The following is a 57,671-nucleotide window of genomic DNA, read 5'->3' on the forward strand; positions in this document are numbered from 1 at the left end:
ACCTGTTGTTACAACAGCGCCAGAGCCGCTGACCCAGAATCAGCACCAAACAGTGTGGGAGGGGGCTTGCCCCGATGCAGTGTGTCAGCCAGTACATCTGTTACTGATGCACCGTCATCGGGGGCAAGCCCCCTCCCACACTTGGTATTGCCGGCTCTGGAATGTGTGTCAGACCCTTGAGCACCACTCGTCCGCCATCACCCCCTATGGTTGAAATCCCCCCCGCCACCCCCATATGAGTTTCCATCAGGGCATTTTCGCCCCGCTGCGTGGAGACTCTCCCCTTGACCACCATCGTTTCAGTACGTCGCCACGGCAAAGTCGTCATGGGCGGCGACGGCCAGGTTTCCCTGGGTAATACCGTGATGAAAGGCAACGCGAAAAAAGTGCGTCGCCTGTACCACGGCCAGGTACTCGCCGGTTTCGCCGGTGCCACTGCCGATGCATTCACCCTCTTTGAGCGTTTCGAAGGCCAACTGGAAAAACACCAGGGCCACCTCGTGCGTGCCGCCGTCGAGCTGGCCAAAGAATGGCGCACCGACCGCTCCCTCAGCCGCCTGGAAGCCATGCTGGCCGTCGCCAACAAAGACGCCTCCTTGATCATCACCGGTAATGGCGATGTGGTTGAGCCCGAACATGGCCTGATTGCCATGGGCTCCGGCGGCGGCTACGCCCAGGCCGCAGCCAGTGCGCTGCTGAAGAAAACCGACCTGTCGGCGCGGGAAATCGTCGAGACCGCCCTGGGTATCGCCGGCGACATCTGCGTGTTCACCAACCACAACCAGACCATTGAGGAGCAGGACCTCGCCGAGTAAGCCGCAGGCTTATTCGCGCTTGAGGGCCGCCACACATTATGTCCATGACTCCCCGTGAAATCGTCCATGAACTCAACCGCCATATCATCGGCCAGGACGATGCCAAACGCGCCGTTGCCATCGCGCTGCGTAACCGCTGGCGCCGCATGCAACTGCCAGAAGAACTGCGCGTTGAAGTAACGCCCAAGAACATCCTGATGATCGGTCCGACCGGCGTGGGTAAAACCGAAATCGCCCGGCGCCTGGCCAAACTGGCCAATGCCCCGTTCATCAAGGTCGAAGCCACCAAGTTCACCGAAGTGGGTTATGTAGGCCGTGACGTCGAGTCGATCATTCGCGATCTGGCCGACGCTGCGCTGAAGATGCTGCGCGAACAGGAAATGACCAAGGTCAGCCACCGCGCCGAAGACGCCGCCGAGGAACGTATCCTCGACGCCCTGCTGCCACCGGCGCGCATGGGCTTCAACGAAGACGCCGCACAGGCTTCGGATTCCAACACGCGCCAACTGTTCCGCAAGCGCCTGCGCGAAGGCCAGTTGGACGACAAGGAAATCGAAATCGAAGTGGCCGAAGTGTCCGGCGTCGACATCTCCGCGCCGCCTGGCATGGAAGAAATGACCAGCCAGTTGCAGAACCTGTTCGCCAACATGGGCAAGGGCAAGAAGAAAAGCCGCAAGCTCAAGGTCAAGGAAGCGCTCAAGCTGGTGCGCGACGAAGAAGCCGGGCGCCTGGTGAATGAGGAAGAACTCAAGGCCAAGGCCCTCGAAGCGGTCGAGCAGCACGGCATTGTGTTTATCGACGAGATCGACAAGGTGGCCAAGCGCGGTAACTCCGGCGGCGTCGATGTCTCCCGTGAAGGCGTGCAGCGCGACCTGCTGCCACTGATCGAAGGCTGCACCGTCAACACCAAGCTGGGCATGGTCAAGACCGACCATATCCTGTTCATCGCTTCCGGAGCATTCCACCTGAGCAAGCCAAGCGATCTGGTGCCGGAGCTGCAGGGCCGTTTGCCGATTCGCGTGGAACTCAAGGCGCTGACACCGGGCGACTTCGAACGCATCCTCAGCGAGCCGCATGCCTCGCTCACCGAGCAATACCGTGAGCTGCTGAAAACCGAAGGGCTGGGTATCGAGTTCCAGGCGGACGGCATCAAGCGCCTGGCGGAAATCGCCTGGCAGGTCAACGAGAAGACCGAGAACATCGGTGCTCGTCGCCTGCACACACTGCTTGAACGCCTGCTTGAGGAAGTGTCCTTCAGCGCCGGCGACATGGCCGGTGCGCAGAATGGCGAAGCAATCAAGATCGATGCCGACTACGTCAACAGCCACTTGGGCGAATTGGCGCAGAACGAAGACTTGTCGCGGTACATTCTGTAAGCCGCAAGCTGTAAGCTACAAGCCGCACGTTGAGTACATTCAACTCGCGGCTTGTAGCTCGCAGCCCAAGGGGTCCCCAATGCCGAAATTCCCTACCGCTGTTAATTTGCACAAAACCTCCAACACCCTCGGCCTCACTTACGGGCCCGATGAGGTCTACCAGCTGCCCGCCGAGTTCCTGCGGGTGCACTCGCCTTCCGCCGAGGTCCAGGGCCACGGCAAACCCATCCTGCAATTCGGCAAGCTGAACGTTCGGCTGACCAAGATCGAGCCGGCCGGCCAATACGCACTGAAATTGACCTTCGACGACGGTCATGACAGCGGGCTGTTCACCTGGGACTACCTCTACCAACTGGCAGTGCGTCAGGAAACCTTGTGGGCCGACTACCTCGCCGAACTCAAGGCCGCCGGTAAAACCCGCGACCCGAGTGAGTCGGTCGTACGCCTGATGCTCTAAGTCAGGCGTCTTGCTCTTTAGAGAGCATTTTCTAATTTCATCTGCTTGAATGCCCTGTCGCGTGGCCAATGATTGGCCTGCTTGCGAAAAAAATTAAACTCGGGTAACCAATGGAACTGGCAAGTTCCCTGCATTTGACGATGCGGTATCAACGGTCACCCGAGTCGCAGTACCTGGCTTGTGTTGTGTATCGAAACTTGGTGCGCAGCGGTAGCCGGTACTCGTCTTTCGGACAATGGAGCGTCGTAGATGAGTAACAAGAACAACGATGACTTGAAACGCCAGGCCTCGGAGAACACCCTGGGGTTGAACCCGATCATCGCGTTACGCAAAAAGGATTTATTGGCCTCGGCGAAGATGGTGCTGACCCAAGCCATCAAGCAACCGTTGCACAGCGTCAAGCACGTCGCCCATTTCGGGGTGGAACTGAAAAACGTCATGTTCGGCAAATCGGCGCTGGCGCCGGAAAGCGATGACCGTCGCTTTCACGACCCGGCCTGGAGCCAGAACCCGCTCTACAAACGTTACCTGCAAACCTACCTGGCGTGGCGCAAGGAACTGCACGACTGGATCGGCGACAGCAACCTGTCGGAACAGGACATCAGCCGCGGCCACTTCGTGATCAATCTGATGACCGAAGCCATGGCCCCCACCAACAGCGCGGCCAACCCGGCGGCGGTCAAACGCTTCTTCGAAACCGGCGGCAAAAGCCTGCTCGATGGCCTGTCCCACCTGGCCAAGGACATGGTGCACAACGGCGGCATGCCGAGCCAGGTCAACATGGGCGCCTTTGAAGTGGGCAAGAGCCTGGGCACCTCCGAAGGCGCGGTGGTGTTTCGCAACGATGTGCTGGAGTTGATCCAGTACAAACCGATCACCGAACAAGTGCATGAACGCCCTCTGCTGGTGGTGCCGCCGCAGATCAACAAATTCTATGTATTCGACTTGAGCCCGGATAAAAGCCTGGCGCGTTTCTGCCTGCGCAACGGCCAGCAAACGTTCATCATCAGTTGGCGCAACCCGACCAAGGCCCAGCGCGAGTGGGGCCTGTCGACCTATATCGAGGCGCTCAAGGAAGCGGTCGATGTGGTCACCGCGATCACCGGCAGCAAAGACATCAATATGCTCGGCGCCTGCTCCGGTGGTATCACCTGCACGGCGCTGCTGGGCCATTACGCGGCGCTGGGCGAGAAAAAGGTCAACGCCCTGACCCTGATGGTGAGCGTGCTCGACACCACCCTCGACACCCAGGTGGCGCTGTTCGTCGACGAGCAGACGCTGGAAGCGGCCAAGCGCCACTCCTACCAGGCCGGGGTATTGGAAGGTCGCGACATGGCCAAGGTGTTCGCCTGGATGCGTCCCAATGACCTGATCTGGAACTACTGGGTCAACAACTACCTGCTGGGCAACGAACCGCCGGTTTTCGACATCCTGTTCTGGAACAACGACACCACGCGTTTACCCGCGGCATTCCATGGCGACCTGATCGAACTGTTCAAGAACAACCCGCTGGTTCGCCCCAACGCTCTGGAAGTGTGCGGCACGCCGATCGACCTCAAGCAAGTGACCGCCGATATCTACGCCCTGGCCGGCACCAACGACCACATCACCCCCTGGCAGTCCTGCTACAAGTCGGCGCAGTTGTTTGGCGGCAACGTGGAGTTCGTGTTGTCCAGTAGCGGGCATATCCAGAGCATCCTCAACCCGCCGGGCAACCCCAAGGCGCGCTACCAGACCAGCGACGGCTTGGCGAGCACGGCCCTGCAATGGCAGGAAAACGCCACCAAGCACACCGATTCCTGGTGGCTACACTGGCAAGCGTGGCAGGCCGAGCGGGCGGGCAAATTGAAGAAGGCGCCGACGCTATTAGGCAATAAAACCTACGCAGCAGCAGAAGCAGCCCCGGGGACTTACGTACACGAACGCTGAATTGAAATGGGGTCACACGTGGGAGGGGGCTTGCCCCCGATGACCGTGTGTCGGTCATCTGATCCATTGGCTGATCAATTGCAATCGGGGGCAAGCCCCCTCCCACATTCGGCCTGCATTCCAACCGTCACATCTCACAGGGCTTGAGCATGGCGCAACCGTTCATCTTCCGTACCATCGACCTGGATGGCCAGACCATCCGCACGGCGGTACGTCCGGGCAAGCCTCACTTGACGCCGTTGCTGATCTTCAACGGCATCGGCGCCAACCTGGAGCTGGTGTTTCCGTTCGTGCAGGCTCTGGACCCGGACCTGGAGGTCATTGCTTTCGACGTACCGGGAGTGGGCGGTTCCTCGACGCCCAGCCGGCCGTACCGCTTCCCTGGCCTGGCCAAGCTCACCGCGCGCATGCTTGATTACCTGGACTACGGCCAGGTGAATACCGTCGGCGTGTCCTGGGGCGGCGCGCTGGCGCAGCAGTTCGCCTATGACTACCCGGAGCGCTGCAAGAAGCTGATCCTGGCGGCGACGGCGGCGGGCGCGGTGATGGTGCCGGGCAAGCCGAAAGTGCTGTGGCTGATGGCGAGCCCGCGCCGCTATATCCAGCCGTCCCATGTGGTACGCATTGCACCGATGATCTACGGCGGCTCGTTCCGTCGCGATTCGAAGCTGGCCGCCGAACATGCCAGCAAAGTGCGTTCGGCCGGCAAGCTCGGCTACTACTGGCAGTTGTTCGCGGGACTGGGCTGGACCAGCATCCATTGGCTGCACAAGATCCGCCAACCCACCCTGGTATTGGCCGGCGACGATGACCCGCTGATCCCGCTGGTCAATATGCGCATGCTCGCCTGGCGCATCCCCAACGCGCAGTTGCACATCATCGATGATGGCCACTTGTTTTTGATCACCCGGGCCGAGGCCGTGGCGCCGATCATCATGAAATTCCTGGAGGAGGAACGCCTGCGCGCAGTGATTCACCCACGCCCCGCGGTGTAAGGACCACACCGCCGCGCAACTTGCCAGGAACCGACTATGGTTCTGAATTGGCGTGCCTGTTGATGGCTAGACGAAGGAGTGTTGGCTCATGCGAGAAAGACCCGTGACGAACCCGGCGCCCACCCCCGCCGCGTTCATCAATGCGCAAAATGCGATCACCGGCCTGAGGGGCCGCGACCTGCTGTCGACCCTGCGCAGCGTGGCCGCCCACGGTTTGCGTAACCCGGTGCATACCGCCCGTCACGCCCTGGCCCTGGGTGGGCAACTGGGTCGCGTTCTGCTGGGCGAGACCGTGCATGAGCCCAACCCCCGCGACAGCCGTTTCGTCGACCCCACCTGGCAGCTCAACCCACTTTATCGGCGCAGTCTTCAGGCGTATCTGAGCTGGCAGAAACAGACCCGCCACTGGATCGACGACAGCACCCTGAGCGACGACGACCGGGCCCGGGCGCACTTTGCCTTGTCGCTGTTCAACGATGCGGTGTCGCCCTCCAACACCTTGCTCAACCCCTTGGCCGTCAAGGAGCTGCTCAACTCCGGGGGTAATAGCGTGGTGCGCGGGGTGAGCAACCTGTTCGACGATTTGCTGCACAACAATGGCCTGCCGCGCCAAGTGAGCAAACAGGCATTTGAAGTGGGTAAAACCTTGGCCACCACGCCCGGCTCGGTGGTGTTTCGCAACGAGCTGCTGGAGTTGATCCAGTACAAACCCATGAGCGAGAAACAGTACGCCAGGCCGCTGCTCGTGGTGCCGCCGCAAATCAACAAGTACTACATCTTCGACCTGAGCCCGGCCAACAGCTTCGTGCAATACGCGCTCAAAAACGGCCTGCAGACCTTTATTGTCAGTTGGCGCAACCCGGATGTGCGGCATCGCGAGTGGGGCCTGTCCACCTACGTGGCGGCGTTGGAAGAAGCGCTCAACGTGTGCCGGGCCATTACCGGCGCGCGGGAGGTCAACCTGATGGGCGCCTGCGCCGGCGGCCTGACCATCGCCGCGCTGCAAGGCCATCTGCAAGCCAAGCGCCAGCTGCGCCGCATCTCCAGCGCCAGCTATCTGGTGAGCCTGCTGGACAGCCAGATCGACAGCCCCGCCACCCTATTCGCCGATGAGCAAACATTGGAAGCGGCCAAACGTCGGTCCTACCAACAAGGTGTGCTGGACGGCCGCGACATGGCCAAGGTGTTTGCCTGGATGCGCCCCAACGACCTGATCTGGAACTACTGGATCAACAATTACCTGCTGGGCAAGGAACCGCCGGCGTTCGACATTCTGTATTGGAACAACGACAACACGCGCCTGCCCGCCGCCTTGCACGGCGACCTGCTGGATTTTTTCAAGCACAACCCACTGAGCCATCCCGGCGGCCTGGAGGTGTGCGGCACGCCGATCGACTTGCAAAAGGTCACGGTGGACAGCTTCAGCGTGGCCGGCATCAACGACCACATCACGCCGTGGGATGCGGTGTATCGCTCCACGCAACTGCTGGGTGGCGAGCGGCGCTTCGTGCTGTCCAACAGTGGGCATATCCAGAGCATCCTCAACCCGCCTGGCAACCCCAAGGCCAATTACGTCGAAAACCCCAAGCTAAGCAGCGACCCGCGCGCCTGGTACTACGACGCCAACCATGTCGAAGGCAGTTGGTGGCCGCAATGGCTGGCATGGATCCAGCAACGCTCGGGCGTGCAGCGCGAAACCCTGACCGCCCTGGGCAACCAGAATTACCCACCAATGGAAGCGGCTCCGGGCACCTATGTGCGGGTGCGCTGAGCTCAACGATCAGATTAAGAAGACTGGATGAAGACCCGCGACCGTATCCTTGAATGTGCCCTGCAGTTGTTCAACCACAAGGGCGAACCGAACGTGTCGACCATGGAGGTGGCCAATGAAATGGGGATCAGCCCCGGCAACCTCTACTACCACTTCCATGGCAAGGAACCCTTGGTGCTGGGGTTGTTCGAGCGCTTTCAGAATGAACTGGCGCCGTTGCTCGACCCACCGGCCGACGCGCAACTGGAGCCCCAGGACTACTGGCTGTTCCTGCACCTGATCATTGAGCGCATGGCCCACTACCGTTTTCTGTTCCAGGACCTCTCAAACCTGGCCGGGCGCCTGCCCAAGCTGGCCAAGGGCATTCGCAACCTGCTTACGGCGCTCAAGCGCACCCTGGCGTCACTGCTGGCACGCTTGAAGGCGGCCGGGCAGTTGGTCAGCGATACCCAGGCGCTGGGGCAGTTGGTGGAACAGATCACCCTCACCCTGCTGTTTTCCCTGGATTACCAGCGCATTCTCGATCGCGAGGGCGAGGTGCGGGTGGTCGTTTACCAAATTATGATGCTGGTGGCGCCGCATCTGTTGATGCCGGCGCGGCAGGCCACGGAGCGTCTGGCGCTGCGTTATCTGGACGATCACATTTAACGCTGCTCGGTGAGCATCAGCCCAGCGCGCCGAATTGTTGAGTGAACTTGAATAACTCACTGTCGTTCCTGATCCCCAACTTGCGATAAGCCGATTGTTTTTGCGTGCTGATGGTACTGGCGCTGCGCGAGAACTTGGCGGCAATCGAGTTCACCGACATGCCATCCAGAAAACAGCGCAGTACTTCCTGTTCTTTTGGAGTAAGGCAGGCATTCAAGCGTAATGGCGATGCAAAATCCGTGGTGTTTTTTTGGCTGATGGCCTCCCACACCGATTGCGTACCCTGCAATGCCGGCACCATGCAGGGCTGTAAATAAATCCTTCCTTGGGCGACGGTTCGAATGGCGCTGATCAACTCGGTCAAGTTCTGGGTTTTACCGAGGATGCCCCAGCATCCCGCTTTCAACGACAGCGATACCGTCGCAGGCGTGTAGTGGGAACATACAATCAATGGTCGACACTGGCTGAAACGACGGTTCAGCGCCTGCAGCAGGCTGAGCCCATCGATTTCCGCCGGTGCCAGTATGAAGTCCATCACCACGACATCCGCCGATTGCCGGGCAAGTGCGTCCAGCAATTGCCGGCCCGTGGCAAAAGAACCGATCACCTTGATATCGGACGCTCCACTCAGGCCCAGCTCAATACCTTGCCGAACCATTTCGTGGTCATCCAACAACATGACGGTATACGCATGACTAGTTGAAGTAGGCATACAGACACCCGCATAAGTAACGCAACGATCTACACAATCCACCCTTATTACCAGCCCGGTATAGCCCAGGCCTACACAGGGTTCAATATCGCCGCACAACGGATATCGACACGCCCTACAGAAGCCGCTGACGGACAGCGCTTACAGCAACTTTCACAGCTCGAACAAGACTTGCAAAAAACCATAATTAAAACAGCACCGTTTCGAACTATCTCGAACTAAAAGTCGTGGCTTCGCTATAGAACGCATTAACTTTTAGATACAAATTATTCACATCCACCGAGGCCCCTTATCGATCAATCACCCTGGAAATACCATGAACGTCAATATTCTCTCCCCCGTCACAGTCCTACTGGCCTTGGCCGCCGCACTCCCCCACGCTGCGTTCGCGGTCGACGGCGTGATCAATTTCAGCGGGCTGGTCACCGATGTGACCTGCACGGTCGAAGGTGCAGCGCCGGGCAGTGGCGCGGTGGTCAAAGACGTCAACCTGGGTGGCGTCTCGGCAGCGCGCCTGGCCACCGCTGGCAGCCGCGCCAACCTGACCGGTTTTACCATTCGCATTGGCGCGCCCGGAGAAGGCAGTTGCACCAACGGGCGCATCGCCATGGTCGCGTTCGACCCAACCAGCCCCGCCATCGACGTGGCTACCGGACGCCTGAACATCGATGGTCATGACGACCCGGCCGACACCACCAACGCCAAGAATGTGCAGGTCGAAGTCACCAGCCGTAGCGGCTCGCCGATCAATGTCTACAGCGAAAAATCCGAGAGCGTGGTGATCGCCGATAACCAGGCAATCATCCCGCTGGCGGCACAACTGTATGCGAGCGGACCGGCCACCGAGGGCAAGGTCAACACGCGGGTCGGCTTTATGATCGAGTACGCCGAGTAACGCCATGAGCAGCCAAACCCGACGGGTGCTGGTCACCTGGGCCTTCAGTCTGTTGTCGTGGTGGACGTCAGCCGGCCAGGCCGGCGTGATCATCCACGGCACGCGAGTGGTCTACCCGGCCGAACAGCAGGAAGTAGTCGTGCGTCTGGAGAACCGTGGCAACCGCCCGGCGCTGGTGCAAACCTGGCTGGACAGCGGTGATCGACACTCGACGCCGGCCACCGCACTCACGCCGATCAGCGTGTCGCCGCCAATCTTCCGCATCGAGCCGGGCCAGCAACAGGCCCTGCGCCTGCGTTATACCGGCGAGCCGCTGACCGAAGCGCGTGAACGGTTGTTCTGGCTGAATGTACTTGAAGTGCCGCCGCGTGCCGTGGATGCCGCGCAGAACAATCAGATCCAACTGTCGTTCCGCACCCGCCTGCGGGTATTCCTGCGCCCACCGGCTCTGCCCTATCCGGTGGAGCGCGCGGCCTCGAAACTGCAATGGACGCTGGTCCCCCATGAGCGCGGGTTTGCCCTGCAAGTCACCAACCCGACGCCGTATCACGTATCGCTCGGCCCGGTGATGTTGTTCAGCGCCGGCAAGCGCTTCAGCAAGGCACCGAGCCAAGCGGCCGACGACAGCCTGCTGCTGCCCGCCGGCGACGTAAAACGCTTTGTGCTGCCGACCCTGCAGCAGCGTCCGCACGGCGCCGCTCAGGTCGAGTTCACCAGCATCAGCGACTTCGGCGCCCGCGTGCGCCATGTGGCGGGCCTCAGCCACACGTCTGGTGGATGACCGCCCATGTCCACTCTTTCGATTCGACACACCGTGGCAGCCCTGTGCGCCATGGTCGTCGCGCTATCGGCGCAGGCGAGCGTGGTGATCAGCAGCACACGGATTATCTATCCGCAGTCCCACAAGGAAGTCACCGTCAGGCTTGAAAGCAGGAACCAAGTACCGGTGCTGATCCAGACCTGGCTCGACAACGGCGACGAACATTCGACGCCAGAACTGGCCGACATCCCGTTCGTGGTCACGCCGCCGATCTTTCGCATGGAGCCGGGTAAACAGCAGGTCGTACGCGTGGCTTACACCGGCGAGGGGTTGCCGCCAGCGCAGGAGAGCCTGTTTTGGTTCAACGTGCTGGAGGTGCCGGCGCAGGCGCGAGGCGTCCAGCCCAGTAACCAGTTGCAACTGGCGTTTCGCACACGGATCAAGCTGATCCTGCGTCCCCCGGGCCTGCCCCACGGCGCCGAGGCCGCGCCCGCCAAGTTGCAGTGGCGCCGCGTGTCGAGCGCCTACGGCGAGGCGGTGGAAGTGTTCAACCCGACTCCTTACCTGGTGACCTTCGAGCGTGTCGAGGTGCAGGTCGCCGGGCAACGCCATGGGCGCCAAGTCGCTGCCTCCGGGGCCGGCAATATGGTGATGCCCGGCGCTCGCACCCGTTTCGATCTGCCTGACCTCAAAGCGCCGCCTGGAGCTATGGCCAGCGTGGAATTCCAGACGCTGGACGATTTCGGGGTGAAGGTCCTCCACAACGCCAAGGTCGCCCCATGACCCTCCCTATGCAGGGAGCCGAGCAACACCTGTTTTTGGAAACGCTTAACAATGAGTGCGATCACGCCCACCGGCGTCCGCAGTGCGCCCCTGGCACGCCGTGGTTTGAGTCTGACAATGCGTAGCCTGCTGCTGGTGAGCAGCGCCGAGGCGATGGACGCCCACGGCGCCGAGTATGTGGAGTTCAACCCGGCTTTCTTTGCCGATGGCGCGGCAGGCTTGCAGGTCGATATCGCGAAATTCAGCCAGGGCAACGTCGTGTTGCCAGGCACCTACCGTTCAGAGGTGTACCTCAACGGTCAGTGGCTCGGTCGCGAGAGCGTCACGTTTATCGCCGTCCAGGGTCAGCCGTCGGCACAGCTGTGCCTGGAACGTGAGGCGTTGCAACGCTTCGGTATCGAGGTCGACAGTGCCGACCAACAAACACCCGGCCCGCGCAAACCGTTTGACCGTTGCGCCGAGATCGCCAGCTATCTACCCGGCGCCAGCAGCCAGTTCGATATCGGCGAAACGCGCCTGGACCTGCAGATCCCCCAGGTTTACCTGACGCGCCAAGCGCGTGGCTACGTCGACCCCAGGCACTGGGAAAGTGGCGTGGACGCAGCGTTCGTGCGCTACAACGCCAACACCTTTACCACTCGCACCAACGGCCGCTCGCTGGACTCCCACTACATGGGCCTGAACACCGGGCTCAACCTGGGCGATTGGCATTGGCGACATAACGGCAGCTACAGCCACAGCCTCGGCGCCGCTGGCTATCAGAGCAACGCCACCTATGTGCAGCGCGAACTGAGTCGGTGGCGATCACAATTGATGGCCGGCGAAATCCATACCCCCGGCGAACTTTTCGACAGCATTCGCCTGCGCGGCATCAGCCTGTTCAGCGATGACCGGATGCTGCCTGACTCCATGACCGGCTTCGCGCCGGTGGTGCGCGGTGTCGCCGAAACCAATGCCCGTGTCAGCGTGCGTCAACGTGGCGTGTTGCTCAGCGAAGTGTCCGTGGCGCCCGGCCCCTTTGTGCTCGACGATTTTTTCCCGACCGGTTACGGCGGCGACCTGAGTGTGACGATCACCGAGGCCGACGGTCGCCAGCGCGCGTTTATCGTGCCGTTCGCCGCCAATGCTCACTTGCTGCGACCGGGCTACCGGCGCTACACGCTAAGTATCGGCCAGTTGGATGAGCTGGGGCTGCGCCATCCGCCCAAGTTGATGCAGGCCACTTACCAACAGGGTCTGAGCAATCTGCTGACCGGCTACACCGGCGCGATGCTGGGCGAGGACTACCGCGCCCAATTGGCAGGCGCGGCATTCAACACGCCATTGGGCGCATTGTCCGTGGACCTGACACACTCAAGCGCCGACATCCCCAGGCACGGCTCGCGCAGCGGGCACAGCGTGCAACTGCGCTACAGCAAGAATTTCGCCGACAGCGGCACCCACTTCACCCTCGGCGCTTACCGTTACTCCACCTCCGGTTTTCTGACGGCGGGCGATGCCGCGCAACTGCGTGACCATGCCCTGGACGGACGCGACCTGGACAACGTGTCACGCCTGCGCGACAGGATGGATATCAGCCTTAATCAAAGCCTGAGCCACGGCTCGGTGTATGTGACCGGTTCTTCGCAACACTACTGGAACCGTTCAGGGGGCAACCTGACCTTCAGTGCCGGCTACAGCGGCCACTGGAAAAACCTCCACTACACCCTCAGCGTTCAGCGCGGCCGTGATGTGCTGAGTGGTGAAGTCGATCAACAGCTGGATTTGACCCTGAGCCTGCCTCTGGGCAGCGGCACGCATACGCCTACTCTGACCAGCACGGCCTACCGTGGCGACCACAACAGCGGCGAGCGGATCAGCCTGGGCGGTAGTTGGGGCGAGCACAATCAACTGAGCTACGGCCTGAGCACCAGCCGCACCCAGGGCAGCGGCAACACCCAGAGTGCGGATATGAAATACCAGGCCGATTATGGCGTGTTGTCCGCCAGCTATGGCCACAGCGAGGCGTACCGCTCGACGTCGCTGGGCATGACCGGAGGCCTGGTTGCGCACGCCGACGGCCTGATCTTCGCCCCGGAGCTGGGCGACACCCTGGGGATCGTCCAGGCACCCGACGCCCAGGGCGCGAGGATCAATGGCAACCACGCCGCCCACGTCGGCAAACACGGCCAGGCGGTGGTGAGCCACCTCACGCCCTATCGACAGAACGTGGTCGAGCTGGACCCCAAGGACTTGTCCGTGGATGTCGAACTCAAGACCGCAGCGCGCAACGTCGCGCCCCGCGCCGGCTCGGTGGTGAAGCTGCAATTCGAGACGGTCAGCGGCCAAGCCTTGTTGATCACCACACAGCGCGAGGACGGCAGCCCAGTGCCGTTTGGTTCGGATGTATTCGATGAAGACGGCGCCAGTGTCGGGATCGTCGGCCAAGGTGGAAAGGCGTTTGTTCGGGTCTCCCGGGCGCGGGGCAAATTGACCGTCAAGTGGGGTTCAACCGCCACTGCCACTTGCTGGTTTACCTACAACGCCGCCATCGCGGCCACGGCGCAGAACAAGCAGCGCATGCGGCATCTGAACGCTGGCCTGTGCCGGCTCGGTGCCGACCTCGCCGCGCAGCCGCCAGCGGCCGAGCGCGATGCAAGCGGCTGAACGGCATGATCACGCGCCCCTTGATACCCGGCTTCTGATAACGAGGTTGCCCATGACGCACACTGTTAGATGTTGTTTGCTCCTGCTGATAGTCGGGGCGCCGATCACGGTGCTTGCTGAGTGTCGGCTATATCCCAACTCCGAGCACGGCCTGTCCCTGCCGGATACCATCACCGTTCCCGCCAGCCTTCCCGTGGGCAGCCTGATTATCCGGCAGGCTTTCAACGGCATCGCGCCCAGCTTTGAACTCAACTGCCGCACTTCGACGCCCAGGCAGATTATCGGGCGCTTCACCGACTCGGCGATGGTGCCGGGCGCAGGCGTCACGGCGTATCACACCGGTGTGCCAGGGGTCGGCATACGCGTGCTGGTGCGTAATCACAGGGGACTGGTTTACCCCCATCAACTGCACACCTCGCCCCCGTTCAGTCAGAGCAATGCGTTGCCGCTGTACAGCAATGTCAGCGCGGAGGCGTTGTTCTTCAAGACCGGCCCCGTCACCAGCGGCACGCTGACCAGTGGAAGCCTGGTTGAAGATCGTTGGGACGGCGGCAAAGGCCGCTTTCACTTGCTGCTCAATACATCGGTGCGTTTTGTCGCCCCTACGCCCACCTGCAACCTGGACGCCGGTGACGTCAACCGCACGATCCTGTTCGAGCCGGTGCAAGTCCGTGCATTCGACACCCAGACTGTCGTTGGCGGACGGGACTTCGAGCTGACCGCGCAATGCAGCGATGCCATGAACGTCACGTTCCGTTTTTCCGGGGCTCCGGCACCGGGCAATGATCGGATCTTCGCCAACACGGGCAGCGCCGCAGGCGTTGCGCTCTGGCTGTACTCACGCCTCGGCGGCGGCGTGCAGAACATTCTCGCCAACGGCACCGAAGACACACGCACGCTGGCGGTCTCGGGCAACCGCGCCGTGCTGCCACTCGGTAGCGCTTATCACAAGAACGGCACGGTCACTCAAGGCACCTTCATCAGCACCGTGACCGTACACATCACCTATGACTGACCGATTGAGGATCATGCGATGAACATTCGCGCGCCGGCGGTTTGGCTGGCAATCACTGTGGGCGTGGCCAGCCATGGGGTTCAGGCCGCCACCACGGGGACTTTGACTTTTGTCGGCCAGATCAACGCCGGCACCTGCAACCTGGCGGCCGGCGATGAGAACCGCACCATTACCTTGCCCACCATCAAGGTCTCGGACTTCGATACGGCGGCCAGTACGGGCGCGTTTGATTTCGAGATTTCCGCCGACTGCGAGTCGGATATCAACACTGTGATTTTTCTGTTCTCCGGCACCCCTTCAACGGGGAACGCCCAACTGTTTTCCAATACCGGGACCTCGGGGGGAACAGCCCTGCAGCTCATACACCGCGGCTCCCCCGCGTATGCCATCCCCGCCAACGGCACCGTGGACCAGCGCAGCCGTAGCATCGCAACTGCCGGCAATAAAGCAGTGATGCCGCTTACGGCGGCGTACCACAAAACCGGGGAACCCCTCACCCACGGCAGTCTGGCCAGCGCCGTTACCGTTTCGATCACTTACAACTGATGGCGCTGGCGTTGTTGCCGGCAAAGATCAGCGGGTACAAAAAAACCCGACCTTCGCAGGCCGGGTATTTTTGGATGTCCCGGAAAAATCAGGACTGACTGGAAGGCGTCGGGGTAGCCGGCGTTGCAGTCGGGGTAGCGGCAGCCGGCGTCGGCGCGGAGACCGAGTTGGCTGTAGAGGCGGTGGATGCTGGAGCTGCAGGTTTGGTTGCCGCTGCCGGTTTGGCGGCCGTAGGTTTTTTGGCGGCGGCGGGCTTCTTCGCTGCGGCGGGCTTGGCAGCAGGTTTGGCGGCGGGCTTGGCCGCAGCGGTTTTCGCCGCAGGCTTGGCGGCCGGTTTCGCCGCAGCCTTAGCTGCTGGTTTGGCTGCAGGCTTGGCGGCGGCTTTGGTCGCAGGCTTGGCAGCCGCTTTGGCAGCGACCGGTTTAGCGGCGGCTTTTGCAGCCGGCTTGGCTGCTGCGGTTTTGGCCGCAGGCTTGGCCGCCGCTTTCGCCGGCGCCTTGGCCGCGGTTTTTGCTGCAGGTTTGGCGGCGGCTTTCACCAATGGCTTGGCGGCAGTTTTTGCGGCCGGTTTAGCCGCTGCGGTTTTGGCCGCAGGTTTGGCGGCGGCGGTTTTCACGGGGGCCACTTTAGCGCCGGTGAGTTTTTCGATTTGCTTGGTCAGCGTGTCGACCTTGCTGTGCAACGTCTTCAGCTCCGCTTTGCTGGGTACGCCCAAGCGCGAAATGGCACTGTTGAGGCGCTTGTCGAAGGTCTCTTCCAACTTGCCCCAGGTGTCGGAAATGCTTGCCTTGGCCGAACCTGCACTGGCCTTGGCCGCATCGACTTTCTTGCCAACGGTGGTCTTGGTCAACTTCTCGGCTTTTTCGCCGTCTTTAACCAAGGTCTCGAAGTACTTGCCGCCATCACTGCTGACCTTCGAGTACACGCCTAAACCAGCAAGCCAGATCTTACGGGAGTATTTTTCAACTTCCCCGATCCACGAGCTGCCTTCTTTCTGAGTATTCTTTTTAACAGCCATCCCGTTGTCTCCTTAATGTTTACGCGCGACACGTTCGAGCAATGCCGTCAGCTCTTCGAGCTTAGCAGAGAGTGTCTCCACGTCATGTTTAGACGCAATGCCGATTCGATTCAAGGCACTTGCAACGCGAGTATCAAAAGCTTTTTCAACTTTATCCAGCTGAACTTCTACCCGACCTTTGACCGCAGTGACATTACTCTTTACTTGGTCAATCTGACTGTTGGCGGCATCAAGTTGTTCAACGGCAACTTTTTTGCCTTTACTTTCAATATCTTGACCACTCTTAACCAGCTCTTTGAAATACTCGCTGCCCTCACTGCCGACCTTCGCATAGGCCCCCAGGCCCGCCAGCCAGATCTTGCGCGCGTAGGATTTAACATCGCTCAGGGCGCGGGTTGGAGTGTCGATTTTTTTCTTCAGGATAACGTTGGCCATGGTGCACCTCACACAGAATAGGGGGGAGGAACGGCCCGCAGGAGTTGTGGGCTTGGGCACAAAGTAGGAGGAAAAATTAGAATCGGCACCCTAACCCTAAGAAGTCAGGCCAAGGCTTTGTCCAGGGCTTTTTCGATTTCGGACTTGAGGGTGCCGCTCATGGCGGACATCAATAGGCCAAGTTCCACATCGATACGCAGCGAATCGTCAGCCACAAGTACGGTGCCTTTAACCCCGGAACGCTTGAGGCTCAAGGTATCGCCAGACCATGACGACTCCAGGCCATATTTTTCCTTGAGTTTGTTCGCCAACTTGTCGGCCTTTGCCCGTGCGCCTTCTTTACCCAGGGAGTGTGCACGCTCAACGGTGATACGGGCCATTGCGATGATTCCTCTTGCAGAGACTTGAAAAATAGAGACTTGCACAACGTGAATGCGGCAAAACGTCTCGGCGCCCTTCTATCTTACCTGCAGCCTTGCCAAGACAAAGCAAGCCTTGGGGATTATCATGTGCCGCATTCTCTTTTGGTGACAGCGATATGACTGATCAGCGCAAAGGCAGCGATGCCGAACCCACCACTCACTTCGGCTTCAAGAACGTCCCGGAAAGCCAGAAAGCGGAAAAAGTCGCTGAGGTGTTCCACTCTGTAGCCGCCAAGTACGACCTGATGAACGATGTGCTTTCCGGCGGCATGCACCGCTTGTGGAAGCGCTTCACCATCGAATTGTCGGGCGTACGCCCCGGCAATCGCGTGCTGGACATCGCCGGCGGCACGGGCGACCTGGCCGCCAAGTTCTCCAAGCTCGTCGGCCCGACTGGCCAGGTGGTGCTGGCGGACATCAACGGTTCGATGCTCAAGGTCGGCCGTGACCGTCTGCTCGACAAAGGCGTGGCCGGCAATATCGAATTCGTCCAGGCCGACGCTGAAAAGCTGCCGTTCCCCGACAACCATTTCGACTGCGTGACCATCGCCTTCGGCCTGCGCAACGTGACCCATAAAGAAGACGCGATCCGCTCGATGCTGCGCGTACTCAAACCGGGTGGCCGCCTGTTGGTGCTGGAGTTCTCCAAGCCGACCAACGCGCTGATGTCCAAGGTCTACGACACCTACTCCTTTGCCTTCATGCCGCTGATGGGCAAGCTGATCACCAATGACGCCGAGAGCTACCGCTACCTGGCCGAATCGATCCGCATGCACCCCGACCAGGAGACCCTGAAGTCGATGATGGTGGAAGCCGGTTTTGACCGTGTGACTTACCACAACATGACCTCGGGCATCGTCGCCCTGCACCGCGGCATCAAGCCCTGATGCTGCTGCAAGGTCTTCTCGCCAGCGTCGAGCACGGCCTCAACCGTGTGCTGCGCCTGGACAGCACTGCCCTGGCGCGGCTCGCACACCTTAACGGCAACGTCATCGCCGTCGACTGCCGCAGCCCCGCCTTGCAGCTGTTTATCCTGCCCAGCGATGAAGGCCTGATGCTGGCGACCCAGTGGGCCGCCGACGCCGACTGCACCCTGCGTGCGCCGGCATCGAGCCTGCTGCACCTTGCGCTGAGCCGCAACAAGACCGCCATCCTGCACAGCACCGAAGTTGAGCTGGAAGGCGACAGCGCGGTGCTGATGGACCTGGCCGCCGTGCTGCAGGATCTGGAACTGGACTGGGAATACGAACTCTCGCGCTGGATCGGCCCCGTCGCCACGCAGTTGATCAGCGGTCACGTGCGCAGCCGCACGCGCTGGTACCAGCAGGGATTCGCCAGCCTTAACCAGAACCTCGCCGAATACCTGAGCGAAGAATCGCGCACTCTGGTCGGGCAACGGGAAGCGCAAGCGCGCTTTCGCGAACTCGACAAGGCCAAACTCGACCTGGAACGTCTTGAGGCGCGCTTCGAGCGCCTGAGCCGTTCCCTTGATCCAAGCGATAACGCATGAAGCTGCTCGCCGTCCGCCGTTTGTTCCGTATCCAGCGCGTCGTAATCCGCTACCGTCTCGATGACCTGCTGTTCGCCCTGCCCTTGCCATGGTTCCTGCTGGCGGTGCGCTATGTACTGCCGTGGCGCTGGCTGCCCCGCAAACGGCTGGAGCTCAGCCGCGGTGCGCGCCTGCGCCTGGCATTGCAGGACCTGGGGCCGATCTTCATCAAGTTCGGGCAAATTCTCTCCACCCGCCGCGACCTGCTGCCCGAAGACATCGCCGACGAGCTGATGCTGTTGCAGGACCGCGTGCCGCCCTTCGATTCCCAACAGTCGATGGCGCTGATCGAAGAGCAACTGGGCAAAAAGATCAGCGAGGTGTTCAGGCGCTTCGACGTCGAGCCCCTGGCCTCGGCGTCCGTGGCGCAAGTGCACGCCGCGCAACTCAAGACCGGCGAAGAAGTGGTGGTGAAGGTGATTCGCCCGGGCCTCAAGCCGATCATCGGCCAGGACCTGGCATGGCTGTTTATCCTCGCCCGCGCCGCCGAGCGTTTCAGCGCCGATGCACGCTTGCTGCACCCGGTGGACGTGGTCGCCGACTACGAAAAAACCATCTACGACGAACTCGATCTGCTGCGTGAAGCGGCCAACGCCAGCCAATTGCGGCGCAACTTCGAAGGCTCGCAACTGCTGTATGTGCCGCAAGTGTATTGGGACTGGTGCCGCCCTAAAGTGCTGGTGATGGAGCGCATCTATGGCGTGCAGGTCACCGACCTGGCCACCCTGGCGGACCAGCGCACCGACATGAAGATGCTCGCCGAACGCGGCGTGGAGATTTTCTTCACCCAGGTGTTCCGCGACAGTTTTTTCCACGCCGACATGCACCCGGGCAATATCTTCGTCAGCACCGTCAACCCGTGGAGCCCGCAGTACATCGCGATCGACTGCGGCATCGTCGGCAGCCTCACTCCGGAAGACCAGGATTACCTGGCGCGCAACCTGTTCGCCTTCTTCAAGCGCGACTACCGCCGCGTGGCGCAATTGCACATCGATTCGGGCTGGGTGCCGGCGGAGACCAAGCTCAATGAGTTCGAAGCGGCGATCCGTACCGTGTGCGAGCCGATCTTTGAAAAACCATTAAAAGATATTTCATTTGGCCAGGTACTGATGCGCCTGTTCCAGACCGCGCGGCGCTTCAATATGGAAGTGCAGCCGCAGTTGGTCCTGCTGCAAAAAACCCTGCTCAACATCGAAGGCCTGGGCCGCCAGCTGTACCCGGACCTCGACCTGTGGAATACCGCGCAGCCGTTCCTGGAACGTTGGATGCGCGAGCGCATGAGTCCAAAGACCATGCTGGGCAACCTGCACAGCCAGTTCGAACAGCTGCCGCACCTGGCCAATATGACCCGTGACCTGCTTGAGCGCATGTCCCAACCCCACGCCAAAGACCCCGCGCCACCGTGGCAAAAACGCAAGGACGACTGGTTTCTGCGCTTATTGGGCGCGGCGCATCTGGTGGGTGGCGTGATGCTGGCGATCGGCGGGCCACTGAACCAATTGGGCCATTGGCCGGCCGGGATCATGGTCGCCGTGGGTGTTTATCTGATTGTGCGGCGATAGCCGATCCAGTTATACACTGTTGCAAATTGCCGGAGCCGAACATGAAAGACTGGCTGGACGAAATCAAATGGGACAGTGACGGCCTTGTGCCAGCCATTGCTCAGGACTATAAGACCGGGCGCGTGCTGATGATGGCCTGGATGAACCGCGAGGCCCTGAGCCTCACCGCCGCTGAGCAGCGCGCCATCTACTGGTCACGTTCGCGTGGCAAACTGTGGCGCAAGGGCGAAGAGTCCGGGCATGTGCAGACCCTGCACGAGCTGCGTCTGGATTGCGATGGGGATGTCATCATCCTGAAAGTCGAGCAGATCGGCGGCATTGCCTGCCACACCGGCCGTCACAGCTGCTTCTATCGCGTGTTCGAGGACGGCGAGTGGAAAGTGGTCGAACCGGTGCTCAAAGACCCGCACGCCATTTACTCCGCAGGACACTGAACATGAGCGATACCCTGAACCGTGTGGCCCAGGTGCTGGAGGACCGCAAAGGTGCGGACGCCGACAGCTCCTACGTCGCCAGCCTGTACCACAAGGGCTTGAACAAGATCCTGGAGAAGCTCGGCGAAGAATCGGTCGAGACCATCATTGCCGCCAAGGACGCTCAGATCAGTGGCGACTGCAGCGATGTGATCTACGAGACCGCCGACCTGTGGTTCCACAGCCTGGTCATGCTCGCCCAACTGGGGCAGCATCCGCAGGCCGTGCTGGATGAACTGGACCGTCGCTTCGGCCTGTCCGGGCACGCCGAAAAGGCCTCGCGCCCGTCCGCTTGAATAACGTTGATTAGAGGATTTGCAGCATGGGCATTTTTGACTGGAAACACTGGATCGTCATTCTGGTGGTGGTGGTGCTGGTGTTCGGCACCAAGAAACTGAAAAACCTCGGCACCGACGTGGGCGAGTCGATCAAGGGCTTTCGCAAGGCCATGAACGACGACGAAAAACCCGCCGACCCTGCGGCCAATCCGGTGCCACCGGCCCAGCCTGTGCACCCCCAGGCCGCCCAGCCTATCACCGAGCGTCGCACCTTCGACGTGCAGGCTGAAAAAGTCGAAGAGCCGACCCGCAAAGACTCGTGAGCACTGACTAATGTTTGGTATCAGCTTCTCTGAACTGCTCCTCGTCGGCCTCGTGGCCCTGTTGGTGCTGGGGCCGGAACGCCTGCCCGGTGCCGCACGCACGGCCGGGCTGTGGATCGGGCGCCTGAAACGCAGTTTCAACGCCATCAAACAGGAAGTTGAACGGGAAATCGGCGCGGACGAGATCCGCCGGCAACTGCACAACGAACACATCCTGTCGTTGGAGCAAGAGGCGCGCAAGATCCTGTCGCCCGTGCAGGAGCCGGCCAAACCGGTGGAGCCGGTGGCTGAACACAGCATTGCACCAGCCCCAGCCGCCGACACCGCTCCAACCCCGCCAGAGCCAGTACCGGCGCCCACCGCGTCGCCCGCTCCCCATGACCCTACATTGCCGCCGCGAGCCCCATGAGCGCTGATAAACCGGAAAACGACCAGCACATGCCGCTGGTCTCGCACCTTACCGAGCTGCGTACCCGCCTGCTGCGTTGCGTAGCGGCGATCTTCATCATCTTTGCCGGGCTGTTCGCCTTTACCCAGCAGATCTACACGTTCGTCTCCACGCCGTTGCGCCAGTACCTGCCGGCCGGCGCGACGATGATCGCCACCGATGTGTCCTCGCCGTTCCTCACGCCGTTGAAGTTGACGATGATGGTCTCGCTGTTCCTGGCGATCCCGGTGATCCTGCATCAGATCTGGGGCTTTATCGCTCCGGGCCTGTACAAGCATGAGAAACGCATCGCGGTGCCGTTGCTGGTGTCGAGCATCCTGCTGTTCTACACCGGCATGGCCTTCGCCTACTTCCTGGTGTTCCCGCTGATCTTCAAATTCTTCGCCGCCGCCACACCTGCCGGCGTGGAGATGATGACCGACATCACCAGCTACCTCGACTTCGTGATGACGCTGTTCTTCGCCTTTGGCGTGGCCTTCGAGATCCCGGTGGCGGTGGTGCTGCTGGTATGGATCGGCGTGGTCAACGTGCAGTACCTGAAGAAAATCCGCCCGTACGTGATCATCGGCTGCTTCGTGGTCGGCATGATCCTGACCCCGCCGGACATCTTCTCCCAGACCCTGCTGGCCGTGCCGATGTGGATGCTGTTCGAGATCGGCATCCTGTTCAGTGGCCTGATCAGCAAGCGCAGCGACCACCCGGATGACCAACCCGCCGACGACGACCAGCCGCCAGCGACCCAACCGTGAACCTGCTGCTGCTGGAAGACGCCGACTTTATCGCGGCCGACCGAGTGATCCTGCGGGATCGACGCCTGGTGCATATGCAGGACGTCCACCGCGCGGCGGTGGGCGACAACCTGCGCGTCGGCCGCATCGGCGGGCTGATGGGCAATGCGCACCTGCTGCGCCTTGAGGCCGCCGAGGCCGAGTTACAGGTCAGCTTCGACCTGCCGCCGCCGGCCAAACTGCCCCTGACCCTGTTGCTGGCCCTGCCCCGCCCGAAGATGCTGCGCCGAGTGCTGCAAACCGTGGCGGCCATGGGTGTGCCCAAGGTGGTGCTGGTCAATAGCTACCGGGTAGAGAAAAGTTTCTGGCAGACCCCGTTCCTGGAGCCCGAGGCGATCCGTGAGCAACTGATCCTGGGCCTGGAGCAAGCCCGCGACACCGTGCTGCCCGAGATCATCATCGAAAAGCGCTTCAAGCCGTTCGTTGAAGACCGTCTGCCGGCCATGACCGAGGGCACTTTGGGCCTGATCGGTCATCCGGGGGATTACCCGGCCTGCCCGCGCGGCTTGGATGAACCGGTCACCCTGGCGATTGGACCGGAAGGCGGCTGGATCCCCTACGAGGTGGAATTGCTGACCAAGGCCGGCTTGCAACCGGTGCAACTCGGTGCACGTATCCTGCGCGTCGAAACGGCCGTGACGGCTCTCCTTGCCCGCCTGTTCTGACGCCCCCAACTGCTGATTCCTACAGAAACGCCCTAGGCAGCCGATAAGGCTTGGATAAGTCCAAGCCTTGTTCCAGGGGAGTTTGCAGCATGTATCGTTGGTTAGCCGAAAAACTGGGGAATGTCAGTGTCAAAACCAAGCTGGCGGTAGGCTTTGGCCTGGTGCTGCTGCTGACCCTATTGATCATGCTCACTGGCTGGACCGGGCTGTCGGGGGTAATCAGCCGAGGGGACAAACTGGGTTATATCGCCAGCCTCAATGACTTGACCAAGGACTTGCGCATTGCGCGCCTGGACTATGAAATGCGTCGCGGCGAACAGGGAACCACCGCCGTCAGCGGGCTGCTGGGGCAACTGGACAGCGGCCTTAAAACCGCGCGCACACTGATCGAACAACCCGCCGATATCGCCTTGATCGAAGACCAACTAGCAGCGGTCGAAACCTACAAACGCGCCTTCGAGGCCATGGCACAAGCCGGTGCCAACCGAGAGAACGCCCGTAGCAAGCTGGGCGATACCGCCGACAACGCGGTGGCTAAGGTCGCTGAAGTTGAAAAGGCTCTATTGCAAGGCGACAGCGTCAGCCAGTTCAACAGCATCGTCGAACTGAGCAAGCTGATTCAGCAGGCCCGCTTCCAGGTTCGTGGCTACACCTACAGCGGCAAAGTCGAAGCCGAACAGCCCGCGCTGGATGCCATTGATAACGCCCTCAAGAAAATTGCCAGCCTCAACGGCCAGATTGGCGATCAATTCTCGAACAATCTGGGACAGGCCAGCGTCTCGTTGCAAGCCTACCGCGCAGCGGTCAGCCAATTCCGGGACTCCCAATTGGCCAGCGCTGCTGCCCTGAAAATCATGGGCGCCCAAGGCGATATCCTGATTGATCGCAGCAACAAACTGACTGACTCTCAGACTGTCGTGCGCGACACCGACGCCGCCCACGCAAAAAACCTGTTGCTGCTCGCGACCATCCTGGCACTGATCTTCGGTCTCGTGGCCGCATGGGCCATCACCCGCCAGATCATCCTCCCGCTGGAGCAGACCCTCAAAGTCGCGGAGCGCGTCGCCTCGGGCGACTTGAGCCACAACCTGACCTCGCTGCGCCAGGACGAACTGGGCCAACTGCAACGGGCCATGCAAAGCATGACCGTGGGCCTGCGTGAGTTGATCGGCGGCATCAGCGATGGCGTGACCCAGATCGCCAGCGCCGCCGAACAGCTGTCCGCCGTGACCGAACAGACCAGTGCCGGGGTCAACAGCCAGAAGGTCGAAACCGATCAGGTGGCCACCGCCATGAACGAAATGGCCGCCACCGTGCAGGAAGTGGCGCGCAATGCCGAAGAAGCCTCCGAAGCCGCCGTGGCCGCCGACCAGCAGGCCCGTGAGGGCGACAAGGTGGTGGGCGAGGCGATTGCCCAGATCGAGCGCTTGGCCACAGAGGTCGGCAACTCCACCGAGGCCATGGGCGACCTCAAGCGCGAAAGCGACAAGATCGGCAGCGTGCTCGATGTGATCAAGTCCGTGGCCCAGCAAACCAACCTGTTGGCACTCAACGCCGCGATTGAAGCGGCACGGGCCGGTGAAGCCGGGCGCGGGTTCGCCGTGGTGGCCGATGAAGTGCGCAGCCTGGCGCAGCGCACCCAAAAGTCCACCGAAGAGATCGAAGAGCTGATTGCCGGCCTGCAAACCGGCACTCAGCAGGTGGCGGCCATCATGGACAACAGCCGCGGCCTCACCGACAGCAGTGTCGAACTGACCCGCCGCGCCGGCAGTGCCCTGGCCAGCATCACCCGTACCGTATCGACGATCCAGGCGATGAACTCCCAGATCGCCACCGCCGCCGAGCAGCAGAGCGCCGTGGCCGAAGAGATCAACCGCAGTGTACTGAACGTGCGCGACATCTCGGAACAGACCGCCGCCGCCAGCGAAGAGACCGCCACGTCGAGCACCGAACTCGCGCGCCTGGGCACCCACCTGCAAGCCCTGGTCGGCCGCTTCCGCGTCTGACCCCCCTGTGTCACGGCGACCTGCCTCGGGTCGCCGTTGTCAGCCTGTGAAATTTCCTACGAGTTTTTCAGGCTCTCCCCACCGACAACAGAACTAGCGTTGAACTCAGTTCACCGCGTTAGCGCGCCCGTGGTGCGCCGATACGTTGACGAACGTCCCTCGTTCACTTGTCGGAGGTTAACCATGCTTCGTCGAATGACTCACCTATTGGGCGACGCCAGCGTCACCCTCAAACTGGCCCTGGGCTTCGCCCTGGTACTGGCCCTGAGCCTGGTCATCGCCGTGACCGGCTGGCAGGCCCTGGCCGCATCCCTTTACCGCTCGCAAACCCTCACCGTGCTCGCGCAATTGGCCGTGGCCGGCGAAGAACAGCGCTCCGATCGCATCGTTTACCGCACGCTGGACGATGCCAAAAGCCTCGATCGATTAAGCCACGGCATGGAAAAAGTCGAGGCCGCGCTGGCAGAGCTCTCCAACCGCCTCAAAGTCGCCCAGTCCATTCAGTATTTACAGGAGATGACGCGTCTGTCCGATGCGTTCAAAACGACCCTCAAGGACATACCCACCCGCGTGGAGAAACGGGAAAACGCCCGCGAGCAATTGAAACAAAGCACCGTGCGCATCGGCGATGTACTGGCGCAATTGGCCAGCGACCTGCCGGATCAGGAGGATGAAAAGGCCTTGGATGCTATCGAGAATCTCCGCCAGGCCATTGGGCACGCCGAAGACAGCGCCCAGAGCGCGGCCTGGGCCGCCGATTCGCTGGAGGCCTACGCCCAGGCCGTCAGCGACGCGGAGCGCAGCCTGGAACTGACCCTCGCCGCCGTGGCGAAGCTGCCGGTGGATAACAGCGCGCTGACCAACGCCGTGCAAAGCATCCGCACCCATCTCACCCGCCTCAAGGAGGCGCAACTGAGCACCGAGACCGCGCAAGCCCAGTTGGAGCAACAGCTGGATCAACTGCTCGCGCAGAGCGACCTGTTGAGCCAGGACCAGACCCAACGACGCGACCTCGCCGCCGATCACGCCCGTACCCAGACCTTGGCGACCACGGCCGCCGCGCTGATCTTCGGCGCCTTGGCCGCTTGGGTTATCGCCGGGCAGATCGTCAAGCCATTGCGCAAAGCCCTGGCGGTGGCCAATCGCATTGCCGAAGGCGACTTGAGCCATGATGTCCAGACCCGACGCCGGGACGAATTGGGCCAATTGCAGTGCAGCATGACGCAAATGACGCTCAACCTGCGCGCCCTGATCGGCAACATCAGCGACAACGCCAGGCAGATCGCCAGCGCCGCCGAGGAGCTGTCCACGGTCACCGAACAGACCCGTTCGGGAGTCAACAATCAACGCGACGAAACCGAACAGGTCGCCACCGCCATGAACGAAATGCTGGCCACCGCCCAGGAAGTGGCGCGGCATGCTGAACAGGCGTCGATCGCCGCCAAGCAGGCCAACCAGCAAACCGAGCTGGGCGACCGAGTGGTGACGGATGCCGTGGCGCAGATCGAGCATCTGGCCCATGAAATGGCGCGCTCCAGCCAGGCCATGTTGGGGCTGCAACGGGAGAGCCAGAAGATCGGCAGCGTACTGGAAGTGATCAAGTCGGTGTCGCAGCAGACCAACCTGTTGGCCCTCAACGCCGCCATCGAAGCGGCCCGTGCTGGGGAGGCCGGCCAAGGCTTTGCGGTGGTCGCCGATGAAGTGCGCAGCCTCGCCCAACGCACCCAGCAGTCCGCCGAGGAAATCGAGGAACTGATCGGCGGTTTGCACAACGGCACGCAACAGGTGGCCGACATTATGGACAACAGCCGTGCGCTGACCGATCAAAGCGTCGGCCTGACCCGCAACGCCGGCGAGGCCTTGATGGAGATCGCACGCACGGTGGGGGTGATTCAGGAAATGAACCCACAGATCGCCGCGGCGGCCGAGGAGCAGAGCGCGGTGGCCGAAGAGATCAATCGCAGCGTGTTGAAGGTGCGGGACGTGTCGGAACAGACCGCCACCGCCAGTGAGCAAACGGCCGCGGCGAGCACTGAGCTGGCCCGGTTGGGCACGGATCTGCAGGCATGTGTGGGGCGGTTCAAGGTCTGAACGCGCCCCGGCCGGTTACAGCACCTGGCGCAGGAAGGCTTGGGCGCGCGGGTCCTTGGGGGCATCGAAGAACGCGGCGGGGGCCGCGTCTTCCAGCAACTTGCCGTGATCGAAGAACAGCACACGGTCGGCCACTTCGCGAGCAAAACCCATTTCGTGGGTGACGCAGACCATGGTCATGCCTTCCAGGGCCAGGGTCTTCATCACATCGAGCACCTCACCGACCATTTCCGGGTCGAGGGCCGAGGTGGGCTCGTCGAACAGCATCACTTTGGGGTCCATCGCCAATGCCCGGGCGATGGCTACCCGCTGTTGCTGACCGCCGGACAAGCGGGATGGAAACTCGTTGGCCTTTTGCGCGATACCGACCTTTTCCAGCAGCGCCAAAGCCTTGGCCTCACGCTCCTGCTTACCGCGCTTGCGCACGACTTTCTGCGCCAGGCACAGGTTTTCCAGCACGGTCATATGGGGGAACAGGTTGAAGTGCTGGAACACCATGCCGACTTCGCGGCGATAGGCATTCACGTCGGTTTTCGGATCGGCCAGTTGCAGGCCGTCGATGCTCACCGAGCCCGAGTCGAATTCTTCCAGGCCATTGAGGCAGCGCAGGAAGGTGGACTTGCCGGAACCGGACGGGCCGATCACCACCAGCACTTCGCCCTTGGCCACCTGGGTGGTGACGTTATCCACCGCGCGGACGACCTGCCCACGGGTATCGAAGACTTTTACCAGATCGCGGACTTCAATCACTTTGCGCGAGCCTCCGCTCAAGCCGGCTGGCCATTTTCGACAGCGGCAGGTTGATCAGCAGGTACAGGCCTGCGACGCAGAACAGGATTTCGAACGGTGAGAACGAGGTGGTGATCACTTCGCGGCCGCTCTTGAGCAGTTCGGTGATGGCGATCACCGAAACCAGCGAGGTGTCCTTGACCAGGCTGATAAATTGCCCGGCCAGCGGCGGCAACACGCGCTTGAACGCCTGGGGCAACACGACGTGACGCATCGACTGGCTGGCACTCAGGCCCAGGGATCGCGCGGCCTCGTTCTGACCACGGGTGATCGACTGCACACCGGCGCGCACGATTTCCGCCACATAGGCGCCGGTAAACAGCGACAGCGCGGCGATCCCGGCAAATTCGCGGGAAAGGTTGAGCACCGTGCCGATAAAGAAATAGAAAATGAAGATCTGCACCAGCAGCGGCGTGCCGCGCACCAACTCGACATAGATCGTCGACAGGTCGCGCAGGGTCGGGTTGCTGGACAAGCGGCACAGGCCGGTCGCCAGACCGATCACCAGGCCCAGGATGCCGGACACCACCGACAGCCACAACGTGGTCCACAGCCCCCACATCAACGGGCCCAACGCCCAGTGCCGGGTCACACCGACCACATCGCCCTCGGCCACATCATCGCCGCGGGCCACTTGCAAGCTGTTGTCGGCGACGGTGAGCTTTTGCTCGACGCCCGCGTCATTGCGCAAGGTGACTTCGGCCACATCGCCATTGCGTACCAGCTCGACGACGGTGGAGATATCCGCCGCACGCTGGGCAGTTTCCGCCTGATAGGCGAAGTACTGCGGTACGCGGTTCCAACGCCATTCGTAGGACATCAGCGAGGTGGCGTAATACAAGGCGCCGGCCAAGCCAACCAGCACGACCACCGTCAGCAGGTGCCAGGGCCATTGGGCTTTTTTCTGTTTCATTGAGCTTTCCGGATGTGTGTTGCCTGGTAGGCCGCCATTGTGGGCAAGCCCACTCCCACACTTGACCGAGTTCCAACAGTCAAATGTGGCAGTCTTGCCCGCGATGGGCGCTACGCGGTGTTCAGTCGGACCTTATTCCATGTCCTTGAGCCACTCGGAGCTCTTGAACCACTTGTCATGGATGCGATCGTAGGTGCCGTCGTTCTTGATCTGGTGCAGGAAGTTGTTGATGAAGTTGATGCTGTCGTAGTCGCCTTTCTTCAAACCGAACGCCAGGGGCTCGAAGGTGAACGGTTCGTCCAGGAACACCAGTTTGCCGTTGCCGACTTTCTTCTCGGCCACCACGTTGTACGGCGCGTCATATACAAAGGCATCGGCCTTGCCGTTGACCACGTCCAGCACACCTTCCTGCTCGTTGTCGTAGCCGTGGTACTTGGCCTTGGAGATCAGCTTCTTGGCGACCATTTCACCGGTGGTGCCGAGCTTGGAAGTCAGGCGGTATTTCTCGTCGTTCAGGTCTTTGTAGGACTTGATGGTGCCTTCCAGGTCCTTGCGGATCAGCAGGGTCTGGCCGACCACGATGAACGGTTCGCTGAAGTTCAGGCGCAGGTTGCGTTCCTGGGTCAGGGTCATGCCGCTGCCGATCATGTCGAACTTGCCGGTCAAGAAGGCCGGGATGATGCCGTCATAGCCGGTGGAGACCAGCTCCAGCTTGACGCCCATGGACTTGGCCATAGCCTTGAGGATGTCGACTTCGAAACCGATGATTTCGCCGCGCTTGTCCGTCATTTCGAACGGCATGTAAGTCGGGTCCATCCCGACTTTCAGCGTGCCGCGCTTGACCGCATCGTCGATGGCGCCGGCCTGGGCCGCAGTGGCCGCGACCAGTGCGGTGACGCCTAGCAGCAGCATCGAAAGATACTTTTTCATCATCAAGTCCCCTGAACGATTCTTATAAGGTCGGCGCACAAAAGGGCTGCGCCATTTCGGGGTGCGATCCTAACCCACTCACTGCCGGTCACAAAGGTTTCACGGGTAATTGTTATTGCGCATGTCAGAAAAACCCCACAACGCGACGATCCAGCACAGGGGGTAGACACGCGCCCAGGTCATGAAGGCAGATAACTGTTGTGTAAGCAGTTATGACTTTCAATCGATTTCCGCCAGCCAGTCCGTGTCCTTGAACCACTTGTCATGCAGGCGATCGTAGGTGCCGTCCTGGGCGACCTGATTCAAGAAATGATTGATCCAGTTGAGGCTGTCGAAGTCGCCTTTCTTCAAACCAAAGGCCAGCGGTTCGAAGGTGAACGGCTGCTCCAGCAAGAGCAAAGCACTGTTTTCCGCACGGCTCAGGGCGATCAGGTTATAGGGCGCATCGTGGATAAACGCATCGGCCTTGCCATCCACCACGTGGCGCACACCCTCCTCCGGGGTGGCGAAACGGCTCAATCGCGCCGCCCCCAAAAAGCGCCGCGCCGCGGCTTCGCCGGTGGTGCCTTCGGTGGTGGCGATGCGGTAATGGGGATCGTCCAGGTCTTCAACACTGGTGACCTTGCCGACCAGGCTGGGATGCAGCAACACGGTTTGGCCTACCACAATGAAGGAGTCGCTGAAGTTGAGCTTCAGGTTGCGCTCCTGGGTCACGGTCATGCCACTGCCGATCATGTCGAACTTTCTGGCCAGCAACCCCGGTACCAACTCGGTGTAAGGCACCGAGACCAGTTCAAGCTCCACGCCCATGGCCTGGCTCATGACCGTGAGCAGGTCAATTTCAAAGCCGACGATACGCCCCTGCTTATCGGTCATTTCGAAGGGCACATAGGTGGGAGTGGTGCCCACTTTCAGCACACCGCGCCGTACAGCATCGTCTATAGCGCCTGCCTGCACGTCCTGTTGTACCCAGGCGACGGCGCTCAGCAGCAACGCCGCACAATACCTTTTGATCATGAATCCCCCTGTGGCCGAAACGAATTGGGGGGCGATCCTATCCCAGCCACGGGCACGTCAATACGCCCTTGGCAGGGGTATTTTGTTTCGAAATTACAAGGAGTTAGCTAGCTTTTGGAGGGAAAGAAATCGTTGTAGGAAAAGCGCTTGAAACACCCCCGAGGTAAGCCCTCGGGGGTGTTTGAATCAGGCCGGTTGGGCCTGGGACGACAGCGGTTGCAGAGGCAGCAACGGCGCGTGCGGGTCAGCCTTGATCGACTCACGCCAGGCGGCGAGCCACTCGGCGTGCCCTTCGCTCCAGACCAGCTCGTGCAGGCGGGCCAGGGCCACCGGATCACTGAGCAAGGCCACACGTTCGGCATTGTTGAGGCCGGCGGGGCCGACTTTCAGCGCATGGCGCACGCGTTCGGCACGCAGGTACTCGATCGGCTCGGCCTGACCGTGACGCGACGTCGCCAAGGCACAGGCCAGGGCGTTCTGCTGCGGGTCGACCACCGAGCGCACGAAGCCGTCGTGCAGGGCGTGCCAACGGTTTTCGTGGGTGTACTTGTCGGTCGACACCAGCGCCTGGGGCGGATTGTATTCCTCAGGGATCAGGAACAGGCTCTCGTCACGGGACTTGAGGCCCAGGTTCACCCGACTGGAGATCACCGACACCGGGATCGACAACATCAGCGACCCGACAATCGGCACCAGCCACCACAGGAAGCTTGGGTTCAACCACACCACCAGCAGGGCCCACAGGAAGCCCAGCAAGGTTTGCGTGCCGTGGCGCTTGAACGCTTCACCCCAGGTGGTGGAGTCGTCATCACGCTTTGGCGAATTCCAGGTCGCGGCCCAGCCGAGGAACGCGGCGAGCACGAAACGGGTGTGGAAAATCATCCGCACCGGCGCCAGCAGCATGGAAAACAGCATTTCCAGCAGCATGGACATCGTGACCTTGAACTTGCCGCCGAACTCCTTCGCGCCTTTGGCCCAGATCAGGATGATGCTCAGCAATTTAGGCAGGAACAGCAGCACGATAGTGGTGGAGAACAACGCCACTGCTTTGTCCGGATGCCATTGCGGCCACAGCGGGTACAACTGGCGCGGCGCCATGAAGTACTGCGGCTCCATCAGGGTGTTCACCGCCAGCAACGCGGTGGACAGCACCAGAAACAGGAACCACAACGGCGCCGACAGGTAGGACATCACGCCGGTCAGGAACACCGCACGGTGCACCGGGTGCATGCCTTTAACCAGGAACAGACGGAAGTTCATCAGGTTGCCGTGGCACCAGCGACGGTCACGCTTGAGTTCGTCCAACAGGTTCGGCGGCAGTTCTTCATAGCTGCCCGGCAGGTCGTAGGCAATCCACACGCCCCAGCCGGCCCGACGCATCAGCGCCGCTTCTACGAAGTCGTGGGACAGGATGGAACCAGCGAACGCGCCTTTACCCGGCAACGGCGCCAGGGCGCAGTGCTCGATAAACGGCTTCATGCGGATGATTGCGTTGTGACCCCAATAGTGGGATTCACCCAGCTGCCAGAAGTGCAGGCCAGCGGTGAACAGCGGGCCATATACACGAGTGGCGAACTGCTGCATGCGCGCATACAGGGTGTCCATGCCCGACGCACGCGGCGCGGTCTGGATAATCCCGGCATCCGGCGTGGCTTCCATCAGGCGCACCAGGCTGGTCAGGCATTCGCCGCTCATCACGCTGTCGGCGTCGAGGACCACCATGTATTTGTAGTCACCGCCCCAACGACGGCAGAAGTCGTCGAGGTTGCCGCTCTTACGTTTTACGCGACGACGGCGACGGCGATAGAAGATCTTGCCGAAGCCACCGGCTTCGCGGCACACGTCGAGCCAGGCCTGCTGCTCGGCGATGCAGATGTCGGCGTCGTTACTGTCGCTGAGCACGAAAAAGTCGAAGCGGTCCAGGTCACCGGTCGCGGCCACCGATTCGAACGTGGCGCGCAGGCCGGCGAATACCCGGGGCACGTCTTCGTTACAGATCGGCATCACCAGCGCGGTGCGAGCGTCTTTCGGGATCGGCTCGTTGCCGGCACTTTTACCGGAGATCCGGTATTTATCGTGGCCAGTGAGCAACTCCAGGAAGCCCATCAGCGCTGTCCAGAAACCGGCCGACACCCAGCAGAACAAAATCCCAAACATGATCAGGATGCTGGTTTGCAGGGCGTAAGGCAGCACCTGGGTGGCGGTCTGCAGCAGGGTCTGATTGCGGATTTCGTCGAAGTCCACCAGCGACCAGCCCTGGTACGGCATGATGCCTTTCATGTACCAGCCGGCCACGATGGTCTGGCCGAGCATCAGCACCAACAGGATATAGCGACGGATCGAACCGACGGTGCGCCAGCGCGCGGCCGGCAATACCCGTTCATCCTTCGGCGGTTTGGGCGGGTTGCTGCGCCCGGTGAGGCGGCGCCAGCCGCGCACCAGAATATTGGTGCGCCACGGCTCCGGCACCACCCGGGTGCGATGGATCGGCGGCGTGGCTTTGAGGCATACGCGACCGGCAGCATCGACCGCAAGCATTTCGGCGTCTTGCAGCTCTTCGGCCGTGCTGAGGGTCAACCGGCGACCCACCGACGCTTGAGCGGCGTCGACCGGTTCGTCGAAGGTCGCGGACGACAGGCGTTGATGCAATTCGGCGAAGGAGGAGCAGCCCGCCAGTTCGGCGCGCTGCTCTGCAGTCATCGGAAGATGCGCCAGATACTCGGACAGAGTCTCTGGCTGGACTTGAGAATTACTCATCGGCAGGCAACTGATAGCTCCAGGTTTCGGTCAGGACCTGTTCGGTCTTGATCGGCTCCGGCGTGGCTGGGACAGCTTCTGGCTGCTTGGCTTCCTTGTCTTTGGCGTCTTTCTTGGCCTGTTTCTCGTGTTGCTTGGCCAATACCTTGTCGGCCTTGAGGACCTGGGTCGACACATGCTCAGGCTCTGGCTGAGCAACGTCCTGCACCAGGGCGGCACGCATTTCGGTCGGTTTGCTCGGGTCCTTGATCTTCATGCGCAGGGTCAGGCGCCAGCCTTTGGTGTGCTCGTTGTAACGCACGCTGTTTTCAACCAGTTCAGCGTTGTCACCCACGCTCACCTGGCTGCGCACAGGCGCGTCCGGCAGCAGTTTCTTCAGGGACGGGCCTTCGAAGTCCACCAGGTAAGCGACGCTGCCATCCGGCTGACGGATCAGGTTGGATTGCTTGACGTCACCGGTGGAACGCAGGGTCTGCTTGACCCAGGCACTGTCCGGCGAATGGAACGCGGCGTCGTCCAGAGTCCAGTGCAGGCGGTAGGCTACGTCCAGCGGCTGACCGACTTCCGGCAGTTTTTCCGGGCTCCAGAACGCAACGATGTTGTCGTTGGTCTCGTCGGCGGTCGGGATCTCAACCAGGTCCACGGAGCCCTTGCCCCAGTCGCCTTCAGGTTCGATCCAGGCGCTTGGGCGCTTGTCGTAGTTGTCGTCCAGGTCTTCGTAGTGGCTGAAGTTGCGACCACGTTGCAGCAGGCCGAAACCGCGCGGGTTCTCTACGCTGAAATTGCTGACCGACAGGTGTTTAGGGTTGTTCAGTGGACGCCAGATCCACTCGCCGTTGCCGGCATGGATCGACAGACCGCTGGAGTCGTGCAGTTCGCGACGGTAGTTGAGCACTTTGGACGGCTGGTTCGCGCCGAACAGGAACATGCTGGTCAGCGGGGCCACCCCGAGTTTGCTGACCTTGTCGCGCAGGAACATCTGGGATTTGACGTCGACCACAGTGTCGGTGCCCGGACGCAGGATCAGGCGATAGGCGCCGGTCGCGCGCGGCGAATCCAGCAGGGCAAAGATCACCAGGTGCTTGTCACCCGGCTTTGGACGCTCGATCCAGAACTCGGTGAACCGCGGGAATTCTTCGCCGGACGGCAGCGCAGTGTCGATCGCCATGCCACGGGCGGACAGGCCATAGACCTGGTCCTTGCCCACGACGCGGAAGTAGCTGGCGCCGAGCATGGTCATGATTTCGTCTTGCTTGTCGCTCTTATTGATCGGGAACAGAACACGGAAACCGGCATAACCCAGTTGTTCGGTGGCCTTAGGATCGAATTTCACATCACCGAAATCGAAACGCGACGGGTCGTATTTGATTTCCTGAACGCTGTCAGCGGTGACTTCGTTGATTTTCACCGGCGTATCGAAGTGCATACCCTGGTGATAGAAGGACAGCTTGAACGGGGTGTTCTGATCGGCCCACTCGGCTTTTTCATTGCGGAAACGAATTTTCTGATAGTCCGCAAACTTCATTTCGCGGAATTCGTTCGGCAGATTGCTGCGCGGAGCTTCGTACTTCTGCCCGGCCAGCTCTTTCGCCTTGGCCGACACATCATCCAGACTGAATGCCCACAGTTGACCCGCGCCGAACAGGCAAAACAGGGCAGAGCCCGTCACCAGTGCGTTTCGTAACCGTTTGGCAGACAATTTTGGTGCATTACAGGGACTAACAATCACGAGCAACCCTCGCCGAAAACAGATCAAAAAACCAACGGCCAGCTATCTATATGCCAGGTTGGCGAGCATTGTTCCGACTCCCCTGGGTCAAAATGATTCCCCAATGGTTGTCGGACAAGTCTCTACCTAAGTCAAAAATGGACCAAACAACGCTGATCCCCGTAGCGCGCGATTATCTAGTAGCCCGCGAGACAACGCATCAGGGGCAACGAAGTATTTGTAGCGAAATCCTGCGTTTTTAAGCATTAAAAGTCGTTTTCAATACATTCACGTCTGCAAGAGGAAGGTCACAGGGCCATCATTGACCAAATGCACCTGCATATCCGCGCCAAAACGCCCCGACGCCACCCTGCCATGCAATTGTTGCGCTTGTAACAGCAAGTGCTCAAAAAGCGCCGCTCCCAGGGCCGGAGGGGCCGCCGTGGAGAAGCTGGGCCGCAAGCCGCTCTTGGTATCCGCCGCCAGGGTGAATTGCGAGACCAGCAGCAAACCGCCGTCAATGTCCTTGAGCGACAGGTTCATCTTGCCTTCGTCATCGCTGAACACCCGATAGTTCAGCAACTTGTGCAGCAATTTGTCGGCACTCTCAGGGGTATCTGAAGGCTCGACGGCCACCAGCACCAGCAACCCCTGATCGATGGCCCCTACGATTTCACCTGCTACCTCGACCCGGGCACCACGCACCCGTTGCAGCAGCCCCTTCATGCTTCTTCAGGCGGCAGGTCGAGCAAACGCCGGGCCATTTCGCCGGTCGCGCGCACCAGCGCGTCGGTGATGCCAGGCTCGGACGCCGCATGCCCCGCCTCGCGGATCACCTGCAGCTCGCTGTTGGGCCACGCCTGGTGCAATTCCCAAGCGTTATCCAACGGGCAGATCATATCGTAGCGCCCATGGATGATTACGCCAGGCAGGTGCGCAATCTTATGCATGTCACGGATCAGTTGGTTGGGTTCCAGGAACGAGTGGTTAGTGAAGTAATGGCACTCGATGCGCGCAATCGACAACGCCCGCTGCGGCTCGGAAAACCGCTCCACATGCTGCGGGCTCGGGCACAAGCCGAGCATGCGCCCTTCCCAGCCGGACCACGCCTTGGCCGCGTGCATCTGGGCGATCTGGTCGTTACCGGTGAGGCGCTTGTGATAGGCCGCGATCATGTCGTGACGCTCATCGGCCGGGATCGGCGCGATGTAGTCCTGCCAGTAATCCGGGAACAAGCGACTCGCGCCTTCCTGATAGAACCAGTGGATGTCCTGCGGACGGGCCAGGAAGATGCCGCGCACGATCAGGCCATGCACGCGCTCGGGATGGGTTTGCGCGTAGGCCAGGGCCAGGGTCGACCCCCAGGAGCCACCGAACAGCACCCATTTATCGATGCCCAGGTGCTCGCGGATGCGCTCCATGTCGGCGACCAGGTCCCAGGTGGTGTTGTTTTCCAGGCTGGCGCGTGGCGTGGAGCGACCGCAACCGCGCTGGTCGAAGGTTACGATGCGGTACAGGTTGGGGTCGAAATAGCAGCGGCTCTGGGCGTCGCAACCGGCGCCAGGGCCACCATGGATGAATACAACGGGCAAGCCTTCGGGAGAGCCACTTTCATCGACGTACAGGGTATGGGTGTCATCGACGGCCAGATCGTGCCGGGCGTAGGGTTTGATCTGCGGGTACCAAGTCTGCATTGCGCGCTCCGTAGGGGGTCGGGTTCATCCCTGGGGGGACGTCTATTATTCTGCCGTCTGGCACTATAAACCCGAATTGTGCAATGAGCATGTCCTTGAGCGCTTAGACCTGTGTCAGCCCTTCGCTCCCCAGGTAAGCAAGGCTTGGGATGAGGGCTTGGCAGTGGTGAGCGGGCTCGCTCACCACAGAGTTATTTCAACCTTTGAGACTTATGTAGATACCTATGGCTATCGGGGGCAAGCCCCCTCCCACAGTTGGAACTGTATTTGGCTTAGGGTAAGGCCAACGCTGTAGATCCTCCCTAGCCGTAGCGCTTGCGTCCCCAGTCCAACAAACCTTCGAGCAACTGCTTCAATACCACTCGCGTCGGCTCAGCCAGGTCCGCGCGGTACTTGAACGGTTCGAACTCCTCCATATAGGTGCTCTGGCACAACTCCAGTTGCACGGCGTGGATATTCTCGGCCGGGTTGCCGTAATGCCGGGTGATATGCCCGCCCTTGAAGCGCCCGTTAAGCACATGGGTGTACTGCGTGTGCCTGGCGCAAATGGCTTCGAGCTGGCCGGCCAGTTCCGGGTCGCATGCCGCGCCGTTGAAGGTGCCGAGGTTGAAGTCCGGCAGTTTGCCGTCAAACAGATGCGGGATCACCGAGCGAATCGAGTGCGCATCGAACAGCAACGCATAGCCGAACTCAGCCTTGAGCCGCGCCAACTCTTCTTGCAGCGCGCGGTGGTAGGGGCCCCAGATTTTCTGCAGGTAGGTCGCCCGTTCCTCCTCGGACGGCTCCTGGCCTTCGACAAACAAAGGCACGCCATCGAACAGGGTTTTGGGGTACAGGCCGGTGGTGGCGCCGGCATACAGCGGCGTGTCGTCGGACGGTCGGTTCAGATCGATGACAAACCGCGAATACTCCGCCGACAAGGTGCTGGCACCCAATTGCTCGGCAAAGTCATACAGCAAAGGGATATGCCAATCGGTGTCCGGCAGGCTCTGCGCCTCGGGGATCAGCCCGGCCTTTACCGCAGGCGTGAGGCGCAGCCCGGCGTGGGGCATGCTGATCAGCAGCGGTGTGCGGCCTTGCTTGAAGTTCAGAACGTTATCCACAACGGTACTCCTTAAACGTTGACATCGACGCCATGGCGCACGACGCGTTTATCCAGTTCGCCGCCCAGCCAGTAAGCCAGGTCGGCCGGACGATCGATCTGCCAGGCGACAAAATCCGCGACCTTGCCCACTTCCAGCGAACCATGTGTGTCGCCCATGCCCAGCGCGCTGGCCGCATGTTGGGTAGCGCCGGCCAGGGCTTCTTCCGGGGTCATGCGGAACAAGGTGCAGGCCATGTTCAGCATCAGGCGCACAGACAGCGCCGGCGAGGTGCCGGGGTTGAGGTCGCTGGCGATGGCGATTTTCACACCGTGCTTGCGCAGGGCCTCCATGGGCGGCAACTGGGTTTCGCGCAGAAAGTAGAACGCCCCTGGCAGCAGTACCGCGACGGTGCCGGCGGCGGCCATAGCGATGGCGTCTTCTTCGGTCATGAATTCCAGGTGATCGGCGGACAACGCTTGGTAACGCGCCGCCAGGCTGGAGCCGTGCAAAGAGGACAACTGTTCGGCGTGCAGCTTCACCGGCAGGCCGAGTTGCTGCGCGACGTCAAACACTCGCGCCACTTGTGCCGGGGAAAACGCCAGGTATTCGCAAAACGCATCCACCGCATCCACCAGGCCTTCGGCCGCCAGGGCCGGCAGCATCTCCTGGCAGATATGCTCAATGTAGTCGTCGGCGCGGTCCTTGTACTCCGGCGGCAAGGCATGGGCGGCCAGGCAAGTGGCGCGCACGCTGACCGGCAGCGCCTCACCGAGACGGCGAATCACCCGCAGCAATTTGCGCTCGCTGGCCAAATCGAGGCCGTAGCCGGATTTGATTTCCACCGTGGTCACGCCGTCACGCAACAAACTGCGCAGGCGCTTATGGGCGCTGGCGAACAGTTCATCTTCACTGGCGGCGCGGGTGGCGCGTACGGTGCTGGCAATCCCACCGCCCTGCGCCGCGATCTCGGCATAGCTCACGCCTTCAAGGCGTTGCTCGAACTCACCGCTGCGATTGCCACCAAACACCGTGTGGGTATGGCAATCGATCAGCCCAGGGGTCACCCACGCGCCTTGCAGATTATGAACCTGGGCGTAATCCACGCTGGGCGCCTGGCTGCGCGGGCCGATCCACTCGATCAGCGAACCGGCGGTGACCATGGCCGCATCCTCGATGATCGAGTACTTGCCCTGGGCCATGGTTGCGACGTGGCAGTGTTGCCAAAGGGTTTTCATCCGACACTCCTTGGGTTACAGGCTCGGCAGCAACTGGCCCGGGACCAGCTCATTCAGGCAGCGGCTGGCGAGCAGTTCGCTGGCGGCGAGGATGTCCGGGGCGAAGAAGCGGTCCTTGTCGTAAAACGCCACTTGGCTGCGGAGGATGCCCCGGGCCTTTTCCAGCTTGGGGGAGGTTTTCAAGCCTTCGCGCAGATCCAGGCCCTGGCACGCCGCCAGCCATTCCACGGCAAGGATGCCACGGGTGTTTTCGGCCATTTCCCACAGACGCTTGCCGGCCGCCGGAGCCATCGACACGTGGTCTTCCTGGTTGGCCGAGGTCGGCAGGCTGTCGACGCTATGGGGATGGGCCAGCGCCTTGTTCTCGCTGGCCAATGCGGCGGCGGTGACCTGGGCGATCATGAAACCGGAGTTGACCCCGCCATTGCCCACCAGGAACGGCGGCAACTGGGACATGTGCTTGTCCATCATCAGCGAGATACGTCGCTCACTGAGTGAACCGATTTCGGCGATGGCCAGCGCCATGTTGTCGGCGGCCATGGCCACCGGTTCGGCATGGAAGTTACCGCCGGAGATCACATCACCCTCGGCGGCAAAGACCAGTGGGTTATCCGATACGGCGTTGGCTTCCACCACCAGCACTTCGGCAGCCTGGCGCAACTGGGTCAGGCAGGCGCCCATCACTTGCGGCTGGCAACGCAGGGAATACGGATCCTGCACCTTGTCGCAGTTCTGGTGCGACTGCGACACCTGGCTGCTTTCGCCCAGCAGATCACGGTAGGCCGCCGCCGCATCGATCTGCCCACGCTGACCGCGAGCCGCATGGATGCGCGCATCGAACGGCGAGCGCGAGCCCAGCACCGCTTCCACGGTTAGACCGCCGCACGCCAAGGCACCGGCGAACAGGTCTTCACCTTCGAACAGGCCACGCAAGGCATAGGCGGTGGACACTTGGGTGCCGTTAAGCAGCGCCAGGCCTTCCTTCGCCGCCAGGGTCAGCGGCGCAAGGCCAGCGACCTTGAGCGCGTCTTTTGCTTCAAGCCATTCGCCTTTGTAGCGCGCCTTGCCTTCGCCGAGCAGCACCAGAGACATGTGGGCCAGGGGCGCCAAGTCACCGGACGCGCCCACGGAACCTTTCAACGGAATATGCGGGTAGACCTCGGCGTTGATCAGCGCGATCAGTGCATCGATCACCACGCGACGGATGCCGGAGAAACCACGGCTGAGGCTGTTGACCTTGAGCACCATCACCAGTCGCACCAGTGCGTCGCTGATCGGCTCGCCGACACCGGCGGCGTGGGACAACACCAGGGAGCGTTGGAGGTTTTCCAGGTCTTCGCTGGCGATGCGCGTGGAGGCCAGCAGGCCGAAGCCGGTGTTGATGCCGTAGGCGGTGCGGTTTTCGGCGAGGATTTGCTCGACACAGGCCACGCTGGCGTCGATCTGCGCCGATGCGCTGGCATCCAGGCTGAGGGTTACCGGCTGCTGGTAGATAGCCCGCAGTTGGGCGAGGCTCAGTTGGCCCGGAATCAGGTTTAGCGCAGTCACAGTGATGCTCCTTTGGAATTATTGTTCAGTGCAAATGGGGAAATGCTTGATGCAGCAAAGCGCTGTCCTTGAGCAGTGCGGCGGCGGTCGCAATGTCCGGCGCCAGCCAGCGGTCCTGCTCATAGGGCGGGATCTGTTCGCGCAGCAAACGCCAGGCACGCTCGGTGCCGGTGCCGAAGCGCTGGTTTTTTAGAAATTCAAAAGCCTGGGCCGCCAGCAAGTACTCGATGGCGAGGATCTGGGTCACGTTGGCCAACACCTGGTGCAGCTTGAGCGCGGCATTGGTGCCCATGCTGAGGTGGTCTTCCTGCAGGCCCGAGGTGACGAAATTGTCGAGCACCGCCGGCTGCGCCAGTTGGCGATTCTGCCCACACAACGACGCGGCGACGTACTGCACGATCATCATGCCGGAGTTGACCCCGGGGTTGCTTACCAGAAACGCCGGCAGGCCACTGACATGGGGGTTGATCAAGCGATCCAGGCGGCGCTCGGCCACCGAGCCGATTTCGGCCATGGCGATGGCGAGCATATCCGCCGCCAGCGCGACCGACTGCCCGTGAGGGTTGGCCTGGGACACCACGCGGTAGTTGTCCGGTGTGCCGAGCACCAGTGGGTTATCGGTGACGCTGTTGAGTTCGGTCTCGATCTGCTGGGTGGCGTGCGCCACCTGGTCACGCGTCGCACCATGGATTTGCGGGATCGAGCGCAGGCTCAGGGCATCTTGGGTGCGTATGCCCTGGCTGGCGGCGATCACCTCGCTGCCGTCGAGCAACGCGCGCAGGTTGGCGCCCACCAACTGCATGCCTGGGTGGGGCTTGAGGGCGATAATGGTTGCGTCGAACGCATCGAGCTGACCGCGCTGGGCCTCGAAGCTCATGGCGCCGATCACGTCGGCCCACTGCAGCAGATGATGGGCATCGGCCAGGGCCAGGCAGCTCAGGCCGGTCATGCACGGCGTGCCGTTGACCAGGCACAGACCGTCCTTGGCGCCAAGCTCAACGGGCTGCAAACCTTCGGCCAGCAAGGCTTGCTGCGCCGAGACAATGCCGCCGCGATAGCTCACATTGCCGACACCCAGCAACGCCACGCCGACGTGGGCCATATGGGTCAGATAACCCACCGAACCCTGGGACGGCACCTGCGGGGTGATGCCATGGTTGAGCAGCGCCAGCAGTGCCCCCACCACTTGAGGGTGCAGGCCGGAATGGCCGTGGCTGTAGTTGACGAGGGCCGCGCAGATGATCGCGCGGGTCTGTTCGTCGCTCAGCACCGGGCCGACGCCGCAGGCATGGCTAAGCAAGGTATTGCGCGACAATTGGCTGAGTTGCTCGCCTTGCAGCGACACATTGCACAGCGCCCCCAGCCCGGTGTTCACGCCGTAGGCGCGCTCACCGCTGCTGACGATGCGCTGCACGATGGCCTGGGCGTTATCGATCCGCGCCCAGGCCTGGGTCGACAGTTCGAGCCGCGCGCCATGGCGGGCCACGGCGACCACGTCCTGCCAGCGCAATGGCGTGTCGGCGATGGTGATTTTTGGTGCCTGGGACATTGTTGACCTCTTCATATTCTCTACAGCTTTGCCGGCCTCATCGGGGGCAAGCCCCCTCCCACATTGGGGCAGTGTGAACCCGATCAAATGTGGGAGGGAGCTTGCTCCCGATAAGGCCAGCAGCCTCACCACAGGATCTGGGTCAGACTACCGCCGCCCGCCGCTGAACGAACCTATCTACATACTCATCCGCCGGCGAATGCAGGATCTCGCGCGGGGTGCCGACCTGGATCAGCTTGCCGTCCTTGAGAATCGCGATGCGGTTGCCGATGCGCACGGCTTCGTCGAGGTCGTGGGTGATAAACACGATGGTCTTGTGCAGGGTCTTCTGCAGCTCCAGCAACTGGTCCTGCATCTCGGCGCGGATCAGCGGGTCGAGGGCGCTGAAGGCTTCGTCCATCAGGATGATGTCGGTGTCGGCCGCCAGGGCACGGGCCAGGCCCACCCGTTGGCGCATGCCGCCGGAGAGCTGGTGCGGGTATTTGTTTTCGTAGCCCTTCAGGCCCACGGTGTCGATCCAGTGCAGCGCGCGCTCGGCGCACACCTGCTTGCTTTCGCCGCGCACCTTGAGGCCGTAGGCGACGTTGTCGAGCACGTTTTTGTGAGGCAGCAAGCCGAAGCTCTGGAACACCATGCTGATCTTGTGGCGACGGAATTGGCGCAGGGCTTCCATGTCCAGTTGCAGGATGTCTTCGCCGTCCACCAGGATCGCGCCGCTGGTGGGGTCGATCAGGCGGTTGAAGTGGCGCACCAGGGTCGACTTGCCCGAACCGGACAGGCCCATGATCACAAAGATTTCGCCAGTGCCGATGCTCAGGGACAGGTCGTTGACGCCGACCACGCAGCCGGTCTCGGCCAGTACCTGGTCCTTGGTCTTGCCCTGGCCGATCAGCGAGAGCGCGTCCTTGGCGCGATTGCCGAAAATCTTAAAGACGTTTTTTACTTCGATTTTGCTGACAGTAGTCATTTGCTCGCCTCATGCCGTGGACGACCGTAGGCCTGGGTGATGCGGTCGATGACCACTGCGAGAATCACGATTGCCAACCCGGCTTCGAGGCCACGGCCGACGTTGAGGGTCTGGATGCCGACTAATACATCTTCACCCAGGCCACGGGCGCCGATCATCGAGGCGATCACCACCATCGACAACGCCATCATGGTGGTCTGGTTGATACCAGCCATGATGCTCGGCAGCGCCAGCGGCAGTTGCACGCCGAACAGTTGCTGCCAGCGGTTGGCGCCGAAGGCGTTGATGGCTTCCATGACTTCGCCGTCGACCTGGCGAATGCCCAGGTCCGTTAGGCGAATCAGCGGCGGCGCGGCGTAGATCACCGTGGCGAAAATCGCCGGCACTTTGCCCAGGCCGAACAGCATCAGCACCGGGATCAGGTACACGAAGCTGGGCATGGTTTGCATGATGTCCAGCAACGGCATCAGCACCGAACGCAGGCGATTGCTACGTGCCGACAAGATGCCCAGCGGGATGCCGATCAACACCGAGATCACCGTAGCGACCAGCATCAGCGCCAGGGTCTGCATCAGTTTGTCCCATAAGCCGACGGCGCCTACCAGGAACAACAACCCAACGATCACCGCCGTAGTCAGCACTTTACGGGTGGCGTGCCAGGCAACGGCGCCGACAATGGCCAGCATCAACCACCAGGGCGCGGCGCGTAGCAGGCCCTCCAGGTTGACGATAGCCCATAGCAGGGTGTCGGAGATGTGCCGGAACACATCGCCGTAGTTGGTGACCAGTGAATCCACCCAACCGTTGACCCAGTCGGCGATGGAAAAGGTAAAACTCTCAGGAAACATAGCGTGCTCTCGATCCAGTGGGGTGTGGCCAGGCGCCCGGCTGCCTCTCAGGGTAGCCGGGCACGCTCGACCTACAAGGCCGCGTCGATTTTCTTGGCAGCCTCGTCGCTCACCCAGGCGTGCCAGACTTCAGGGTGTTCCTTGAGGAAGATTTTGGCCAGCTTCGGCGACTCGATGCGCTCCTTGGCCATGCGGCCCAGGTTCTGGTTCAGCAGGTCGATCGGCAGGTTGACCTTTTCCAGCACGGCCACCAGTTCCGGCGCTTGCTCGTGGAAGGTCTTGGACAGGCCCACCTTGATACTCACGCTCTTATCCACACCGGGTTTTTCTTCCAGTTTCACCAGGTCGACCTGGCCCATCAGCGGCGTCGGCGACCAGTAGTAGAACAGGATCGGCTCGCCGCGCTTGTAGCTCGACAGCACTGCCGCGTCCAACGCCGGGCCGGTGCCTGGGCGGAAGTTGGTGTAGGAACTTTCCAGGCCGTAGCTCTTGAGCATTTCGCTGTTGTCCAGCTCGCAGGTCCAACCGGCCGGGCAGTTGTAGAAACGGCCTTTGGACGGCTCTTCCGGGTCCTTGAACACGGCGGCGTACTGGCCCAGGTCAGCGATGTTTTTCAGGCCCGGCGCCTTGGCTTCCAGCTTGCGCTTGGCGTCGCCTTCGACCACATAGCGCGGCACGTACCAGCCTTCGACAGCCCCCACCACCGGAGCACCGACGCCAACCACTTTGCCGGCCTTCTCGGCCTTGTTCCACACTTCGCTGCGGCCGACCCACTCTTCGGCGAACACCTGGATATCGTTGCTGCTCAGGGCGTTTTCCATGGTGATGGAGTTACCCGGCAGGCTATCGGTTTTGCAGTCGTAGCCTTTTTCCAGCACGGTTTGCAGGATATCGGTTAGCAACATGCCGCTTTCCCAGTTCAGGCCGGCGAATTTCACCGGTTTGCCGGACTCGCACCAACCGGCCGCCTGGGTGGCGCCGGCGCTGGCCAGCAGGCCCAGGGAAAGCACGGTGGTCAGCAGGGTCTTGTTCGATTTCATTGTGTGACGCTCCTAATCATGAATGGGCTTACGGCAGTCAAGAGGCATCCAGCCCTGTCCACGTCCAGTCAGGCCTGCGCCGCAGCGCGACCGGTCCCGCTTGTTTTAGGTTGTACAACGCTGCTCTGCTCAGGCGGCAGAATCAGGTGATCGGGCACGGCGGCGTGCCATTTTTTCGCGCACAGGTAGTACAGCGCGCCCGGCACGACCAGGCCGATGATCCAAGAAATATCCACGCCACCGAGCACATCCACCAGCGGGCCGGTGTAGAACTTGGTGGAGATAAACGGCAGTTGCACCAACACACCGAACACATAGACGCTGATCCCCAACAGGTTCCAGCGACCGTAACGGCCATTCGGGTCCGCCAAGGCCGGCACGTCATAGCGCTCACGGGTGATGCAGTAGTAGTCCACCAGATTCACTGCGCTCCAGGGCGTGAAGAATGCCAGCAGGAACAGGATGAATGACTTGAACGCCCCCAGGAACGAGTGCTGGCCGAGCAAGGCGATCAAGGTCGCCGCGCCGACAATCGCCAGCACAAAGGCCAGGCGCTGCCAGTGCGTAACCCGCAGGTGGCCGCGAAAGCCGCTGATGATGGTGGCGATGCACATAAAGCTGCCGTAGGAGTTCAAGGTGGAGATGGTCACCTTGCCGAACGCGATGCTGAAGTACAGCAGCGCCGCCGTGGCGCCGGTGCCGCTCAGGCCGACGATATAGGCCACTTCATGACCGGCGAACTGACCGTTGGCCGACGCAGCAGCGAACACGCCCAGAACCATTGCCACCTGGGCGCCGATCACCGAACCGGCACCGGCGGCAAAGAAGGTCTTCACCGACGACGTCCGGCTTGGCAAGTAGCGCGAATAGTCCGCCACGTACGGGCCGAACGCGATCTGCCAGGACGCGGCCAGGGACACCGCGAGCAAGAAGCTGCTCCAGCTGAAGTGGCGAATCTGCAGAAGCGCGCCCACGTCGGTCTGGCTCATCAAACGGCTGAACAGGTACACGAAGGCGATCACCCCCATGACACTGGCCACGCGCCCGATAAAGTGGATCACGCGGTAGCCGAGCACCGTGACCAGCACAATGACGCTGGCGAAGATCAGAATGCCGACGCTGTCGCTGACCCCGAACAGCTGGCCCAGCGCCTGCCCGGACAGCACCGTGCCGGTGGCGGTGAAGCCCAGGTACATCAGGCACACCAGCACGATCGGAATGGCCGCGCCGTAGACACCGAACTGCACCCGGCTGGAGATCATCTGCGGCAGCCCCAGCTTGGGGCCTTGCGCCGCGTGCAACGCCATCACGCCACCGCCCAGCAGTTGGCCGATCAACAGACCGATCAACGACCAGAACACATCACCGCCCAACACCACGGCCAGGGCCCCGGTGACGATGGCGGTGATCTGCAGGTTGGCGCCCATCCACAAGGTGAACTGGCTCAAGAGACGACCGTGTCTTTCCGCTTCCGGGATGTAATCGATCGAACGCTTTTCGATCAACGGGGTGGTTGCACGCGTGTCAGCCATTTACTTTCAACCTCTGATGGATTGTCTTGGGTTCGCTGCCGATCAACGGTGGGAGAGGACTCGGCCCCTCCCACATTGGGTTACTTGATCATCGGAAGATTGAGGCCCTGCTCTTTGGCGCAATCGATAGCAATCTGGTAACCGGCGTCTGCGTGGCGCATCACCCCGGTGGCCGGGTCGTTGTGCAGCACGCGGGCGATGCGCTCGGCCGCTTCGTCGGTGCCGTCGCAAACGATCACCATGCCCGAGTGCTGCGAGAAGCCCATGCCGACGCCGCCGCCGTGGTGCAGCGAAACCCAGGTGGCGCCGCTGGCGGTGTTGAGCAAGGCGTTGAGCAGCGGCCAGTCAGACACGGCGTCGGAGCCGTCCTGCATGGATTCGGTTTCACGGTTCGGGCTGGCCACCGAGCCGGAGTCCAGGTGGTCGCGACCGATTACCACCGGTGCCGACAGCTCACCGCTGCGCACCATTTCGTTGAACGCCAGGCCGAGCTTGGCGCGCTGGCCCAGGCCGACCCAGCAGATACGCGCCGGCAGGCCCTGGAAACTGATGCGCTCGCGGGCCATGTCCAGCCAGTTGTGCAGGTGCGCGTCGTTGGGGATCAGCTCTTTGACTTTGGCGTCGGTTTTGTAGATGTCCTGCGGGTCGCCCGACAGCGCCGCCCAGCGGAATGGGCCAATGCCACGGCAGAACAGCGGGCGGATGTAGGCCGGTACGAAACCTGGGAAGTCGAACGCGTTTTCGACGCCCTCTTCCTGGGCCATCTGACGGATGTTGTTGCCGTAGTCGAAGGTTGGGATGCCTTGCTTCTGGAATTCCAGCATGGCTTTGACGTGCACAGCCATCGACTGCTTGGCGGCCTTGATCACGGCGGCGGGTTCGGTCTTGGCGCGGGCGCGGTACTCGTCCCAGGTCCAGCCAGCAGGCAAGTAGCCATTGAGCGGGTCGTGGGCGCTGGTCTGGTCGGTGACCATGTCCGGGCGCACGCCGCGCTTGACCAGTTCCGGCAGGATTTCCGCTGCGTTACCCAGCAGCGCGATGGAGATGGCCTTGCCTTCCTGGGTGTACTTGGCGATGCGGGCCAGCGCGTCGTCGAGGTCGGTGGCTTGCTCGTCGACGTAACGGCTGTTCAGGCGGAAATCGATGCTGACCTGCTGGCACTCGATGTTCAGCGAGCAAGCACCGGCCAGGGTCGCGGCCAGCGGCTGCGCGCCGCCCATGCCGCCGAGACCGGCAGTGAGCACCCAACGGCCTTTGAGATTGCTGTCGTAATGCTGGCGACCGGCCTCGACGAAGGTTTCGTACGTGCCCTGGACGATGCCCTGGCTGCCGATATAGATCCAGCTGCCGGCGGTCATCTGACCGTACATGGCCAGGCCCTTGGCATCCAACTCGTTGAAGTGTTCCCAACTGGCCCAGTGCGGCACCAGGTTGGAGTTGGCGATCAGCACGCGCGGGGCGTTGCTATGGGTCTTGAACACGCCGACCGGCTTGCCGGATTGCACCAGCAGGGTCTCGTCGTCGTTCAGGTGGGTAAGGCTCTCGACGATCTGGTCGTAGCACTCCCAGTTGCGCGCGGCACGGCCGATACCGCCGTACACCACCAGCTCTTTCGGGTTCTCGGCCACTTGCGGGTCGAGGTTGTTCATCAGCATGCGCAGCGGCGCTTCGGTCAGCCAGCTTTTGGCGGTGAGCTTGTTACCGCGGGCGGCGCGGATTTCAACGTCACGGTATTTTGTAGGCTTGGTCACAACTCAAACTCCTCGGCGATCGATGCGCGAACAGGGATGGTGCAAAGCAGGGTCTTACGCACACATCTTTACTTGTACATACAAGCATATGCAATCAAGCGGCCAACTTTCCGAGCGAGATGTTTGGTTATTTTTTGAAAGCGCGTGAGAGCCTTGGAAATTAAGGCTTCAAGGGATGATGAAATTTCTTACGAAGACGTTTTATTGCGCGGGAGGTGAGGCACGACAGCGGGGTTTTGCGCCATGCTGGGGCGTTCGGTAACAAATTGGTGCGAGGCCTGGAAACAGATAGCAAGAACAGTGAGAAACAAATATGGGAGGGGCTTGCCCCCTCCCACATGTTTAACCGCGCGGGGTCAGTTCGATGATGCAGCAGCGACCCGTGACGGAAATATCCAGCAGGCCGCTGTTACCGTCCACTTGCAGGCAGTCGTGATGGCCCAACACCTGGTCCAGCACCTTCACTTCATCCGCAACACTGAACACCAGCACGGTTTGCGCAGTACTGAAGAAGTGCTGCACACCATCCACCCACTGCAACCGTGCATGGTAACGCTGGGGCGAGTAGATCAGGTTGAAGTCGCGGATCGGCCCGGTAATCAAGCGGCATGAAACCTGGCTGTCGCCCTTGAAGGCGAACGGTTGCAACGGTAACAACCCGCGCTGCTCCTCACCATCCACTGTCAGCACCATGCCTGCGCCTTTGATCACGGTGATCACACGCTGGTAACCGGCAAAGGTGGAAAACCCGCCCGACTCGCCGATATCGGCAATCGACAGGCGCCAGCCGAAGCCTTCCAAGCCCTCGCCAGCATCGCGGGCGATTTCTTCGGTGCTGCCGCCGCCGTTCTTCCACGGCATGCGCACGTATTCGGTGGCGCGCCAGACTTTTACTGCACTCATTTGCTGAAACGTCCTTCCAGGCTGTGACGGGAACCGGGGTGGATTAAGCGTGCGGCGGTCACCGGTTGGCGGCCTGACCAAGTGCGACGACGAATCAACAGGCACGGCTCGCTGGGTTCAATCTGCAGCAGCTGGCATTCAGAAGCGTCGGCAAGAATGGCTTCCACCACATGCTCGCCTTCGGTCAGCGGCGCTACCTGGTTGAGGTACGCGTAGGGGGTTTGCAGGGTGAAATCCTGTTGCAGGTATTGCGGTGCGACCAGGGCGTTGACGAAACGGTCTTCGATTTGCACGGGTATGTCGTTTTCGTAATGCACGATCAACGAATGAAACACCCGCCCGCCTTCGCGCATTTCCAGGGCGACGGCGCGCTCGGAACCGGCGGCCTCCTCGCCTAGGGTGATGACCTGACAGGTATGCCGGTGGCCACGGGAGGCGATTTCATCGGCGATGTTGTGCACTTCGAACAGCGCCGACTGGCTTTTCGGCTCGGCGACGAAGGTGCCGACGCCCTGCATGCGCACCAACAGACCTTCGGCGGTCAGCTCGCGCAGGGCGCGGTTGATGGTCATGCGGCTGAAGCCCAATTGGCTGACCAGCTCGCTCTCCGATGGCACGCGATAGTGAGGCGGCCAGTTACCGTTGAGGATTTGCTGGCTGATCATGTGTTTGACGCGGGCATACAAGGGCGCCGGACTTTCGTCCATGTGGGCAGCCAGCGAAGAGTTGGCGGGCGGAGTCGGCACGGGGGATCCTTGCAGTAGGAAAAGATGCATAGATTGCCGGAGTTTACCGAGCAGGCAAACGTCTGTATATGTATATACAAATAAACACACGACCGGGGTGCTCTAATCATGTCCGCTTTCTTCGCCGAACGCGCGCTGCTGCCTAGTGGATGGGCCAACAATGTACGTCTTGAGGTCAGCGCCGACGGCCTGCTGACCCATGTTGAGTCCAATGCCAGTGCAGACCATGCCGAACGGCTAAGAGGCCCGGTGTTGGCGGGTATGCCCAACCTGCATTCCCACGCGTTCCAACGCGCCATGGCGGGCCTGGCGGAAGTGGCCGGCAACCCGAACGACAGTTTCTGGACCTGGCGCGACCTGATGTACCGCATGGTCGGCAGGATCAACCCGGAGCAACTCCAGGTGATCGCACGTCAGCTGTATATCGAAATGCTCAAAGCGGGTTACACCTCAGTCGCCGAATTTCACTACGTGCATCACGACACCCAGGGCCAGCCCTATGCCGACCCCACGGAACTGTCGCGACAAATCAGCCAGGCGGCCGCCGCCAGCGGCATCGGCTTGACCTTGCTACCGGTGCTCTACAGCCATTCCGGGTTTGGCGGCCAGGCGCCGAATGACGGGCAGCGGCGCTTTATCAACAGCACGGAAAACTACCTGGATCTGCAAGCGCGACTGCAACCGATCCTGACGGCACAACCGGCGCAGCATTTGGGCTTGTGCTTGCACTCCTTGCGCGCCGTCACGCCACAACAGATCAATGAAGTTCTGGCCGCCAGCGACAAGGCATGCCCGGTGCATATCCACATCGCCGAGCAACAGAAGGAAGTCGACGACTGCCTGGCCTGGAGCGGCAAGCGCCCGCTGCAATGGCTGTATGACCATGTTGAAGTCGATGAGCGCTGGTGCCTGGTGCACGCCACTCACGCCAACGCGGATGAAGTTAAACGCATGGCCAAGAGCCGCGCGATTGCCGGCCTGTGCCTGACCACCGAAGCGAACCTGGGCGATGGGATTTTCCCGGCGGTGGATTTTCTTGCACAGGGCGGGCGCCTGGGGATTGGCTCCGACAGCCATGTGTCGTTGAGTGTGGTCGAAGAGCTGCGTTGGCTGGAATACGGCCAGCGTCTACGAGATCAGCGACGCAACCGCTTGTATCGCAGCGATCAGCCGATGGTTGGGCGCACTTTATTCGATGCGGCACTGGACGGTGGCGCCCAGGCGCTGGGACAGCCGATAGGCCGGTTGGAAGTGGGTAAACGCGCGGACTGGATCGTGCTGGACGGCAATGATCCGTACCTGGCAACCGCCACAGAGGATGGCATTCTCAATCGCTGGTTATTTGCCGGCGGTGATCGCCAGGTGCGCGATGTGCTGGTCAACGGCCAGTGGGTGGTGCGCGATGGGCGGCATGCTGGGGAGGAAGATAGCCGCCGTGCATTCACGCAAGTCCTGAAGGATTTGTTGGGCTAACCGGTAGCCCATAACCAATGTGGGAGAGGGCTTACCCCCTCCCACATTTTGTAGCGATCCAGGGTTACTGCGAACTCTTGGCCATCTGCTTGTCCGGCGTACGCCAGATCAATCGGGTGGTGTCGTACCCTTGCTGACGCGCCCTGCTCAGCAGGTCTTCGCGAGTGTCGGCATTCACCGTCGGCGTGCGCGAGAGAATCCACATATAGCGACGGCTTGGGCTGCCGACGATGGCGGTCTTGTAGTCATCGCTGACGTACAACACCCAGTAATCGCCCTTGGCGACGCCCGGTAACAGCGCGGTGAACCAGTTATTGAATTCGACCCAAAGCTTATCGGTCTTGCCCGGCACTTGCGGCGTGGCCGTGCCTCGGGCTTCTTCCCACTTCCACTCGTTGGTTAGGCAACGGTTGAACACCGACATGTCGCCATCAGGCAGCAAGGTGTAGCGGGCTTCGGATTGTGCGCAGTTGCGCTGGAAGTACATCGGCAAGCGAGCCAGCTCATACCAGGTGCCCTGGTAGCGATGCAGATTGACGTTGCTCGCGGTCTTGGGTTGCAGATCATCGCCAGAATGACTGGCGCAGCCCGCCAAAAACAGGCTGGCACAAAGAAACAAAACAAAACGCATCATTCTTCTTCTCCCGTAGGCTCTCGCCCCGGTTTACTTCAGGCCTTGCCCGGAAAACATCAGAACCTTGTCACCGGCATATTGAACGCTGATAAAGCTGTTTTTATCGCCCCAGGTGCAGCTGGACATGCCCAGTGCGCCGGAACAATCCGTTGGCTTACCCAATAGCGACTCCACCTCGGCCTTTGGCATCCCGGCCGACAGCTTTGCGTAGTTCTCTTGGTTGACCTTGCTGCAAGCGGCCAACACAACACAAAAAGTCAGCAGGGCGAGACGGCGTAACGACATGGGGAAACTCCTGGAGGGGCGAAGCGGCTTGGGTATCTGCCAGAAGCTTAGAAGGGAAAAGAGGTGTCTGGTTCCCGACGGACGAAAACAAAAAAAGCCCCGAAAACGCTGAAACGTTTCGGGGCTTCTTTAAGGGTGAACCGGCTCACAACCACACCGGTTACCGGTCGCAGCAGGTCACTGCTTGTGGTAGGCCGTTACGCGCTCAACCTCTTCCTTCGAACCCAGGAACACCGCCACACGCTGGTGCAGGCCCTCGGGTTGGATGTCGAGAATGCGCTGGTGGCCGTCGGTAGACGCACCGCCCGCCTGCTCGACCAGGAACGACATCGGGTTGGCTTCGTACATCAGGCGCAGTTTGCCCGGCTTGGACGGCTCGCGGCTGTCGCGTGGGTACATGAACAGACCGCCACGGGTGAGGATACGGTGCACGTCGGCCACCATCGCCGCGACCCAGCGCATGTTGAAGTTCTTCTTCAACGGGCCTTCTTCGCCTTCCATCAACTCGCTGACGTAGCGCTGTACCGGGGCTTCCCAGTGGCGCTGGTTGGACATGTTGATCGCAAATTCCTGGGTGGACGCAGGGATCGAGATGTCCTCGTGGGTCAACACGAAGCTGCCCATTTCGCGGTCCAGGGTGAAGCCTTTGACGCCATCGCCCAGGGTCAGTACCAGCATGGTCTGTGGGCCGTAGATCGCGTAACCGGCGGCGACCTGCTCGGTGCCTGGCTGCAGGAAGGCCTTTTCGTTCAGCGCTTCGTTCTGGCTCAGGTATTCGTTCGGGCAACGCAGCACCGAGAAGATGGTGCCAACCGGCGCGTTGATGTCGATGTTGGACGAGCCGTCCAGAGGGTCGAACACCAGCAGGTAGGCGCCTTTCGGGTATTTGCCGGGAATCTGGTAGGCATTGTCCATTTCTTCGGACGCCATGCCGGCCAGGTGACCGCCCCATTCGTTGGCTTCAAGCAGAATCTCGTTGGACAGCACGTCGAGTTTCTTCTGCACTTCGCCCTGCACGTTTTCAGTGCCCATGCTGCCCAGGACACCGCCCAGAGCGCCTTTGGACACGGCGTGGCTGATTTCCTTGCAAGCACGCGCCACCACTTCGATAAGGAAGCGCAGATCGGCAGGCGTGTTGTTGCTGCGGGTCTGCTCGATCAAATAGCGACTCAAGGTAACGCGGGACATGGAAGGCTCCGATGAATGGGGGGGCTTAAAAACCCGCGCAGTTTAGCGCGAGTCGGGGCTAATTTCCTCTCATCAGAGGATTTAACCCCAATAGAGTTCACGGCTGGCCCTGCGGTTTGCGCAACAAACTGTAGGCCATGGCCCCCAGCGCCGCCACGCCCAGCAGCAGCACGGCCCACAAACCGAGTTTCTTCCAGTCGCGCCCCTCCTCTGGCGCCACGGTGACGGCAGGCGCCTTGACCACTGCCGCCCCCACCACCTTGGCTTGCCCCAGGGACTTGAGACGCTCGGCGCTGTAGTCAGGAATCAGCGTGGACAACGGCAAGTTCGCCGCCTTCACCGTGGCATTGCCCAACGCCAGGGTGAACGGCGGTTCGCCCCGCGCCAGGAACACCACTTGCGTGGCGCGCACCGCAAAGCGCAAGGCCGGCGCTTCGGCGCCCAGGCCGCCGCCGCGTTCGTCGACCTGCAAGCGGATCTGGTTCAGCACCTGGCCCGGCAATGCCAACTCATCCTGCACAACATCCTGGCCGTTCTGGGTCAGGCGGTACAGCAGGCCCGAACTCAGTGGTTGCCAGGTCTGCTTGTTGTCACGGCGCCCCGACACACTCACCGGCGCCAGGGTGTTGGGCTGCGACAATTCGATGCGCACACGCTCGGCACTCAGGCCCGTGGGCAGTTGCCAGCTGTATTCACCGGCCCCCAGCCGCGTGCCCGCCAGCGGCGGCGACCACACCAACGGCTGCGGCAGGCTGCTGCGGGTGGCGCTCACCAGCTTGGCCGAAGTCAGCAGTGGCGCGGCCTGGCCCTGCCACAGCAGGCGCAGGTAACGCGCCGATTGCCCGGGCAGGCTGATGTCATGCTGCTCTACCCGCTCGTCGGCGAACGACAATCGCGCCACTTGCCCATCGCCCCAGGATTCCCAGTGCTGCAAATCATCGCTGGCTTCGATAGTGAAGCGCTGGAAGCCTTCCTGCTCACGGCTCCAGTCGAGGTTCAACTGCTGCAACGGCGCCTTGATCGCACTGGCATCCAGCACCCAGCCACGCAACACCTGCGTACCGGGCTTGGCGACCGAGGACGGTTTGATTTCCACCAGGGTGCCTTCGGTGGTGGTTTTCATCACCACGCCGGGCAAGGTTTCGCGGGTGTCGGCCGCGTACAGCGGGAACCACTTCACGTCGGTAACCGAGCGGCTTTCCGTGCTTGAGGCGGCCTGGCGCGACAACGCATACGCCTGGAGCTCACCAGCGGCGTTGAACACGCGCACGTCGCTAAGATCGGCCTGGCGCGCGTTCAGTTGCACGGCCAAGGGCAATTCCAGGCGATACCAGGGGCCGTTGCCGCTGACTGCCAGCGGCACCTGCGTAGTGAAATCAGCCGGGCCCTCCTGGGCCCCCACACACAGCGCCACACACACGCCGGCCAAGGCCACACTCAACTTACCGATCAAGAGCTTGCTCCTTCCGTTTCCAACACAGGTTCGGCACGCTTGGGCGGCAGCGGCGCGAAATAACCCACCACCAGCAACAACCCGCCCACACCGATAAACGACACGATCCGCGCCAGGCCGCCACGGTTGCTCAATTCGACAAAGAACAGCTTGGCGACCACCACTGCAATCAGCGCCGCACCGATCAGCCACACGTCACGACGGTGACGCAGATGGCCGCCGATCATCAGGCCGAGGGCGATCAGCGTCCACACGATCGACAGGCTGGCCTGCACCAGCATTGACGCCAGCAGCGCATCCAGATGAAACGGCACGCCGCCCCAATGGTGCGCAGTACGCATCACCAGCGCGGTGAAGAACGCAAACAGCGACAGCCCCGCCACACCCTGTGCGATCAACTGCGCCCGCGGCCCACGCTGGGGCGCCACACTACGCGACAACAGGTACACACCCAACAAGGCGAACAGCAGGCCCAAGTCCAACGGATTGAGCAAGGGTACGTAAGGCAGCGGCTCGGCCGTGCCGTCGCTGAACGTGTTGGCCAGCCAGAACCAACCGAGCATCAGCACCGCCAACGGCAGCGCGGCCAGCACACGATATTCCCGTGAATACGCCGCCACCGGCCACGGCCATTGACGCGGCGTGGCGGCCAGCACCAGGTACAGGCTCGGCAGAATCGCCCAACCCAGCCAACGCCAGGCGTTGTATTCGCTGGATAGGCTCAACAGGCCGTAACGCAGCTCCAGGGCCAGCACGCCGATCAGCATCCAGCAGCCCAGCACATGGGCGACGCTCAGCACCTTGCCCGGCACCACTGGCGCCAACTGCCGCAGCGAGAGGAAATGCACGGCAAACACCGCCAGCCAAGCCAGCCAGCCGTAATGCGCCGCTGGGTGGTAATAGGTGTGGGCGGACACCAGCAACACCATACCCGCCGCCGGCATCAGCAAGGTGCACAGCATGCCCAGGGAAGCCCAGCGCAGGCGCGTTGCACAGACACTCCAGATCGCCACGCTGAGCGCCGCGATTCCCAGCCAGAATGCGCCCTGCAGTTCGCCGGGAATAAACCGCAGCACTTCGCCGCTCGCCGCCAGGGTCCACCAGGCCGCGCCCCACACCAGCAACAGGTCGGACAGACGTTGCAGCTTCAGGGCAGCAAACAAGGGCGCATGGGGTTGACGTTGCAGGCGCCAAGCGCCGACCAGCGCGGCCAGGCCCAGCACCATCGGGGTCCAGAAGCCGCTGTGGGCCAAGGGCCGCAGATCTTCACCGGACAACGGCCCGAGCAGCGCCGGCACCGACAGCAGGAACGAACCGCCGCCGATCAGTTGCAGCAACAACCCAAATACAAAACTCACGCGTTGTTGCAGGTATAGGCTCAGCCAGATGATCAACAGGCCACTGACCGCCCACACGCCGCTGGCGCTGGCCCAAGGCAGCACAAACAGCACCGCGAGGTTGATCAATACCAGGCCGGCGAGCAGCACCACCGACAACCCACGCAACAACCGCACATCGCCGCGCACCGTATCGTCACGTACCGCCAGCAACATGCCGCCGATCAAGGCCAGGCCGATCAATGATGCGGTCAGCAAACCGCTCCAACCGGCGTCGAACACCGCAGCGCCTTCACCGCTTCGCAGGCGCAGCAGGAACAGTGCGCCGCCCAACAATTGCACGGCGAACGCAGTAAACAGGAAAGTCCGCGAGCCAATGCGCAGGCCGACAAACAGGGTCGCCAGGCCGGCGATGGCCCAGCTGATCGCGGTGCCTTGGGTCAGCAACAACAACGGTGCTAGCAGGTATAGACAGCTCAAACCGAGGCTCGCCAGTAGCGGCAGGCCCATGCGCTCCCATTCGGCGGCCTGCTCGGCCGAGGCTTTGCGCAATTGGTCGAAGCTGAACAGCAACGCCACGCCCAGCAGCAGTGCGCCCAGTGGCGCGCCTTGCAGCAAGGTACGCTCGCCCAACTGCAATTCGCTGAGGAACGCCAGCGCCGAACCCAATTGCAGCAACAGGCCGAATGCTCGCGCCAATCGCCGCTGCTGGCGCAAGCCCAGCCAGAAGATCCCGGCGCCTTCCACGGCCCAGGCGGCAGCGGTCCAGCGTGCGTCCAGCCCCAGCGGAATAGCCAGGCTGGCGAAAATCACACCGAGGGCCAGACAGGTTTCCGCCAGCAGCAAGGCGCGCCCGCCGCTGAGCACCCGGGCCAAGCCCATA

General features: G+C 61.6%; 54 protein-coding genes and 1 pseudogene (2 of these 55 running past the window's edge). 27 read left to right on the forward strand and 28 right to left on the reverse strand.

Features of this window, described 5'->3' with window-relative positions; genetic code table 11:
• The 8 genes from ABX75_RS03095 to ABX75_RS03130 all read left to right on the forward strand — a co-directional run.
• Positions 1-32 carry the end of an SPOR domain-containing protein gene (locus ABX75_RS03095; RefSeq protein ID WP_034095503.1) on the forward strand. The gene continues 670 nt to the left of window position 1, outside the view, so only the last 32 of its 702 coding nucleotides appear in the window; its start codon lies off the left edge, out of view; the stop codon is at positions 30-32.
• 252 nt (positions 33-284) lie between these two features.
• On the forward strand, positions 285-815 hold the full coding sequence (hslV, locus tag ABX75_RS03100; protein WP_003171209.1) for an ATP-dependent protease subunit HslV: 531 nt from the start codon (positions 285-287) through the stop codon (positions 813-815).
• Positions 816-853: 38 nt separating this feature from the next.
• Positions 854-2,191, forward strand: a complete 1,338-nt coding sequence (gene hslU, locus ABX75_RS03105; protein ID WP_034095502.1) for an ATP-dependent protease ATPase subunit HslU — start codon at positions 854-856, stop codon at positions 2,189-2,191.
• A 79-nt stretch (positions 2,192-2,270) separates the two neighbouring features.
• Complete coding sequence (locus ABX75_RS03110; protein WP_034095501.1) at positions 2,271-2,648, forward strand: gamma-butyrobetaine hydroxylase-like domain-containing protein; 378 nt, start codon at positions 2,271-2,273, stop codon at positions 2,646-2,648.
• A gap of 249 nt (positions 2,649-2,897) precedes the next feature.
• Positions 2,898-4,577 (forward strand): class II poly(R)-hydroxyalkanoic acid synthase, encoded by a 1,680-nt coding sequence (gene phaC, locus ABX75_RS03115; protein ID WP_034095500.1) that lies wholly within the window; start codon positions 2,898-2,900, stop codon positions 4,575-4,577.
• 149 nt (positions 4,578-4,726) lie between these two features.
• Complete coding sequence (phaZ, locus tag ABX75_RS03120) at positions 4,727-5,572, forward strand: poly(3-hydroxyalkanoate) depolymerase (protein WP_047881444.1); 846 nt, start codon at positions 4,727-4,729, stop codon at positions 5,570-5,572.
• An 88-nt stretch (positions 5,573-5,660) separates the two neighbouring features.
• Positions 5,661-7,343: a class II poly(R)-hydroxyalkanoic acid synthase gene (phaC, locus tag ABX75_RS03125; protein ID WP_047881445.1), complete on the forward strand. Its 1,683-nt coding sequence runs from the start codon at positions 5,661-5,663 to the stop codon at positions 7,341-7,343.
• A gap of 27 nt (positions 7,344-7,370) precedes the next feature.
• Positions 7,371-7,991 carry a TetR/AcrR family transcriptional regulator gene (locus tag ABX75_RS03130; protein ID WP_034095497.1) on the forward strand — a complete coding sequence of 207 codons (621 nt, stop codon included), beginning with the start codon at positions 7,371-7,373 and terminating at the stop codon, positions 7,989-7,991.
• A gap of 16 nt (positions 7,992-8,007) precedes the next feature.
• On the opposite strand, the gene ABX75_RS03135 is transcribed toward ABX75_RS03130, so the two are convergent.
• Complete coding sequence (locus ABX75_RS03135; protein ID WP_371263971.1) at positions 8,008-8,703, reverse strand: response regulator; 696 nt, start codon at positions 8,701-8,703, stop codon at positions 8,008-8,010.
• A 316-nt stretch (positions 8,704-9,019) separates the two neighbouring features.
• On the opposite strand from ABX75_RS03135, the gene ABX75_RS03140 reads away from it, so the two are divergent.
• From ABX75_RS03140 to ABX75_RS03165, 6 genes are all read left to right on the forward strand, one after another.
• The gene (locus tag ABX75_RS03140; RefSeq protein WP_047881446.1) at positions 9,020-9,598 is read left to right on the forward strand and encodes a fimbrial protein; all 579 of its coding nucleotides are present in this window, start codon (positions 9,020-9,022) and stop codon (positions 9,596-9,598) included.
• Between the two features lie 4 nt (positions 9,599-9,602).
• Entirely contained in the window at positions 9,603-10,379 is a 777-nt protein-coding gene (locus tag ABX75_RS03145) for a molecular chaperone (RefSeq protein WP_034095494.1), read from the forward strand.
• 6 nt (positions 10,380-10,385) lie between these two features.
• Positions 10,386-11,141: a molecular chaperone gene (locus tag ABX75_RS03150; protein ID WP_047881447.1), complete on the forward strand. Its 756-nt coding sequence runs from the start codon at positions 10,386-10,388 to the stop codon at positions 11,139-11,141.
• Positions 11,142-11,192: 51 nt separating this feature from the next.
• Complete coding sequence (locus ABX75_RS03155; protein ID WP_047881448.1) at positions 11,193-13,787, forward strand: fimbria/pilus outer membrane usher protein; 2,595 nt, start codon at positions 11,193-11,195, stop codon at positions 13,785-13,787.
• A gap of 76 nt (positions 13,788-13,863) precedes the next feature.
• Positions 13,864-14,802 carry a fimbrial protein gene (locus ABX75_RS03160; protein WP_236238617.1) on the forward strand — a complete coding sequence of 313 codons (939 nt, stop codon included), beginning with the start codon at positions 13,864-13,866 and terminating at the stop codon, positions 14,800-14,802.
• 18 nt (positions 14,803-14,820) lie between these two features.
• Positions 14,821-15,348 carry a fimbrial protein gene (locus ABX75_RS03165; protein ID WP_047881450.1) on the forward strand — a complete coding sequence of 176 codons (528 nt, stop codon included), beginning with the start codon at positions 14,821-14,823 and terminating at the stop codon, positions 15,346-15,348.
• 88 nt (positions 15,349-15,436) lie between these two features.
• Here the strand turns inward: ABX75_RS03165 and ABX75_RS03170 are convergent, their stop codons facing one another.
• The 3 genes from ABX75_RS03170 to ABX75_RS03180 form a co-directional block, all read right to left on the reverse strand.
• Positions 15,437-16,366 carry a phasin family protein gene (locus ABX75_RS03170; protein WP_034111412.1) on the reverse strand — a complete coding sequence of 310 codons (930 nt, stop codon included), beginning with the start codon at positions 16,364-16,366 and terminating at the stop codon, positions 15,437-15,439.
• A gap of 12 nt (positions 16,367-16,378) precedes the next feature.
• Complete coding sequence (locus ABX75_RS03175) at positions 16,379-16,801, reverse strand: phasin family protein (RefSeq protein WP_034095488.1); 423 nt, start codon at positions 16,799-16,801, stop codon at positions 16,379-16,381.
• 104 nt (positions 16,802-16,905) lie between these two features.
• Positions 16,906-17,181 carry a polyhydroxyalkanoic acid system family protein gene (locus ABX75_RS03180; RefSeq protein WP_034095487.1) on the reverse strand — a complete coding sequence of 92 codons (276 nt, stop codon included), beginning with the start codon at positions 17,179-17,181 and terminating at the stop codon, positions 16,906-16,908.
• Between the two features lie 158 nt (positions 17,182-17,339).
• Here ABX75_RS03180 and ubiE point away from each other — a divergent pair, with 158 nt between their 5' ends.
• From ubiE to ABX75_RS03235, 12 genes and pseudogenes are all read left to right on the forward strand, one after another.
• Positions 17,340-18,110, forward strand: a complete 771-nt coding sequence (gene ubiE / locus ABX75_RS03185; protein ID WP_034095486.1) for a bifunctional demethylmenaquinone methyltransferase/2-methoxy-6-polyprenyl-1,4-benzoquinol methylase UbiE — start codon at positions 17,340-17,342, stop codon at positions 18,108-18,110.
• Positions 18,110-18,733, forward strand: a complete 624-nt coding sequence (locus tag ABX75_RS03190; RefSeq protein WP_034095485.1) for an SCP2 domain-containing protein — start codon at positions 18,110-18,112, stop codon at positions 18,731-18,733. The genes ubiE and ABX75_RS03190 overlap by 1 nt, the downstream gene beginning before the upstream one ends.
• Entirely contained in the window at positions 18,730-20,334 is a 1,605-nt protein-coding gene (gene ubiB, locus ABX75_RS03195) for a ubiquinone biosynthesis regulatory protein kinase UbiB (RefSeq protein ID WP_034095484.1), read from the forward strand. Before ABX75_RS03190 ends, ubiB begins: the two co-directional genes overlap by 4 nt.
• Positions 20,335-20,375: 41 nt before the next feature.
• Entirely contained in the window at positions 20,376-20,768 is a 393-nt protein-coding gene (gene hisI / locus ABX75_RS03200; RefSeq protein ID WP_034095483.1) for a phosphoribosyl-AMP cyclohydrolase, read from the forward strand.
• Between the two features lie 2 nt (positions 20,769-20,770).
• Positions 20,771-21,103 (forward strand): phosphoribosyl-ATP diphosphatase, encoded by a 333-nt coding sequence (locus tag ABX75_RS03205; protein ID WP_003209299.1) that lies wholly within the window; start codon positions 20,771-20,773, stop codon positions 21,101-21,103.
• 26 nt (positions 21,104-21,129) lie between these two features.
• On the forward strand, positions 21,130-21,408 hold the full coding sequence (locus tag ABX75_RS03210) for a twin-arginine translocase TatA/TatE family subunit (RefSeq protein ID WP_017738835.1): 279 nt from the start codon (positions 21,130-21,132) through the stop codon (positions 21,406-21,408).
• A gap of 10 nt (positions 21,409-21,418) precedes the next feature.
• Positions 21,419-21,817 carry a Sec-independent protein translocase protein TatB gene (gene tatB / locus ABX75_RS03215; RefSeq protein ID WP_034111411.1) on the forward strand — a complete coding sequence of 133 codons (399 nt, stop codon included), beginning with the start codon at positions 21,419-21,421 and terminating at the stop codon, positions 21,815-21,817.
• Entirely contained in the window at positions 21,814-22,605 is a 792-nt protein-coding gene (gene tatC / locus ABX75_RS03220; protein WP_034095481.1) for a twin-arginine translocase subunit TatC, read from the forward strand. The genes tatB and tatC overlap by 4 nt, the downstream gene beginning before the upstream one ends.
• A complete protein-coding gene (locus ABX75_RS03225; RefSeq protein ID WP_034111410.1) occupies positions 22,602-23,309 on the forward strand; it encodes a 16S rRNA (uracil(1498)-N(3))-methyltransferase in 708 nt (235 codons plus the stop codon). The genes tatC and ABX75_RS03225 overlap by 4 nt, the downstream gene beginning before the upstream one ends.
• 185 nt (positions 23,310-23,494) lie before the next feature.
• Positions 23,495-24,457: pseudogene (locus tag ABX75_RS29885) on the forward strand (methyl-accepting chemotaxis protein); the annotation flags it as partial.
• Between the two features lie 144 nt (positions 24,458-24,601).
• Positions 24,602-25,315 carry a methyl-accepting chemotaxis protein gene (locus tag ABX75_RS29890; RefSeq protein WP_371263977.1) on the forward strand — a complete coding sequence of 238 codons (714 nt, stop codon included), beginning with the start codon at positions 24,602-24,604 and terminating at the stop codon, positions 25,313-25,315.
• A gap of 183 nt (positions 25,316-25,498) precedes the next feature.
• The gene (locus ABX75_RS03235; protein ID WP_047881451.1) at positions 25,499-27,406 is read left to right on the forward strand and encodes a methyl-accepting chemotaxis protein; all 1,908 of its coding nucleotides are present in this window, start codon (positions 25,499-25,501) and stop codon (positions 27,404-27,406) included.
• A 15-nt stretch (positions 27,407-27,421) separates the two neighbouring features.
• On the opposite strand, the gene ABX75_RS03240 is transcribed toward ABX75_RS03235, so the two are convergent.
• The 19 genes from ABX75_RS03240 to hutC form a co-directional block, all read right to left on the reverse strand.
• The gene (locus ABX75_RS03240) at positions 27,422-28,156 is read right to left on the reverse strand and encodes an amino acid ABC transporter ATP-binding protein (RefSeq protein ID WP_034095477.1); all 735 of its coding nucleotides are present in this window, start codon (positions 28,154-28,156) and stop codon (positions 27,422-27,424) included.
• Positions 28,149-29,108 carry an amino acid ABC transporter permease gene (locus ABX75_RS03245; protein WP_034111406.1) on the reverse strand — a complete coding sequence of 320 codons (960 nt, stop codon included), beginning with the start codon at positions 29,106-29,108 and terminating at the stop codon, positions 28,149-28,151. Before ABX75_RS03245 ends, ABX75_RS03240 begins: the two co-directional genes overlap by 8 nt.
• Before the next feature lie 132 nt (positions 29,109-29,240).
• A complete protein-coding gene (locus ABX75_RS03250; protein WP_034095475.1) occupies positions 29,241-30,038 on the reverse strand; it encodes a transporter substrate-binding domain-containing protein in 798 nt (265 codons plus the stop codon).
• A 219-nt stretch (positions 30,039-30,257) separates the two neighbouring features.
• Entirely contained in the window at positions 30,258-31,055 is a 798-nt protein-coding gene (locus ABX75_RS03255; RefSeq protein WP_034095474.1) for a transporter substrate-binding domain-containing protein, read from the reverse strand.
• A gap of 186 nt (positions 31,056-31,241) precedes the next feature.
• Positions 31,242-33,812, reverse strand: coding sequence for a glucans biosynthesis glucosyltransferase MdoH (gene mdoH / locus ABX75_RS03260; RefSeq protein ID WP_034095473.1), 2,571 nt, complete (start codon positions 33,810-33,812; stop codon positions 31,242-31,244).
• Positions 33,805-35,484 (reverse strand): glucan biosynthesis protein G, encoded by a 1,680-nt coding sequence (locus tag ABX75_RS03265; RefSeq protein WP_219730119.1) that lies wholly within the window; start codon positions 35,482-35,484, stop codon positions 33,805-33,807. Before ABX75_RS03265 ends, mdoH begins: the two co-directional genes overlap by 8 nt.
• Before the next feature lie 324 nt (positions 35,485-35,808).
• Complete coding sequence (gene dtd / locus ABX75_RS03270) at positions 35,809-36,246, reverse strand: D-aminoacyl-tRNA deacylase (protein ID WP_034095472.1); 438 nt, start codon at positions 36,244-36,246, stop codon at positions 35,809-35,811.
• Positions 36,243-37,214 carry a prolyl aminopeptidase gene (pip, locus tag ABX75_RS03275; RefSeq protein WP_034095471.1) on the reverse strand — a complete coding sequence of 324 codons (972 nt, stop codon included), beginning with the start codon at positions 37,212-37,214 and terminating at the stop codon, positions 36,243-36,245. Before pip ends, dtd begins: the two co-directional genes overlap by 4 nt.
• A 302-nt stretch (positions 37,215-37,516) precedes the next feature.
• Positions 37,517-38,317 (reverse strand): N-formylglutamate deformylase, encoded by an 801-nt coding sequence (gene hutG / locus ABX75_RS03280; RefSeq protein ID WP_034095470.1) that lies wholly within the window; start codon positions 38,315-38,317, stop codon positions 37,517-37,519.
• 11 nt (positions 38,318-38,328) lie between these two features.
• Positions 38,329-39,534, reverse strand: a complete 1,206-nt coding sequence (hutI, locus tag ABX75_RS03285) for an imidazolonepropionase (protein ID WP_034095469.1) — start codon at positions 39,532-39,534, stop codon at positions 38,329-38,331.
• 15 nt (positions 39,535-39,549) lie between these two features.
• The gene (hutH, locus tag ABX75_RS03290) at positions 39,550-41,082 is read right to left on the reverse strand and encodes a histidine ammonia-lyase (protein WP_034111397.1); all 1,533 of its coding nucleotides are present in this window, start codon (positions 41,080-41,082) and stop codon (positions 39,550-39,552) included.
• 25 nt (positions 41,083-41,107) lie between these two features.
• Positions 41,108-42,631 (reverse strand): histidine ammonia-lyase, encoded by a 1,524-nt coding sequence (hutH, locus tag ABX75_RS03295; RefSeq protein WP_047881452.1) that lies wholly within the window; start codon positions 42,629-42,631, stop codon positions 41,108-41,110.
• 142 nt (positions 42,632-42,773) lie between these two features.
• A complete protein-coding gene (locus ABX75_RS03300; RefSeq protein ID WP_052202157.1) occupies positions 42,774-43,598 on the reverse strand; it encodes a glycine betaine/L-proline ABC transporter ATP-binding protein in 825 nt (274 codons plus the stop codon).
• Complete coding sequence (locus tag ABX75_RS03305) at positions 43,595-44,446, reverse strand: proline/glycine betaine ABC transporter permease (protein ID WP_034095466.1); 852 nt, start codon at positions 44,444-44,446, stop codon at positions 43,595-43,597. The genes ABX75_RS03300 and ABX75_RS03305 overlap by 4 nt, the downstream gene beginning before the upstream one ends.
• Positions 44,447-44,517: 71 nt before the next feature.
• Positions 44,518-45,486, reverse strand: coding sequence for an ABC transporter substrate-binding protein (locus tag ABX75_RS03310; protein ID WP_034095465.1), 969 nt, complete (start codon positions 45,484-45,486; stop codon positions 44,518-44,520).
• Between the two features lie 68 nt (positions 45,487-45,554).
• Positions 45,555-47,018 carry a cytosine permease gene (locus ABX75_RS03315; RefSeq protein ID WP_034111393.1) on the reverse strand — a complete coding sequence of 488 codons (1,464 nt, stop codon included), beginning with the start codon at positions 47,016-47,018 and terminating at the stop codon, positions 45,555-45,557.
• An 80-nt stretch (positions 47,019-47,098) separates the two neighbouring features.
• Positions 47,099-48,769 (reverse strand): urocanate hydratase, encoded by a 1,671-nt coding sequence (gene hutU, locus ABX75_RS03320; RefSeq protein ID WP_034095463.1) that lies wholly within the window; start codon positions 48,767-48,769, stop codon positions 47,099-47,101.
• A gap of 342 nt (positions 48,770-49,111) precedes the next feature.
• A complete protein-coding gene (locus ABX75_RS03325; protein WP_034095462.1) occupies positions 49,112-49,672 on the reverse strand; it encodes a HutD family protein in 561 nt (186 codons plus the stop codon).
• Positions 49,669-50,379 (reverse strand): histidine utilization repressor, encoded by a 711-nt coding sequence (gene hutC, locus ABX75_RS03330; RefSeq protein WP_371263978.1) that lies wholly within the window; start codon positions 50,377-50,379, stop codon positions 49,669-49,671. The genes ABX75_RS03325 and hutC overlap by 4 nt, the downstream gene beginning before the upstream one ends.
• A 147-nt stretch (positions 50,380-50,526) precedes the next feature.
• Between hutC and ABX75_RS03335 the strand changes: the two genes are divergently transcribed.
• Positions 50,527-51,891, forward strand: coding sequence for a formimidoylglutamate deiminase (locus tag ABX75_RS03335; RefSeq protein ID WP_047881453.1), 1,365 nt, complete (start codon positions 50,527-50,529; stop codon positions 51,889-51,891).
• A 64-nt stretch (positions 51,892-51,955) separates the two neighbouring features.
• Here the strand turns inward: ABX75_RS03335 and ABX75_RS03340 are convergent, their stop codons facing one another.
• The 5 genes from ABX75_RS03340 to ABX75_RS03360 form a co-directional block, all read right to left on the reverse strand.
• Positions 51,956-52,525 (reverse strand): lipocalin family protein, encoded by a 570-nt coding sequence (locus ABX75_RS03340; protein ID WP_034095459.1) that lies wholly within the window; start codon positions 52,523-52,525, stop codon positions 51,956-51,958.
• Positions 52,526-52,555: 30 nt separating this feature from the next.
• Positions 52,556-52,810, reverse strand: a complete 255-nt coding sequence (locus tag ABX75_RS03345) for a lipoprotein (protein WP_034095458.1) — start codon at positions 52,808-52,810, stop codon at positions 52,556-52,558.
• A gap of 177 nt (positions 52,811-52,987) precedes the next feature.
• Positions 52,988-53,998 carry a class 1 fructose-bisphosphatase gene (locus tag ABX75_RS03350; protein ID WP_034095457.1) on the reverse strand — a complete coding sequence of 337 codons (1,011 nt, stop codon included), beginning with the start codon at positions 53,996-53,998 and terminating at the stop codon, positions 52,988-52,990.
• Positions 53,999-54,095: 97 nt separating this feature from the next.
• Positions 54,096-55,448, reverse strand: coding sequence for a DUF3999 domain-containing protein (locus tag ABX75_RS03355; protein WP_034095707.1), 1,353 nt, complete (start codon positions 55,446-55,448; stop codon positions 54,096-54,098).
• On the reverse strand, positions 55,448-57,671 hold the 3' portion of the coding sequence (locus tag ABX75_RS03360) for a DUF2339 domain-containing protein (RefSeq protein ID WP_047881454.1). The gene runs 1,334 nt beyond the window's last position; the window shows 2,224 of its 3,558 coding nt (coding positions 1,335-3,558); the start codon falls outside the window, past its right edge; its stop codon occupies positions 55,448-55,450. The genes ABX75_RS03355 and ABX75_RS03360 overlap by 1 nt, the downstream gene beginning before the upstream one ends.

The organism is Pseudomonas sp. ARP3 (genome assembly GCF_001029595.1).
Taxonomy (GTDB): domain Bacteria; phylum Pseudomonadota; class Gammaproteobacteria; order Pseudomonadales; family Pseudomonadaceae; genus Aquipseudomonas; species Aquipseudomonas rhodesiae.

Bases quoted from the DNA above. Each gene is read 5' to 3' on its own strand.
- hslU (WP_034095502.1), top strand. From the start codon at position 854: ATGTCCATGACTCCCCGTGAAATCGTCCATGAACTCAACCGCCATATC.
- ABX75_RS03110 (WP_034095501.1), top strand. From the start codon at position 2,271: ATGCCGAAATTCCCTACCGCTGTTAATTTGCACAAAACCTCCAACACC.
- phaC (WP_034095500.1), top strand. From the start codon at position 2,898: ATGAGTAACAAGAACAACGATGACTTGAAACGCCAGGCCTCGGAGAAC.
- phaZ (WP_047881444.1), top strand. From the start codon at position 4,727: ATGGCGCAACCGTTCATCTTCCGTACCATCGACCTGGATGGCCAGACC.
- phaC (WP_047881445.1), top strand. From the start codon at position 5,661: ATGCGAGAAAGACCCGTGACGAACCCGGCGCCCACCCCCGCCGCGTTC.
- ABX75_RS03130 (WP_034095497.1), top strand. From the start codon at position 7,371: ATGAAGACCCGCGACCGTATCCTTGAATGTGCCCTGCAGTTGTTCAAC.
- ABX75_RS03135 (WP_371263971.1), bottom strand. From the start codon at position 8,703: ATGCCTACTTCAACTAGTCATGCGTATACCGTCATGTTGTTGGATGAC.
- ABX75_RS03140 (WP_047881446.1), top strand. From the start codon at position 9,020: ATGAACGTCAATATTCTCTCCCCCGTCACAGTCCTACTGGCCTTGGCC.
- ABX75_RS03145 (WP_034095494.1), top strand. From the start codon at position 9,603: ATGAGCAGCCAAACCCGACGGGTGCTGGTCACCTGGGCCTTCAGTCTG.
- ABX75_RS03150 (WP_047881447.1), top strand. From the start codon at position 10,386: ATGTCCACTCTTTCGATTCGACACACCGTGGCAGCCCTGTGCGCCATG.
- ABX75_RS03155 (WP_047881448.1), top strand. From the start codon at position 11,193: ATGAGTGCGATCACGCCCACCGGCGTCCGCAGTGCGCCCCTGGCACGC.
- ABX75_RS03165 (WP_047881450.1), top strand. From the start codon at position 14,821: ATGAACATTCGCGCGCCGGCGGTTTGGCTGGCAATCACTGTGGGCGTG.
- ABX75_RS03170 (WP_034111412.1), bottom strand. From the start codon at position 16,366: ATGGCTGTTAAAAAGAATACTCAGAAAGAAGGCAGCTCGTGGATCGGG.
- ABX75_RS03175 (WP_034095488.1), bottom strand. From the start codon at position 16,801: ATGGCCAACGTTATCCTGAAGAAAAAAATCGACACTCCAACCCGCGCC.
- ABX75_RS03180 (WP_034095487.1), bottom strand. From the start codon at position 17,181: ATGGCCCGTATCACCGTTGAGCGTGCACACTCCCTGGGTAAAGAAGGC.
- ubiE (WP_034095486.1), top strand. From the start codon at position 17,340: ATGACTGATCAGCGCAAAGGCAGCGATGCCGAACCCACCACTCACTTC.
- ABX75_RS03190 (WP_034095485.1), top strand. From the start codon at position 18,110: ATGCTGCTGCAAGGTCTTCTCGCCAGCGTCGAGCACGGCCTCAACCGT.
- ubiB (WP_034095484.1), top strand. From the start codon at position 18,730: ATGAAGCTGCTCGCCGTCCGCCGTTTGTTCCGTATCCAGCGCGTCGTA.
- hisI (WP_034095483.1), top strand. From the start codon at position 20,376: ATGAAAGACTGGCTGGACGAAATCAAATGGGACAGTGACGGCCTTGTG.
- ABX75_RS03205 (WP_003209299.1), top strand. From the start codon at position 20,771: ATGAGCGATACCCTGAACCGTGTGGCCCAGGTGCTGGAGGACCGCAAA.
- ABX75_RS03210 (WP_017738835.1), top strand. From the start codon at position 21,130: ATGGGCATTTTTGACTGGAAACACTGGATCGTCATTCTGGTGGTGGTG.
- tatB (WP_034111411.1), top strand. From the start codon at position 21,419: ATGTTTGGTATCAGCTTCTCTGAACTGCTCCTCGTCGGCCTCGTGGCC.
- tatC (WP_034095481.1), top strand. From the start codon at position 21,814: ATGAGCGCTGATAAACCGGAAAACGACCAGCACATGCCGCTGGTCTCG.
- ABX75_RS29890 (WP_371263977.1), top strand. From the start codon at position 24,602: ATGAACGAAATGGCCGCCACCGTGCAGGAAGTGGCGCGCAATGCCGAA.
- ABX75_RS03235 (WP_047881451.1), top strand. From the start codon at position 25,499: ATGCTTCGTCGAATGACTCACCTATTGGGCGACGCCAGCGTCACCCTC.
- ABX75_RS03245 (WP_034111406.1), bottom strand. From the start codon at position 29,108: ATGAAACAGAAAAAAGCCCAATGGCCCTGGCACCTGCTGACGGTGGTC.
- ABX75_RS03250 (WP_034095475.1), bottom strand. From the start codon at position 30,038: ATGAAAAAGTATCTTTCGATGCTGCTGCTAGGCGTCACCGCACTGGTC.
- ABX75_RS03255 (WP_034095474.1), bottom strand. From the start codon at position 31,055: ATGATCAAAAGGTATTGTGCGGCGTTGCTGCTGAGCGCCGTCGCCTGG.
- mdoH (WP_034095473.1), bottom strand. From the start codon at position 33,812: ATGAGTAATTCTCAAGTCCAGCCAGAGACTCTGTCCGAGTATCTGGCG.
- dtd (WP_034095472.1), bottom strand. From the start codon at position 36,246: ATGAAGGGGCTGCTGCAACGGGTGCGTGGTGCCCGGGTCGAGGTAGCA.
- pip (WP_034095471.1), bottom strand. From the start codon at position 37,214: ATGCAGACTTGGTACCCGCAGATCAAACCCTACGCCCGGCACGATCTG.
- hutI (WP_034095469.1), bottom strand. From the start codon at position 39,534: ATGAAAACCCTTTGGCAACACTGCCACGTCGCAACCATGGCCCAGGGC.
- hutH (WP_047881452.1), bottom strand. From the start codon at position 42,631: ATGTCCCAGGCACCAAAAATCACCATCGCCGACACGCCATTGCGCTGG.
- ABX75_RS03300 (WP_052202157.1), bottom strand. From the start codon at position 43,598: ATGACTACTGTCAGCAAAATCGAAGTAAAAAACGTCTTTAAGATTTTC.
- ABX75_RS03305 (WP_034095466.1), bottom strand. From the start codon at position 44,446: ATGTTTCCTGAGAGTTTTACCTTTTCCATCGCCGACTGGGTCAACGGT.
- ABX75_RS03310 (WP_034095465.1), bottom strand. From the start codon at position 45,486: ATGAAATCGAACAAGACCCTGCTGACCACCGTGCTTTCCCTGGGCCTG.
- ABX75_RS03315 (WP_034111393.1), bottom strand. From the start codon at position 47,018: ATGGCTGACACGCGTGCAACCACCCCGTTGATCGAAAAGCGTTCGATC.
- ABX75_RS03325 (WP_034095462.1), bottom strand. From the start codon at position 49,672: ATGAGTGCAGTAAAAGTCTGGCGCGCCACCGAATACGTGCGCATGCCG.
- hutC (WP_371263978.1), bottom strand. From the start codon at position 50,379: ATGGACGAAAGTCCGGCGCCCTTGTATGCCCGCGTCAAACACATGATC.
- ABX75_RS03335 (WP_047881453.1), top strand. From the start codon at position 50,527: ATGTCCGCTTTCTTCGCCGAACGCGCGCTGCTGCCTAGTGGATGGGCC.
- ABX75_RS03340 (WP_034095459.1), bottom strand. From the start codon at position 52,525: ATGATGCGTTTTGTTTTGTTTCTTTGTGCCAGCCTGTTTTTGGCGGGC.
- ABX75_RS03345 (WP_034095458.1), bottom strand. From the start codon at position 52,810: ATGTCGTTACGCCGTCTCGCCCTGCTGACTTTTTGTGTTGTGTTGGCC.
- ABX75_RS03350 (WP_034095457.1), bottom strand. From the start codon at position 53,998: ATGTCCCGCGTTACCTTGAGTCGCTATTTGATCGAGCAGACCCGCAGC.